54 protein-coding genes, 1 tRNA gene, 1 other RNA gene and 1 pseudogene (1 of these 57 only partly in view) are annotated in these 56,385 nt (G+C 67.8%); 27 read left to right on the top strand and 30 right to left on the bottom strand.

The annotated features are described in order from the left end of the window. On the bottom strand, positions 1-93 hold the 5' portion of the coding sequence (locus KW83_RS19255) for a glycosyltransferase family 2 protein (protein ID WP_051928501.1). 924 nt of this gene lie to the left of the window's left edge; the window shows 93 of its 1,017 coding nt (coding positions 1-93); its start codon is at positions 91-93; the stop codon falls past the left edge of the window. 145 nt (positions 94-238) lie between these two features. Here KW83_RS19255 and KW83_RS13040 point away from each other — a divergent pair, with 145 nt between their 5' ends. Further along, positions 239-2,047 carry an ABC transporter ATP-binding protein gene (locus tag KW83_RS13040; RefSeq protein ID WP_036179565.1) on the top strand — a complete coding sequence of 603 codons (1,809 nt, stop codon included), beginning with the start codon at positions 239-241 and terminating at the stop codon, positions 2,045-2,047. A gap of 223 nt (positions 2,048-2,270) precedes the next feature. On the opposite strand, the gene KW83_RS19250 is transcribed toward KW83_RS13040, so the two are convergent. Then, complete coding sequence (locus KW83_RS19250) at positions 2,271-3,572, bottom strand: glycosyltransferase family 2 protein (protein ID WP_051928500.1); 1,302 nt, start codon at positions 3,570-3,572, stop codon at positions 2,271-2,273. Positions 3,573-4,000: 428 nt separating this feature from the next. Here KW83_RS19250 and KW83_RS13030 point away from each other — a divergent pair, with 428 nt between their 5' ends. The 5 genes from KW83_RS13030 (at position 4,001) to KW83_RS13010 (ending at position 10,397) form a co-directional block, all read left to right on the top strand. Then, positions 4,001-5,188, top strand: a complete 1,188-nt coding sequence (locus tag KW83_RS13030) for a glycosyltransferase (RefSeq protein ID WP_051928499.1) — start codon at positions 4,001-4,003, stop codon at positions 5,186-5,188. 94 nt (positions 5,189-5,282) lie between these two features. Beyond that, positions 5,283-6,470, top strand: a complete 1,188-nt coding sequence (locus KW83_RS13025; RefSeq protein ID WP_036179562.1) for a glycosyltransferase family 61 protein — start codon at positions 5,283-5,285, stop codon at positions 6,468-6,470. Beyond that, on the top strand, positions 6,470-8,437 hold the full coding sequence (locus tag KW83_RS19245) for a glycosyltransferase (RefSeq protein ID WP_051928498.1): 1,968 nt from the start codon (positions 6,470-6,472) through the stop codon (positions 8,435-8,437). The genes KW83_RS13025 and KW83_RS19245 overlap by 1 nt, the downstream gene beginning before the upstream one ends. Then, on the top strand, positions 8,434-9,420 hold the full coding sequence (locus KW83_RS13015) for a hypothetical protein (protein WP_036179558.1): 987 nt from the start codon (positions 8,434-8,436) through the stop codon (positions 9,418-9,420). Before KW83_RS19245 ends, KW83_RS13015 begins: the two co-directional genes overlap by 4 nt. Positions 9,421-9,686: 266 nt before the next feature. Beyond that, positions 9,687-10,397: a Crp/Fnr family transcriptional regulator gene (locus KW83_RS13010; RefSeq protein ID WP_036179555.1), complete on the top strand. Its 711-nt coding sequence runs from the start codon at positions 9,687-9,689 to the stop codon at positions 10,395-10,397. 45 nt (positions 10,398-10,442) lie between these two features. Here the strand turns inward: KW83_RS13010 and KW83_RS13005 are convergent, their stop codons facing one another. Then, positions 10,443-11,099: a sensor histidine kinase gene (locus tag KW83_RS13005; RefSeq protein ID WP_161785500.1), complete on the bottom strand. Its 657-nt coding sequence runs from the start codon at positions 11,097-11,099 to the stop codon at positions 10,443-10,445. A 449-nt stretch (positions 11,100-11,548) separates the two neighbouring features. Between KW83_RS13005 and KW83_RS13000 the strand changes: the two genes are divergently transcribed. Next, positions 11,549-12,445: a CHAD domain-containing protein gene (locus KW83_RS13000; protein ID WP_036179549.1), complete on the top strand. Its 897-nt coding sequence runs from the start codon at positions 11,549-11,551 to the stop codon at positions 12,443-12,445. A 260-nt stretch (positions 12,446-12,705) separates the two neighbouring features. Here the strand turns inward: KW83_RS13000 and KW83_RS12995 are convergent, their stop codons facing one another. Further along, positions 12,706-13,149, bottom strand: coding sequence for a CYTH domain-containing protein (locus KW83_RS12995; protein ID WP_036179546.1), 444 nt, complete (start codon positions 13,147-13,149; stop codon positions 12,706-12,708). Positions 13,150-13,539: 390 nt separating this feature from the next. Between KW83_RS12995 and KW83_RS12985 the strand changes: the two genes are divergently transcribed. Then, positions 13,540-14,208 carry a hypothetical protein gene (locus KW83_RS12985; RefSeq protein ID WP_152563587.1) on the top strand — a complete coding sequence of 223 codons (669 nt, stop codon included), beginning with the start codon at positions 13,540-13,542 and terminating at the stop codon, positions 14,206-14,208. Positions 14,209-14,296: 88 nt separating this feature from the next. Continuing rightward, a complete protein-coding gene (gene pheS, locus KW83_RS12980) occupies positions 14,297-15,373 on the top strand; it encodes a phenylalanine--tRNA ligase subunit alpha (RefSeq protein WP_036179538.1) in 1,077 nt (358 codons plus the stop codon). Between the two features lie 77 nt (positions 15,374-15,450). Here pheS and KW83_RS12975 read toward each other — a convergent pair whose 3' ends face one another. After that, positions 15,451-16,422: an IS481 family transposase gene (locus KW83_RS12975; protein ID WP_036172908.1), complete on the bottom strand. Its 972-nt coding sequence runs from the start codon at positions 16,420-16,422 to the stop codon at positions 15,451-15,453. A 292-nt stretch (positions 16,423-16,714) separates the two neighbouring features. Next, on the bottom strand, positions 16,715-17,647 hold the full coding sequence (locus tag KW83_RS12970) for an IS5 family transposase (protein WP_036172902.1): 933 nt from the start codon (positions 17,645-17,647) through the stop codon (positions 16,715-16,717). A gap of 76 nt (positions 17,648-17,723) precedes the next feature. Here KW83_RS12970 and KW83_RS20640 point away from each other — a divergent pair, with 76 nt between their 5' ends. Then, a complete protein-coding gene (locus KW83_RS20640; protein ID WP_161785499.1) occupies positions 17,724-18,413 on the top strand; it encodes a hypothetical protein in 690 nt (229 codons plus the stop codon). 896 nt (positions 18,414-19,309) lie between these two features. Here KW83_RS20640 and KW83_RS20635 read toward each other — a convergent pair. The 3 genes from KW83_RS20635 to KW83_RS12960 all read right to left on the bottom strand — a co-directional run bounded on the left by KW83_RS20635 (position 19,310) and on the right by KW83_RS12960 (position 21,168). Then, entirely contained in the window at positions 19,310-19,768 is a 459-nt protein-coding gene (locus KW83_RS20635) for a hypothetical protein (RefSeq protein ID WP_152563585.1), read from the bottom strand. 21 nt (positions 19,769-19,789) lie between these two features. Continuing rightward, on the bottom strand, positions 19,790-20,182 hold the full coding sequence (locus KW83_RS12965; RefSeq protein WP_235191425.1) for a hypothetical protein: 393 nt from the start codon (positions 20,180-20,182) through the stop codon (positions 19,790-19,792). A gap of 788 nt (positions 20,183-20,970) precedes the next feature. Continuing rightward, entirely contained in the window at positions 20,971-21,168 is a 198-nt protein-coding gene (locus tag KW83_RS12960; RefSeq protein WP_051928496.1) for a hypothetical protein, read from the bottom strand. A 141-nt stretch (positions 21,169-21,309) separates the two neighbouring features. Here KW83_RS12960 and KW83_RS12955 point away from each other — a divergent pair, with 141 nt between their 5' ends. The 4 genes from KW83_RS12955 to KW83_RS20025 all read left to right on the top strand — a co-directional run bounded on the left by KW83_RS12955 (position 21,310) and on the right by KW83_RS20025 (position 24,007). Continuing rightward, positions 21,310-21,570: a CopG family ribbon-helix-helix protein gene (locus KW83_RS12955; protein ID WP_036179535.1), complete on the top strand. Its 261-nt coding sequence runs from the start codon at positions 21,310-21,312 to the stop codon at positions 21,568-21,570. Further along, the gene (locus tag KW83_RS12950) at positions 21,567-21,875 is read left to right on the top strand and encodes a type II toxin-antitoxin system RelE/ParE family toxin (RefSeq protein WP_036179532.1); all 309 of its coding nucleotides are present in this window, start codon (positions 21,567-21,569) and stop codon (positions 21,873-21,875) included. The genes KW83_RS12955 and KW83_RS12950 overlap by 4 nt, the downstream gene beginning before the upstream one ends. A 267-nt stretch (positions 21,876-22,142) precedes the next feature. Then, positions 22,143-22,487 carry a MobC family plasmid mobilization relaxosome protein gene (locus KW83_RS19240; protein WP_051928495.1) on the top strand — a complete coding sequence of 115 codons (345 nt, stop codon included), beginning with the start codon at positions 22,143-22,145 and terminating at the stop codon, positions 22,485-22,487. Continuing rightward, a complete protein-coding gene (locus tag KW83_RS20025) occupies positions 22,481-24,007 on the top strand; it encodes a relaxase family protein (protein ID WP_081904605.1) in 1,527 nt (508 codons plus the stop codon). The genes KW83_RS19240 and KW83_RS20025 overlap by 7 nt, the downstream gene beginning before the upstream one ends. 56 nt (positions 24,008-24,063) lie before the next feature. Here the strand turns inward: KW83_RS20025 and KW83_RS12930 are convergent, their stop codons facing one another. Further along, positions 24,064-24,996 (bottom strand): IS5 family transposase, encoded by a 933-nt coding sequence (locus KW83_RS12930; RefSeq protein WP_036179525.1) that lies wholly within the window; start codon positions 24,994-24,996, stop codon positions 24,064-24,066. 121 nt (positions 24,997-25,117) lie between these two features. On the opposite strand from KW83_RS12930, the gene KW83_RS20985 reads away from it, so the two are divergent. Together KW83_RS20985 and KW83_RS12920 are read left to right on the top strand one after the other, a co-directional pair. After that, entirely contained in the window at positions 25,118-25,618 is a 501-nt protein-coding gene (locus KW83_RS20985) for a hypothetical protein (protein WP_051928494.1), read from the top strand. Positions 25,619-25,658: 40 nt separating this feature from the next. Continuing rightward, positions 25,659-27,050 (top strand): type II and III secretion system protein family protein, encoded by a 1,392-nt coding sequence (locus KW83_RS12920; RefSeq protein WP_051928493.1) that lies wholly within the window; start codon positions 25,659-25,661, stop codon positions 27,048-27,050. Positions 27,051-27,318: 268 nt separating this feature from the next. Here the strand turns inward: KW83_RS12920 and KW83_RS12915 are convergent, their stop codons facing one another. From KW83_RS12915 to KW83_RS12895, 5 genes are all read right to left on the bottom strand, one after another. After that, positions 27,319-28,632 carry a pilus assembly protein TadG-related protein gene (locus KW83_RS12915; RefSeq protein ID WP_051928492.1) on the bottom strand — a complete coding sequence of 438 codons (1,314 nt, stop codon included), beginning with the start codon at positions 28,630-28,632 and terminating at the stop codon, positions 27,319-27,321. Position 28,633: 1 nt separating this feature from the next. Beyond that, positions 28,634-29,596 carry a type II secretion system F family protein gene (locus KW83_RS12910; protein ID WP_081904614.1) on the bottom strand — a complete coding sequence of 321 codons (963 nt, stop codon included), beginning with the start codon at positions 29,594-29,596 and terminating at the stop codon, positions 28,634-28,636. Positions 29,597-29,606: 10 nt separating this feature from the next. After that, positions 29,607-30,605: a type II secretion system F family protein gene (locus KW83_RS12905; RefSeq protein WP_200879687.1), complete on the bottom strand. Its 999-nt coding sequence runs from the start codon at positions 30,603-30,605 to the stop codon at positions 29,607-29,609. Next, positions 30,598-32,058 (bottom strand): CpaF family protein, encoded by a 1,461-nt coding sequence (locus KW83_RS12900; protein ID WP_036179516.1) that lies wholly within the window; start codon positions 32,056-32,058, stop codon positions 30,598-30,600. Before KW83_RS12900 ends, KW83_RS12905 begins: the two co-directional genes overlap by 8 nt. Positions 32,059-32,166: 108 nt before the next feature. Continuing rightward, on the bottom strand, positions 32,167-32,361 hold the full coding sequence (locus KW83_RS12895) for a Flp family type IVb pilin (protein ID WP_036179513.1): 195 nt from the start codon (positions 32,359-32,361) through the stop codon (positions 32,167-32,169). A 228-nt stretch (positions 32,362-32,589) separates the two neighbouring features. Here KW83_RS12895 and KW83_RS12890 point away from each other — a divergent pair, with 228 nt between their 5' ends. Next, positions 32,590-33,030 carry a pilus assembly protein N-terminal domain-containing protein gene (locus KW83_RS12890; RefSeq protein ID WP_036179510.1) on the top strand — a complete coding sequence of 147 codons (441 nt, stop codon included), beginning with the start codon at positions 32,590-32,592 and terminating at the stop codon, positions 33,028-33,030. Between the two features lie 157 nt (positions 33,031-33,187). On the opposite strand, the gene KW83_RS12885 is transcribed toward KW83_RS12890, so the two are convergent. Then, positions 33,188-33,263 (bottom strand) — tRNA-Ala (locus KW83_RS12885). Positions 33,264-33,391: 128 nt separating this feature from the next. Here KW83_RS12885 and KW83_RS12880 point away from each other — a divergent pair. After that, positions 33,392-34,657 carry a DUF2254 domain-containing protein gene (locus tag KW83_RS12880; RefSeq protein ID WP_036179506.1) on the top strand — a complete coding sequence of 422 codons (1,266 nt, stop codon included), beginning with the start codon at positions 33,392-33,394 and terminating at the stop codon, positions 34,655-34,657. Between the two features lie 66 nt (positions 34,658-34,723). Here KW83_RS12880 and gcvP read toward each other — a convergent pair whose 3' ends face one another. The 3 genes from gcvP to gcvT all read right to left on the bottom strand — a co-directional run bounded on the left by gcvP (position 34,724) and on the right by gcvT (position 39,156). After that, on the bottom strand, positions 34,724-37,555 hold the full coding sequence (gene gcvP / locus KW83_RS12875; protein ID WP_036179503.1) for an aminomethyl-transferring glycine dehydrogenase: 2,832 nt from the start codon (positions 37,553-37,555) through the stop codon (positions 34,724-34,726). A 106-nt stretch (positions 37,556-37,661) separates the two neighbouring features. Further along, entirely contained in the window at positions 37,662-38,027 is a 366-nt protein-coding gene (gcvH, locus tag KW83_RS12870; RefSeq protein WP_036179500.1) for a glycine cleavage system protein GcvH, read from the bottom strand. 16 nt (positions 38,028-38,043) lie between these two features. Beyond that, on the bottom strand, positions 38,044-39,156 hold the full coding sequence (gcvT, locus tag KW83_RS12865; protein ID WP_036179498.1) for a glycine cleavage system aminomethyltransferase GcvT: 1,113 nt from the start codon (positions 39,154-39,156) through the stop codon (positions 38,044-38,046). Positions 39,157-39,381: 225 nt separating this feature from the next. Between gcvT and KW83_RS12860 the strand changes: the two genes are divergently transcribed. Then, complete coding sequence (locus KW83_RS12860) at positions 39,382-39,972, top strand: gamma-glutamylcyclotransferase family protein (RefSeq protein WP_036179495.1); 591 nt, start codon at positions 39,382-39,384, stop codon at positions 39,970-39,972. Between the two features lie 40 nt (positions 39,973-40,012). Here KW83_RS12860 and gltX read toward each other — a convergent pair whose 3' ends face one another. Continuing rightward, the gene (gene gltX, locus KW83_RS12855; protein ID WP_036179492.1) at positions 40,013-41,335 is read right to left on the bottom strand and encodes a glutamate--tRNA ligase; all 1,323 of its coding nucleotides are present in this window, start codon (positions 41,333-41,335) and stop codon (positions 40,013-40,015) included. 502 nt (positions 41,336-41,837) lie between these two features. On the opposite strand from gltX, the gene KW83_RS12850 reads away from it, so the two are divergent. Further along, positions 41,838-42,245, top strand: a complete 408-nt coding sequence (locus KW83_RS12850) for a metallopeptidase family protein (protein ID WP_036179490.1) — start codon at positions 41,838-41,840, stop codon at positions 42,243-42,245. Positions 42,246-42,733: 488 nt separating this feature from the next. On the opposite strand, the gene rpmG is transcribed toward KW83_RS12850, so the two are convergent. The 10 genes from rpmG to KW83_RS12805 form a co-directional block, all read right to left on the bottom strand. Continuing rightward, positions 42,734-42,901 (bottom strand): 50S ribosomal protein L33, encoded by a 168-nt coding sequence (gene rpmG, locus KW83_RS12845; RefSeq protein ID WP_009572866.1) that lies wholly within the window; start codon positions 42,899-42,901, stop codon positions 42,734-42,736. 96 nt (positions 42,902-42,997) lie between these two features. Continuing rightward, positions 42,998-43,426 (bottom strand): PAS domain-containing protein, encoded by a 429-nt coding sequence (locus tag KW83_RS12840; protein ID WP_051928491.1) that lies wholly within the window; start codon positions 43,424-43,426, stop codon positions 42,998-43,000. A gap of 60 nt (positions 43,427-43,486) precedes the next feature. Further along, positions 43,487-43,912: a PAS domain-containing protein gene (locus KW83_RS12835; RefSeq protein ID WP_152563583.1), complete on the bottom strand. Its 426-nt coding sequence runs from the start codon at positions 43,910-43,912 to the stop codon at positions 43,487-43,489. 78 nt (positions 43,913-43,990) lie between these two features. Beyond that, positions 43,991-44,352, bottom strand: an RNA gene (gene rnpB / locus KW83_RS19270) — RNase P RNA component class A. A gap of 35 nt (positions 44,353-44,387) precedes the next feature. Next, positions 44,388-45,074 carry an N-acetylmuramoyl-L-alanine amidase gene (locus tag KW83_RS12830; protein ID WP_081904613.1) on the bottom strand — a complete coding sequence of 229 codons (687 nt, stop codon included), beginning with the start codon at positions 45,072-45,074 and terminating at the stop codon, positions 44,388-44,390. Next, positions 45,038-45,766 (bottom strand): hypothetical protein, encoded by a 729-nt coding sequence (locus KW83_RS19230; protein WP_051928490.1) that lies wholly within the window; start codon positions 45,764-45,766, stop codon positions 45,038-45,040. Before KW83_RS19230 ends, KW83_RS12830 begins: the two co-directional genes overlap by 37 nt. A 30-nt stretch (positions 45,767-45,796) precedes the next feature. Then, complete coding sequence (gene gatA, locus KW83_RS12820; protein WP_036179486.1) at positions 45,797-47,266, bottom strand: Asp-tRNA(Asn)/Glu-tRNA(Gln) amidotransferase subunit GatA; 1,470 nt, start codon at positions 47,264-47,266, stop codon at positions 45,797-45,799. A gap of 66 nt (positions 47,267-47,332) precedes the next feature. Continuing rightward, a complete protein-coding gene (gene gatC / locus KW83_RS12815; RefSeq protein WP_036179484.1) occupies positions 47,333-47,620 on the bottom strand; it encodes an Asp-tRNA(Asn)/Glu-tRNA(Gln) amidotransferase subunit GatC in 288 nt (95 codons plus the stop codon). A gap of 43 nt (positions 47,621-47,663) precedes the next feature. Beyond that, a complete protein-coding gene (locus KW83_RS12810; protein ID WP_036179482.1) occupies positions 47,664-48,314 on the bottom strand; it encodes a membrane protein in 651 nt (216 codons plus the stop codon). Between the two features lie 30 nt (positions 48,315-48,344). Beyond that, positions 48,345-48,845, bottom strand: a complete 501-nt coding sequence (locus KW83_RS12805; RefSeq protein ID WP_051928489.1) for an MOSC domain-containing protein — start codon at positions 48,843-48,845, stop codon at positions 48,345-48,347. A 433-nt stretch (positions 48,846-49,278) separates the two neighbouring features. On the opposite strand from KW83_RS12805, the gene KW83_RS12800 reads away from it, so the two are divergent. The 7 genes and pseudogenes from KW83_RS12800 to KW83_RS12770 form a co-directional block, all read left to right on the top strand. Next, complete coding sequence (locus KW83_RS12800; protein ID WP_036179479.1) at positions 49,279-50,241, top strand: zinc-binding metallopeptidase family protein; 963 nt, start codon at positions 49,279-49,281, stop codon at positions 50,239-50,241. A gap of 323 nt (positions 50,242-50,564) precedes the next feature. Next, positions 50,565-51,506 carry an MBL fold metallo-hydrolase gene (locus KW83_RS12795; protein ID WP_036179477.1) on the top strand — a complete coding sequence of 314 codons (942 nt, stop codon included), beginning with the start codon at positions 50,565-50,567 and terminating at the stop codon, positions 51,504-51,506. Between the two features lie 22 nt (positions 51,507-51,528). After that, positions 51,529-52,356 carry an MBL fold metallo-hydrolase gene (locus tag KW83_RS12790; protein WP_036179474.1) on the top strand — a complete coding sequence of 276 codons (828 nt, stop codon included), beginning with the start codon at positions 51,529-51,531 and terminating at the stop codon, positions 52,354-52,356. 127 nt (positions 52,357-52,483) lie between these two features. Further along, positions 52,484-54,280, top strand: coding sequence for a gamma-glutamyltransferase (gene ggt, locus KW83_RS12785; RefSeq protein WP_036179471.1), 1,797 nt, complete (start codon positions 52,484-52,486; stop codon positions 54,278-54,280). Positions 54,281-54,343: 63 nt separating this feature from the next. Further along, a complete protein-coding gene (rimK, locus tag KW83_RS12780; protein WP_036179468.1) occupies positions 54,344-55,249 on the top strand; it encodes a 30S ribosomal protein S6--L-glutamate ligase in 906 nt (301 codons plus the stop codon). A 430-nt stretch (positions 55,250-55,679) separates the two neighbouring features. Continuing rightward, positions 55,680-56,024 (top strand): acyltransferase family protein, encoded by a 345-nt coding sequence (locus KW83_RS12775; protein ID WP_036179465.1) that lies wholly within the window; start codon positions 55,680-55,682, stop codon positions 56,022-56,024. Positions 56,025-56,068: 44 nt separating this feature from the next. Continuing rightward, positions 56,069-56,385 (top strand): annotated as a pseudogene (locus KW83_RS12770) (transposase); the annotation flags it as partial.

The raw sequence follows: 56,385 nt of genomic DNA, 5'->3' as shown, positions 1-56,385 counted from the left end.
CAGGGATTGCGCGGCGATGCTGTCCAGGGTCTGCGGCAGGTGTCGCGCGCCATTGCGCACCGACATCAACACGCTGACGGCCGGGGCGCTCATGAAGGAGATCCCGATGCGCGCGACAGGGGGCAGATGTGCCGCGCCATCCCCCCGACGCACCGTTGCGAGCCGATCGGCATCGGTCTAATCCGTTCGCTTGTTTCGACTCGGTTTCGCACGCCTTCTCTCGCAGGTTGTATTGCGTATGCTTTCCGCCTATCGCAAGATACTCGACCTTCTGACGCGTCGTGAGCGTCGTGAGTTCTATCGCCTCATCGCGCTCACCCTTGTGATGGGACTTATCGACGTCCTGGGCGTGGCGTCGATCCTGCCGTTCCTGGCCGTCCTCGCCAATCCGGAGCTGCTGGAGACCAATCGCTATCTCGTCGCCTTGGGGGATCTTTTCGGCACCCGTGATCGCGCCGACCTGCAAATGATCATCGGGATCATGGTGTTCATGATCGTCGTGATCGGCCTGGCCGCGCGGGCATTGACCACCTACCTGCTCAGCCGTTTCGTCGCCACGCGCGTGCCCAGTCTGTGCAAGCAACTTCTTGAGCGCTACCTGTCGCAGCCCTACAGCTGGTTTCTTCAGCAACATTCCTCCGACCTGGGCAAGTCCCTGCTCAACGAGGTCGCGCAGGTCGTCAACGGTCCCATCAACGCGGCGATCCGGCTGCTGGCCCAGAGCGTGATCGTCGTGTTCATCCTGGCCCTGCTGCTGGCCATCGACCCGCTGGCGGCGATCCTGATCGGCACTCTGGTCGGGGGGTCCTACGGCCTGATCTCTTTCCTGTCGGGAAAGACGCTCGAACGGATGGGAAACAGCCGGTATGAGGCCAACCGGGAGCGGTTCAAGATCGCGCAGGAGGCGCTGGGCGGCGTCAAGGACGTCAAGATGCTGAACCTCGAACAAAGCTACATCGACCGGTTCATTGCCCCGTCCCTGCGCGTGGCCAGGGCGCAGGCGCGCATGGCCATTGTGTCGGAAATGCCGCGCATCGTGCTGGAGGGCATCGTGTTCGGCGGCATGATGCTGTTCCTGCTCTGGACGCTGGCGCAGAACCAGGGGTCCCTGTCGGCGGTCCTTCCGGGCATCGGGGCGTTCGCCTTCGCCGCCGCGCGGCTCTTTCCGGCCATGCAGGAGGTGTTTCGCTCCGCGTCCAGGCTGCGCTTCGACCGCAAGGTGCTGGACGAGATCCACGCCGAGCTGAAGTACGGCTCGGCACTTGTAGATTTCGCGCCTTCGACCGAACCGCAGATCCGGTTCCGCGAATCGCTGGAACTCAAAGACGTGACCTACGCGTTCGACGGGGCGGACCGGGCGGCGCTGAACCAGCTCAGCATGCGGATCGACGCCCTGACCACGATCGGCATCGTCGGCGCGACCGGCGCGGGCAAGTCCACGGCGGTCGATGTGATCCTCGGCCTGCTTGAGCCGCAATCGGGCACGCTGCTGGCCGACGGCAAGGAGATCGAATTCGCGGAGAAGCGTCGCTGGCGCAACGCCATGGGATACGTTCCGCAGACGATCTTTCTGACCGACGACACGGTTGCCGCCAACATCGCGTTCGGGCGGGAGAAAGAGGATATCGACATGGACGCGGTCCTGCGCGCGGCGAAGATGGCGGACCTGGACACCTTCCTGTCCGGCCTGCCGGAGGGCTACCGGACAGAGATCGGAGAACGCGGCGTCCGCATGTCCGGCGGGCAGCGCCAGCGCATCGGCATCGCCCGCGCGCTCTATCGCGATCCCGACATCCTGGTGTTCGACGAGGCGACCAGCGCCCTGGACAATGTCACCGAGCAGACGGTCATGGACGCGATCCGCGCCCTGGGCGGGCGCAAGACCATCGTCATGGTCGCCCACCGCCTGACAACGGTCCGCAACTGCGACCAGATCTTTCTGCTGGAAAAGGGGCAGGTGGTGGCAAAGGGCCGCTACGATGCGTTGGTGGAGGACAATGCCGCCTTCCGGCAGATGCATCTCGCCGGCGGTACGGCGGCGGAGTGACCCGCCGCCACCGGCCGCCGGGCGGGCGCGCCGGATTGCGGAGACCGGGCGCCGCGGCGGCGGACAGGCCCGCGGCGCGCAGCCGTGGGGGGCGCGCGATCGGCGGATCGCAGGCGTCTGCGGTCGGGGACGTGGCGTGGCGGTCCGTCTGACAGCGCCTCCGCGCGACGCTGACGACCGGCAAAGCGATGGCCCGGCGGATACGCAGGCCGGGGCCGCGCGGTCAGAGCCCGCGCGACTGGCCGATGACGCGGGAACGCAGCTTTGCCGCCGCCCGGGTCAGGACCTCTCCGAAGGCTACGGCGCTCGCGCCCGTCGGCATCAGCCGCCGCCATGTCCGCATCGCATCGCGGACCCGCGCGGGATCGCGCTCCCGCCGCGCGATCTTGACCTCATGGAGCAGGGGACGCGCCAGCGCCGACAGCAGTGCCGACCCGTCCGGACGACGGGTCGCGATGTCGCGCAGGGTTGCCGGGATCTCCGGGTCGCCATGCACCTCCGCGATTCCGTAGCGGCAGCCCAGGGCGCGGGTCAGGATGAACCGTTCCGCGGGGTCTATGGGCCGCTCCGGTGCGATGTCTGCGGCGGCGCGGAACGCGTCGAAAGCCTGCGGCCACAGCTTCTTGCGCGCGGCGATCACCGCCTTCTGGAACAGGGCGCGCCTGCGCTCGGCCATCTGGGAGGGCGCGGACAAGGCGCCGTCCCCGTCGATGTCCAGCGGCGCGCGCGTATAGGCGGCAAGGGGCAGGTCGTCGAGCAGCGGGGCGATCATCGCGCGATCCTGGGCCGCCCACCGGGCATTGCGGTCCGATTCCGCGTAGCTGTGGGCGGCCGCGCCGCGGACGCCGCCATGCTGGCGCTGGCGCAGCACCTGCCGGTCCACGAAGACCGACCGCCCCGCCTGCGCGATCCCCAGATAGAGATAGTAGTCCACCGACGCGATGATGCCCTGCTGGAACGGGCGCAGCGCCTCCAGCGCCGAGCGCCGGACCAGCACGCAGGGGTGCCCGGTGATAAAGCAGTCCTCGAGAATCTTGGCAAAGAACGGGCGCGGATCGTCCACCGGATACGGCACCGGCACGTCTCGTCCCGCATCCTCCTGACCGTCCTGGAACCGCGTCATCCGCCCATAGGACAGCACGCAGTCGGGATCCTCTGCGAACGGGCGCCGCAAGGCCGCGACCGCGCCGGGTTCGGCGATGTCGTCGTCGTCCATGATCCAGACCAGATCCCCGCGGATCAGGTTCAACCCCCTGTCGATGGCGCTGAGCTTGCCGGCATTCTCCTGGTAGACGTAGGTCACCCGGTCGCCGAACCGCGCGACCGCCTCCGCCGTCCCGTCGGTCGAGCCGTCGTCCACGACCACCACATCCCGGAGCGGCACCGACTGTGCCAGGATGGAGCGGATCGCCGCCCCGATATAGCCGGCGCGCCCGTAGGTCGGCAGGATCACCGAAACGCTCGGTTGGGTCGCCTCTTTCTCCGCGGCGGGGTCGACGCGACCGCTGTTCGTGTCACTCTTCATCTCTGCCTTCCGGACCTCGCTCGGGTCCCCGTCATCGCCGCACATCCACTGCACCCGCCCGGCGCGCCGTCGCGCGGACGGACGACAGGTCACTCCATCCCCGGGCCGCCGGCGCAGTCCAACGCCGCTTCCCGGTCGGTCATCTCATGGCGGACCGCCGCGGCCCCTTGTCCGGCGCGGGCGACCTTTTCCCCCGCCGCGCTTGGGAAACAACTAACCCTTGAACGGGTTTCCTGCATGGGAACGATGACGGCGCACAAGGCCATTTTCAGCCGGACTCATCCGGATTGCCCGGCTTCCTATCCTTCTGTAGGGGGGAACGATCACCTCTGAGGGGATTTGATGACTCTTCCGACTTCGTTCAACCGCATTGCACGAGCGCGCCGGGCACCCATCCCGCGCCGCTGGCCGCGCAAAGGGGCCCGCGGATGAGCCGCGATGCCTTGGGCCTGCGCATCTGCGTGGTCACCGACACCTATCCCAAGCTGTCGGAGACCTTCGTGCGCGACCAGGTCGCGGCGCTGTCGGCGCGCGGCGCGCAGGTCAGCGTCGTCACCGACCGCCTTGCCGCCCCTCCGGCAGAGCGCGACGGGCTGTCCCGGCGCTGGGGCGCGGTCAGCCTGGCGGAGCCCTGGCTGCGCCGGCTTCCCCCGCGCCTTGCCGACCGCGCGGTGACCGGGCTCGACCGTGCCTTTGCCGGGCGCCTGCGCGGATACGATGCGATCGTGTCGCATTTCGGCATGAACGGCGTGCGCGTCGCCCGGGCCGGGCGGCGGACGGCCGGGTTCCCGCCGCTGATCACGATCTTCCACGGCTTCGACGTGGGGATGGCCGCCCATGACGGCACGCTGGGCCAGTACCGGCCGCTGTTCTCCGCCCCCGGCCTGCTGCTGACCGTGAACCACCCGTTCCGCGACACGCTGGTGGCCGCCGGTGCGCCGCCCGACCGGACGCGGGTGCATCACCTGGGCATCGACCCGGACCGCATCGCGTTCCGCACCCGCGACTGGACCGGCCCGCTCAGGGTGCTGACGGTGGGGCGCCTGACCCAGAAGAAGGGCATCGCGCAGGCGCTCGCCGCCATGGCCGCGCTCAGGGACCGGCATCCCGGACGCGACTGGCGCTATGACATCATCGGCGACGGTGAGCTGCGCGCGTCGCTGGAACAACAGAGCGCGGAGCTTGGCCTGAACGACCGCGTGACGTTTCACGGCGCGCTGCCCCACGACCGGGTCAAGGCCGCCATGCAGGAGGCCGACGTCTTCCTGTTGCCCAGCCTGACCGCGGCGACCGGCGACATGGAGGGGCTTCCCATCGTGCTGATGGAGGCGATGGCCGCCGGGATGGTGGCGGTCAGCACCCGCCATTCCGGAATTCCCGAACTGATCGAGCACGGCGTCTCCGGCGTCCTGGCCGCAGAGGGCGACGTGCCCGACCTGGTGGACCGGCTGGCCTGGGTGCTCGATCATCCCGACAGGCTGGGCGCGATGGCCGCCGCGGCGCGCAAGGCGGTCGAGACCTCGTTTAACACCGACCGCCAGACGGATGAGTTGATCGCCCATGTGCGCGCCTTGCGCGACGCCCGGCCGCGACCGAAAAGGAACGGCACGGCCTGAACGATTCGGTCCGCTGCGCGTTCGAACCGGACGCCCGCGGCCTGCACGCGCTGGTCCGGACCGGGCGCGCGGCGCGGTATCGAGAGGGGATCACATGACCGTTTCAGCGGGACCGGCACAGGCGGTGCGACGCCGCGCGGCGCGGCTTTGCGAACGGGCGGTCCTTGCGGGGGCGCCGCCCGGCCCCTTCGGCTGGCGCTGGGTGCGCGAAGAATCCGTGCCGGACTATGCCGCCCGCGGCGGCGCCGGAGAGATCACCGCGATCCACCCGCCGGCGCGCGCCGCCAACCCGCTGCCCGTCAACGTGACGGACCCTGCCGCGCTGTCGGACGATCCGGACTGGTTCGGCTTCTCCCAGCGCGACGTGGCTACGCGCCAGAGCGGCGAGACGCTGCTGGCCACCTTGCCCGACTGCACCGTGGCCAGCTTTACCGACGCCCCGAAGGGCCGCTTCTGGCCCACCGTCATCAACCGCGACAGCCGCGCCTTCGACCTGCGGGAGATGCGGTTTCGGCCGGGCCATGGCGCGGTGCTGCGCGGCACCGACGCCCCGCGCAGGCTGACGCGCGCCACCTGGATCACCGAGCGTGTCTATGACAACCACTCCCACTGGTTGACGGCGCATCTGCCCAAGCTGTGCCTTCTGAAATCCCGCGATGCGCTGGACGGACTCCTGCTGCCCGCGCGGCGGAGCGCGGCCATGGACGCGTCCCTCAGGATGCTGGATATCGATCCGGCCGCCTTCGACACGCACGGACCCGAAGGGGTGCTCCGGGTCGATCGGCTGACCCTGCTGGTCACCGACCGCTTCCGCCCGGAGCTTCTGCGTCCGGTGCGCGACCGGCTGGCCCGGCCGCCGGATCGCGCGCCCTGGCGGCGGGTGTTCATCAGCCGGGCCGGGGCGCGGATCCGCAAACTGGCCAATGAGGCAGAGATCGCGCCGCTTTTGGACCGCGCGGGGTTCGAGCGCGTGGCGATGGAGGATCTGGACTTCGGGGCACAGGTCCGCCTGATGGGTGAGACTGCCGTCCTGATGGCCCCCCATGGCGCGGGCCTGACCAACATGATGTTCTGCGCGCCCGGAACCCAGGTGGTCGAGATCGCAGAGCCGAGCTATCCCAATCCGAATTTCTACGCGCTCGCCGCGGCCATGGGGCTGGGCTACTGGAAGGTCGATGCCCGCTTTGCCGGCGATCCCGACACGCACCGGCTGGACCGGGACCTGGCCGTGGACCCCGCCGCGGTGGACAGGGTTCTCGGCCAGCTGGCAGAGGCGCTTTGATGCAGGTTTCCGTCGTCATCCCCGTCCACAACGGCGCGCGCTTTCTGGCCCAGACCCTGCGGACGCTCCTGAACCAGACGGCCCCTCCCGCGCAGATCGTCGTGGTCGACGACGGATCGGACGACGACAGCGCCGCCGTCGCGCGCGGCTTCGGACCGGCGGTCGAGGTGATCCGCGGCAGGTTCGGCGGTGCCGCCGCGGCGCGCGTCGCCGGGGTAGAGCGGACGGCCGGCGACGCGCTGATGTTCCTCGACGCCGACGATCTGCTGGGAATGGACGTGCTGGAGGCGTTGGGGGGGGTGCTGGCACGCCACCCCGATGCGATCGCCTGCTGCGACTGGATGCGCTATGAGCGGATCGGCCGGACATGGCAGGCGCGCCCCGCCTCCTGCCCGCCGCGGCGTCCCGGACAGACCCCGCTCCAGGCCTGGCTGACCGGCTGGTATCACCCGCCCTGCGCCGTGCTGTGGTCGCGCGCCGCCTATGACCGGAGCGGCGGCTGGGACCCGGCGGTGCTGGTGAACAACGACGGCGACGTAACCATGCGCGCGCTGGCCGCCGGGGTCGATCTGGTCCAGAGCGCGCGCGGCACGTCCTATTACCGGCGTCTCCCTGACGGGGCGGTGTCGCTGAGCGGCCGCCGCTTCACCGCCGACGGGCTGGCCTCGCGGCTCGCCGTTCTGGACCGGCTGTCGGCGCGGCTCGACGGCGCCGGACGCGCGGATGCGACGCGACGCGCCCTGGCAGAGGCCTACGGCAACGTCGCCGGCGATGCCGACGCGGCGGGTGAGGCCCGCCTGGCCGCCCGCGCGCGGGAGGGCGACGCCCGCCATGGCGGCACGCGGGCCTGGGACTGGCGGCGCCGCCGCGCCGACCGGCTGCGCCGGAGGGACCGGGTGCGCCTGTTGCAGCCCGTCCCCTCCACGGGCGCGGTCCCGTCCGAACCAGCCGCCGCCGACGCGCCCCCAGACCCACCCCGGGACGGCAACCCGTCCCCGGACGCGCCACGGGTCAGCGTCGTCGTGCCGACCTACAACCGCACCGCCCTGCTGGAACGGGCGCTGGCCAGCGTGCTGTCCCAGGATGTCGCCGATATCGAGATCCTGGTCATCGACGACGCCTCGACAGAGGACATCGCCGCCCTGCTGGACCGGATCGGGGATCCGCGGATCCGCCATATCCGCCAGCCCCGCAACGGCGGCGTGGCCGCGGCGCGCAACCGCGGCATGGCAGAGGCGCGGGCGCCGCTGATCGCCTTTCTCGATTCCGACGACGAATGGCTCGCCGGCAAGCTGTCCGCGCAGCTTCGGGCCATGCAGGACGCCGGGCCGCGCGCCGGGCTCTGCTACACGGGGCTGGTCGAGAAGGGGTCGGACGGGGCGTCCACCGTGTCGATCCCCACGGACCGCGGCGACGTCTGGCGGCAGATGATGTACCGCAACGTCGTCCACTACGGCACCAGCAGCACCATGGTCCGGCGCGGGGCGATCGAGATCGTCGGCGGCTTCGACGAGACGCTCCCGGCCATAGAAGACTACGATTTCTGGACCCGGATCGCGCGGTTCTTCGCCTTTGAACCGGTGCCGGAGGCGCTGATGATCTACCATGACGAGGCGCCGGCCGAAGGCGTTCCCGAAGACAAGCGCTCGCGCGATTTCGACGCCAACATGGCCGCGCGGCGGATGTTCACCGACCGCTACGGCGATGAGGCGGTCCGCGCCGGGGTGCTGCACCTGAGCCATCTGGACAATGCGCGGCGGCATCTGGAATCGCCGGCGGGCCACCAGCGCCGGGCGGTCGTTCTGCTCATCAAGGCGATCCGCCGCGCGCCGGGCGCGCCCCGGCTCTACGCCTGGCTGGCCTTCGCGTTGCTGCCCCGGCCGCTGCGGGCCAGGGTGTTCCCGGCCCTGGCGCGGCTGCGCACCCGGCTGCCGTCCCGGCTCTGGACGGGGACGGACAAGGCATGACCGGCGCATCCCGCCGGGACACCCCGGACCGGCAGCCGACGCTCTTTCTGCATGTCGGTCTGCCCAAGACGGCGACGACGTACCTGCAGACCGCGGTCTTTCCGCATCTCCGGGGGCCGCTCTATTTCGACACGCCGACCGATCCGGCCTTTGACGACCCCGATGACCTTGCCACGGGCAGCCGGATCATGTCCTGCGTTTTCAAGCGCGATCCGCGCTACTGGGATAGCCAGGGCGACGCGTTCCTGACCTCGCTCCTCGGGCCGCGGGAGAACTGGACGCCGCGCGACGTGCTGATCTCGGATGAGGGGATGGGCCGGGCGGGCAGCCGTCCGGGGATTCTCGGCGACCATCTGCGCGCCATGGGCGCCGTGGCGGCCGGCTGGGGCCTGTCGCGCCTGGCGGTCATCTGCACGGTGCGGCGGCAGGACCACTGGTTCGCCTCGCACTACTCGCAGATCTCGGACCGCAATCCGCGTGCGTCCCAGCGGGACTTCGACCGGGCGGCGCGGGATCTGATCCGTCCCACGGGCGGCCGGTTCAAGCTGGGGATGCTGCTCGACTACGCGACGCTCCATGCGGCTCTGGCGGACGCGGCGGGGGACGGCAATGTCCTGCTCCTCCCGTTCGAGCGTCAGCGCAGCGACGCGGACGGGGTGATGGCGGACCTGCTCGGCTTTCTCGGGGCGGAGATGGCGGCGGGGGCCGCGCCGGAACGCGGCGCTGCGGGGGACGGCGTCAACGTCCGCGCGCTGGGGGCGGACCGCTGGTCGATCCGCCCCGAGGAAGGTCGGCACGGGCCGCGATCCCTGCGCCTGACCCGGCTGGCCCACCTGCCGGGCCGGGTCTCCCGGTCCCGGCGGGGCCGGTCCTTCGTCCTGTCGCCGGAGACGGGCGCGGCGATCCTGGACAGCTATCGCTACGCGAACATGGCGCTGTCGGACGATCTGGGACTCGACCTCGGCAGCTACGGGTATTTCTGAAACGCCGCCGCGCCCGAGCGACCCGCGCGCCATCCCCGGCGGATATCCGCCGGCGCGACAGTCTGCCTGCTTTTGCGCGTCTTGCGTGTCGAAGCCGATGCCGTTCCGGCGCCCCGCATCCCGGTTCGTACCCTTCCGCACCGACTCTTGCCCGCCTTCCTGATAAATATGCTACGATATTCACGTCGGCCGCCGAGCCAGCAGGGCGCGGCCGGTTGGGAGACTGCGCGCTTGGTGCTCCTGCCCCCCGTTAGATCGAGCGCCCAGTGCCCAAACGCCTTTCCTTTCCGCGTGGCCGGAACAATCTTGTCGCGACTTTGTCCGATGCGGACCGGGCGGCGATCGAGCGTTACCTGACGCCGGTGGACCTGGACCGCACGACCGTGCTGGAGGACCCCGGCAAACCCATCGGCAGGGTCTATTTCCCCTTCGAGGGCGTCGGGTCGATCGTCGCGAGCGGCCATGACAACCGGCGGATCGAGGTCGGGCTGTTCGGCCGGGAGGGGATGTCGGGCACCGCCGTGGTGCTCGACGGGGACCTGTCCCCGCATGAGACGTTCATGCAGCTTTCCGGCCATGGCCTGGCCATCGAGGCCGGCCGGCTGCGCGACGCGATGGAGGCGCGTCCCTCCCTGCGGCGGCATTTCCTGCGCTACGTCCAGTCGCTGCTGACCCAGACCACCCATACCGCGCTGTCGAACGGCCGCGCCAAGCTGGAGGAGCGCCTGGCGCGGTGGCTCCTGATGTGTCACGACCGGATCGACGGCGACACGCTGGAGCTGACCCATGAGTTCCTGTCGGTCATGCTGGGGGTCCGGCGCGCGGGCGTCACGGTCGGAACCCATATCCTTGAGGGCAACGGCCTGATCCGGGCCAGCCGCGGTCAGATCACCATCCTGGACCGGGAGGGGCTGGAGGCGGAGGCGCAGCAGTCCTACGGCATCCCCGAAGACGAATACGCGCGGCTCTTTCCGTAGGCCCGGTGCCGCCCCCGGACCCGCGCGGCGCCGTCCCGGGTCCGGTCAGCCGGGCGGCAGGTCGATCTCGAACACCGCGCCCGGACCGGGACGCACGCGGACCCGGCCGTTCAGCCTGTCGATGGCGGAGGTGACGATGGACATCCCCAGCCCCGACGACTCGTCCGGTGCGAACCCCTCCGGCAGTCCCGGCCCGTCGTCGCCGATCTCCAGATGCAGCCCGTCCGCGCCGTCGCCCCGCGTCGTGACCGTCATCCCGGCGGCCTTTCCGTCGCGGGTGGCGTGTTTGGTGGCGTTGATGGCCAGTTCCGTCAGGACGATGCCGATCTGCCCGACGACCTGCGCGGACACCTGCGCGTCCGTCGGCCGGATCTCGACCGCCATGCCCAGGCTGTCCTCGATATTCCTGGCGAACGGGGCCAGATAGCCTGACAGGCTCACGGTCCGGTTCGGCGCGTCGTGGCTGATCTGGCGGTGGAGCCGCGCCATCGCCGCCAGCCGCACCCCCACGCTGTCGAGCGCGGCGCGGGCGGATGCCGCGTCGGTGATGCCGCGCCGCTCCCGGCGCAGGATGATCGCGGCCAGTTGCAGGGTATTGGCGACCCGGTGATTCGCCTCGGCCCACCGCCAGTCGGTCGGCGCCGACTGTCTCGCGTGGCCCGGACCCGCGCAGGTCCATCCGTCCGAACCCGTCTCCCGCATGAAACCGATGCCCCCCAACATGAATAGCGAAACAGGAGTCGGCTTCAATATATCGCCTGGCCGCGGGACACGCGCATTCGTGCGAAATCGTATAATACGGGCGCGGTCTTGGCAGGCCGGACGCCCGATTGCCGGACGGTCACCGCGCGCCCCGCTCACCCGGCCTTTACCCCGGGCGCGGCATGACCCGCCCCGAGAGCTCTTGCGCGCCGGGCCTACATCCCGGCGCGGTCGATCCAGGGGGACGGTTCATCGGCCGTTCCATGTCCACGATCACGCGGCCGGTCTGGCACCCGGTTCGCGCGGGCAGTCCATTCGGGATCGCTTCGGGACCGGCGCCGTCCCTCCCCATTCCCCCCCGCGACCCGGCCCGCCGCCAAGGCGGTGCGCCGGGCCGCAGGCATGTCCGCCCTTTGGGAACGACCGCAGGCAGGCGGCGTTCGGGTCCCATGGCCTATTCCTTCAAGCCGTCGGATCGGTCCGTCCGGGACGGCGTGATCCGCATCGCGCGGGACCAGATCGACACCGGCATCGCCGAGACGGCGGACGACGCCCTTTCGCCGGCAGACCGCATCCATCAGGCGCGCAAGCGCTGCAAGAAGCTGCGCGGCCTGATCCGCCTGGTCCGCCCCGCCTTTCCCGATTACGCGGCCGAGAACGCGGCCTTCCGCGACGCGGCGCGGCGGCTGTCGGACATCCGCGATGCCGCCGCCCTGGTCGAGATCTGCGATGCGCTGAAGGATCATTTCGACGACCAGCTTGCCGAAGAGGCCTTTGCCGGCATCCGCGGCCATTTCGCCGCGCGGGCGCGGCAGCTGGAGACCGGCCCGGAGGCCGCGGCCGGGCTGAGCCGTCTTTGCGCGGACCTGGAGGATGCGCGCCGCCGCACCCCCGGATGGGCGCTGACAGAGGATGGCGCGGGGGCGGTGACGGGCGGGCTGGCCAAGACCTACCGCCGCGCCCGGAAGGCCATGGCGGCGGCGCGAAAGGACCCGACCGGGCAGACCCTTCACGCCTGGCGCAAGCGCGTGAAGTACCACTGGTATCACCTGCGCCTGCTGAAATCGGTCTCACCGGTGATCGCCGCCGCGGTGGACGAGGCCGACCGCCTGTCCGACCTTCTGGGCAGGCATCACGATCTTCACGTCATGGAAAGCGCCCTGGACGACGCCGGCGAGATCGCCGACGCGGCGGCGCTGGAGGCGTTCCGCGGTCTTCTGCACGCCCGCCGGGCGCGGCTGGAAACGGCGGCCTTCGACCGGGGCGGGGCGCTCTTCCGCGAGCCGCCCGATGGTCTGGCCGCCCGCTTCGGCGGCTACTGGGAGGCCTGGGCGGCCCATGCCTGACCGCGCACCGTCCCGGCGTGCGCCGGACCCGTCCACGTCCGGGGAACACCGGTCCGGCGCGGCCATCGCCCGGTCGGCGGGGACAGCGGCCGCGCTGGCGTCGGGCGCCGCCTGGCCGGGCGGGACCGCGAAGGATCGGACGCCAGCCGGTCCCTATACGGTCACGCCGGCCGCACCGTCCGGCTCCGTCCCGCCACCGTCATCGTATCGGAACGGCCCGCCGGATGGATGGGGTACCGGTCCGGCGCCGCGGCCGCGTGTCAGTCCAGCGCCATGGCGGCATTGTAGTAGGCCGGGTCGTCGGTAACCTCCGCGCCCAACCAGTCGGGGCGGTGGAACGGGGCGTCCTCGCCGGGCAGTTCGATCTCGGCCAGGATCAGGCCGTTCTCGAACGTGTCCACCTCCCATGTCAGCCCGCCAGACAGCACCTCGTGCCGGCGCTTGCGGATCTGCCGGCCCTGACCCATCTGCGCCATCGCCCGCGCGTCCTCTACGGAGATCTCCCATTCGAACTCCGCCCGCGAAGCCCCGGCGCGGCTGCCCTTGACGGTCAGCGTGGCGCGCCGGTCGTCCTCGATCCGCACCCGCACCGCGGCCGCGGCGGTCCGGGCGAGGTAGACCTGCCTGATGTCGCGCACACGGCTCACGGCCTCGCGCCAGCCCGCGCCCGTGACCAGAAACTTCCGTTCGATCTCAACGGCCAAGGGGTGCGCTCCGGCAGGTCCTTTCGGTCCGCCGCAGGCCGCCCCGGCGCGGCAGGGGCCGACCGGCGTTTGCCCCGCCGGCGCAGCGCATCGCCCCGACGGCGCCGGTCCGCGGCGAGACAAACAGCATGGGCAGGATCCTTTCCGCGAAGGGACCGACGCTCTGGATCTGGCGCCGGGACGGGCGCGGACAAGCCCGATCGCAAGGCCTTGCACTTTCGACTGACGTTGCGTCAGAGATGGCCGCATGACGGCCGGGGCCCAAAGCCCATGGCAACGACATGATGGAACAGGGCAGCTCCGGCGCGATGGGCGGCGCGCCAGTCGGACGGGTCGCTCGCGGCCCTGCTTTTCCCCGCGTCATAGGCGATGCCGCCTGAGGCCTGGCCGATGACCGCCGTCACCGCCCGGATCATCCTGGGCATGATGAAGGCGACGGGCTTCCCGTCCATGTGGATCTCCGGCGCCGCGACGACGGCGATGATGCACGCGGTCGGCGTGTCGGTGTCCGAGCGCACAAATGACGGCCGCGCGTTCCGCGACTTTCGCCCAGGTGGCCACTATCGGCGGCGTCGGCTGTCCAACGCGCTGCGGGCCTCTTGCCGGAAAAAACCACGACATGGAAACCGGCTTTTCCGCGGGATGCTTCTGCGCGGTCCGATCGTCGCGGTCATGCTGCCGCTCAACGGGCCGTTGGGCGCGGGGGATCCTTCCCGCCGGCAGGATCGCCGTGGACGAACCGGCCGGTCCGTGATGCAGGAGACCTCGAACCTCGGCGCCATGGACCGGGCCGGGAAGCGCGTCGGCAGGATCATCTCCGTCACCGCGTTCCCGTGGATCACACGGTCCTGGCCGACATACGCCATGGGGCCGGATTTCACCGACGCCATGATCGGCATGGCGGCGCTCCTTTTGTTCGCCATCGCCCCGGTGGACCACGGCACGGCGACCTTCGCCGGACCGGGGGGGGCGGCGTGCGGCATCTTCTGGCGGGCGCAGTGCCGAACGGGATGGGCGCCGCGCGCATCGTCCTGGTGTTCGTTTTCGCTGCACCGCTGATCGTTGGCCTCGCGCCCCGTGGGGCTGGGCAACTTGCCCTCGGGCGGGCGGCGCGGTAGCAGGCCTGCGTCATCCAAAGGGGGCCGCCATGGACGATCTGCGCGCGAAATACCTGTCCCGGATCGGCGACGCCTCGGACGAGGCAGCGCTGGAAGAGGTGCGCCTGGCCGCCATCGGCAAGAAGGGAGAGGTCAGCCTCGCCATGCGCGAACTGGGCCGGATGACGGCAGAGGAACGGCAGCAGGCCGGCCCGCGCCTGAACGCACTGAAGGCCGAGATCACCTCGGCCCTGGCCGCGCGCAAGGCGGCGCTGGAAGACGCGGGCCTGGAGGCGCGGCTGGCGGAAGAATGGCTGGACGTGACCCTGCCGGGCCGACGGTCCGGGCGCTCGGTGGCGACGGGCTCCGTGCATCCGGTCAGCCAGGTCTGGGAGGAATGCACCGCGATCTTCGCCGACATGGGATTCCGCGTCGCCGAAGGGCCGCAGGTCGAGAGCGACTGGTACAATTTCGACGCCCTGAACATCCCCGACCACCACCCCGCCCGCGGAGAGATGGACACGTTCTACATGGCCCGCGCGGACGGCGACACCCGCCCGCCCCACGTGCTGCGCACCCATACGTCTCCGGTGCAGATCCGCGCGATGCAGGAGACCGGCGCGCCGATCCGCATCATCTGTCCGGGTCGGGTCTACCGCGCCGATTACGACCAGACCCACACGCCGATGTTCCACCAGATCGAGGGGCTGGCGCTGGACCGCGACATCTCCATGGCGAACCTGAAATGGGTGCTGGAAGAGTTCTTCTCGGCCTATTTCGGGAAATCGGTCAAGACCCGGTTCCGCGCCTCGCATTTCCCCTTCACCGAACCCTCGGCCGAGGTCGACATCCAGTGTTCCTGGGAAGGCGGCACCGTGAAGGTGGGCGAGGGCGACGGCTGGCTGGAGGTGCTGGGCAGCGGCATGGTGCATCCGCATGTGCTACGCGCCGGCGGCGTCGACCCAGCAGAGTGGCAGGGCTTCGCCTTCGGCATGGGTATCGACCGGATCGCGATGCTGAAATACGGCATCCCCGACCTGCGCGCCTTCTTCGATTCGGACCTGCGCTGGCTCCGCCACTACGGATTCGGTGCCTTGTCGGTGCCGACGCTGCGGGGTGGGTTCTAGTGAATGACTGGATACCGGTAATCACAGCTCTTATCGCTGTTCCGGGTGCCGGAGTTTTATATTGGAACCAAAAGCGCCTAGATGTCAGATCCCGCTTGATTGTATGGCCGCTTTTTGAAGAGCCTTGGCTTTTGGCGATGCCAGTCCTTGAGGGCGTCGATAGGCGTTCTGCCCTTCAGGACGGATTGCGGGAGCTGGCCGTTGTAGAGGCGGACATAGCGCAGGATCGTCTGCTCAAGGTCCTCGCCTGATCGGAAGCGATGACTCTGCAGGACGTCCTCGATCCGCCCGTTGAAGCGCTCCACCATGCCGTTGGTTTGCGGCCGCATCGGTGGTGCGAGGCGATGCTCGATCCCGAGGTCGGCACAGAGGCGGTCGAACTCGTGGTTGCCCGTGGCCGCGCGCTTGCGCAGGCCGAACAGCCGGTCGGTGAACTCCTTGCCGTTGTCGGTGAGAACACGTGTGATCTTCATCGGCGCGGCGCGCTCCAGGTCACGCAGGAAGCGGCGCGCGTTGGCGGCCGTCTTCGCTGGGTAGATGCGGACGAAGACCCATCGGGTCGCACGGTCAATCGCCACGAAGAGGTAGCGTCGCCGCTGCTCGTCCGGCATCTGCGGCAGGTATTTCACGTCGACATGCAGATAGCCGGGCTCATAGGCCCTGAAAGGCTTGTGCGCAGGCTTCGGCGCCTTTGGTGTGAGGTCGCGGAGCTTGCTCACCCCATGTCGCCGCAAACAGCGATCCAGCCCGGAGCGCGAGACGTTCGGGTTCAGGAACTCGCGAACGACGGACAGCAGGTCGTCGAGCGGCAACAGCAGAGCCTTCCGCAACGCTACGGCAACCGCCTCCTGGGCAGGGGTCAGCGTCGTCTGCAGCCTGTGCGCGGTGTGGCTGTGGTCGTGAACGCCATCCCGCTTGCGCCACTTCCAGACCGTCTGTTCGGAGATGCTGTAGCGCTCCGCAACCATCCACGCCGGCTCATCGCTCGCCTGCATCGCAGCTCTGATCCTGGGTGTCGTCGTCGCCTGCTTGTGAAGAGAGATCAGCATGATCGTCCCCCATCCCGAACCTCACGCAGAAACGACCTTGCCATGAAGAGCGCAGACCGGCGAGAGTCTATGTGATCGTYCGGGACTGAACACCTACTGATTAAAAGTCAGTTTCCGCGACCAAACGATCCCCAACCATCAAAAACTATCTACGCTCCAAATAGTCTTTCACTAGAGCATGATGAGATTAGCTTGAAGCGTATCCAGTATTGGCGAGGTAGTTCGCGCACTCCTGTGGGGCTCTGTTGCACAAAGCTTTTAATACCCGAGATTCCCCTTTCCCCGGACGGATTCATCCCACGGCCTCTGTGACAGGGATGCCAAGGGCGGTGTAGCCGTTCATGACGGCGATGCGGACCTGGACTTCCGCGACTTGTCGGTCGAAGTCCCGCGCCATGAGGCGCTGCCCCAGCAATTTAACGCAGTGCATCTTGGTTTCGACGCGGCTTCGGCGGTGGTATCCGCTCCAGTTTCGCCAGATCGCGCGACCGAGATATTTCGAAGCTCGCAGGGCCTCGTTTCTGGCCACGGCACCCGCAGTGACGGTCTTCCACGGCTTGGCGTTCTTGCGGGGTGGGATGACGGCATTCGCCCCGCGGTCAGCGATGGCGTCGTGGCATTTGCGGGTATCATAGGCACCGTCTGCAGTGACGCTGCCGATCGCCTCGTCCGCCGGAATCTGGTTGAGCAGATCGGGCATCACCGGCGCATCACCGATGTGGCTTCCGGTAATCTCGAGCGCCCGAACCTCCAGCGTTTGGTCGTCGATCCCAAGATGGATCTTGCGCCAAACCCGCCGCTTGGGCCCACCATGCTTGCGTGCGTTCCACTCGCCTTCACCCTCGACCTTGATGCCCGTGCTATCGATCAGGAGATGCACTGGGCCGTTGGAGCCACGATACGGGATGTTCACGGCCAGCGTTTTCTGGCGGCGCGATAGCGTGCTGAAGTCGGGCACCGCCCAGTTCAAACCGATCAGACGCAACAGGCTCTCGACGAACCCGGTCGTCTGGCGCAACGCCATGCCAAACAGAACCTTCATCGTCAGGCATGTCTGGATGGCGGTATCGCTGTAGGTTGGCTGTCGGCCGCGTTTGCCGGTCGGCGCAGCATCCCAGATCATCTCTGGGTCAAACCAGATCGTCAGCGAGCCACGGCGCTTGAGCGCTTCATTATAGGCCGGCCAGTTCTTGGTCTTGTAGGTTGGCGGTGTGGGTCTGCTCATGTCGTCCAGCTACCACGCTGGACTCACGACATGAATCCCTCACCGGATTTGTGCAACAGAGCCGCTGTAGGGTATCATGACCTTTTCAAACTCGGCATGGTGGATGATCCTCATGGGGACATTGACCAAGCGACAACAACTATTTTCACCGTACGGAGATGTCGAAGATCTTGTCAGAGTATGCTACCTTAAGATGACGTCACAAGCGGAGGGCTTGGCCATGAGGCGAATAGTGATTGCAGGGGAGCGAAGGGAGTTGGAAGTTAATAATTCCAAACTACTTGCCTCAGTATCTCCAGAAATATTCCAGTCTATTGATAGTCCTTCGGACGACATATCCATACCTGACTACGAGCTTCCTAGCAAAACTGCTCAGTCATCCAACCCAGTCGTATTCTTTAAAGAACATTGGCACGAATACGCAAGATATGTACAATCGCATACCAGAATATGGCTAAGAAAAGCAGGAGATTGGCAGATAACAACCAAGTTCAGTAACGGGCATCGGACCTTAAAACAGCATATGTCTATTATCCTTTCGGTCCTTACGAAAGATGGGAAATATTTGTTTCGTGCACGGCATGAAGTTGATCTTGCGGCATCAGGATTCGGAAGTGCCAATGAGTACACATCTGACACTCTAGGTGCCATCAGCTCTAAGGCGGCAAGCCTAGCACATGGCACGGCTTTCTCTGCATCTGGAGTTACGAGCAAGATACTCCAAATAGCTGAAGATCAAGAGCCTTGGCTCGAAGTCGGGGATTAACATGGTCGTACGGAACAGATACAGCCATTTTCTCATAACGCTAGATTCGCCAAAAATCTCAGCTTGTTCGCTACTTCGGGAAACCATCTCATGATATCTTTAGCATTACATAGAAGCGCTATTATCTTAGTCGCGTTGATATCTTTCCAAGCCATCCCTGCTCATTCGCAGTATGCCACTGGCTGTGGAAAATTCCTAGGAGATCAGGTATATATTGTATATTTTAGACTCACTAAAGCGGGGAATGATATCATCCTCATCGGACCGAACTCTAGCATATGGGATAAAGATAATCCGACCCAATACACAACCGAAGAGGCATCGTACATCATAACTGGACTTGACTGGGGCAAATTCAACGACAGGAGTCAACTGATTTGTGGTGATGATGTATTCGTCCGAGACGATTACGTTAGTATCCGACATGGGAATAATTTAGATCTGTTTACTCTTCTAGGTAACTCGAGCGGAAGTATTGCGAGAATTGATGTAAGACTTGAGGACGGACAACAACATGGAATTATTCATACCGATCGAGGTCCGCTTATAAAGTTCGGACAAAATAAAGACGTATACATACAGTACTGCTTTGACGGTCAGGATTGGACATCCTCCGATGTCCATAGATCATCTGGGCAAAACCTGAACTATCCTTGTAATGAGGATGCCGTTGTATTTTTTGATGGAAGTTCCATCGCATTTGACCCTCCGCGCCCCATACAAACGGATCCCGACGCCGTAAGAAGAGAAATCGAGTGCTTCAATACTCCTGGCTGTGTTCCGAGATAGGAGTTTTTGCGTCCTCTTGAGGCGGGAAAAGCGGAACGGTTCGAGCGTGCCGCACGGGTCGGTAGCAGCGTTCCTTAACGACGCCGATTCTAGATGCTGACGGAACGTTATGAACGACCCCATGGCCACCAGCTCCGCCGCTTCGGTGCCGGGGCTGCGAGTAGGGCCGTTACTCGTTCTTCCGAGCGATCCAACCGTCCCCGAAGATCCTCGATCGTCTCGGTCATCTGCTGCCTCTGCTCCTCAAGGCTGAAGCCTCGCGATTGAGCGACTGCCAGCTCTCTCTCTAGTTCAGCGATGCGCTCCAAGGCGCTGGTTTCCAACGCAACAGAGCGGTGTTGCGTATTGTTGCTTTGACCCCTTGGCGCATCGCGTTGCGCCGTTGCGGGTGGGAACATGCGGTGCAGCTCGGCCGGGTCGATCTCATACGCGCCTGAGTCATTTTTAGTTGCAGAAATCTTGCCGTTCTTGACGGCACGCTGGATCGTTGTCTTGTTCTTGCCGGTCGCCTTGGCGGCATCTGCGAGCGAGTATTTCATGGTGTTGCGCAACGTCGCATGCAGCATGTTGCGCAACGATCCGGCGCATCACTCATCGTATTTACCCTCGTCGTGCCGGGAGTCGTGCGTCGCAGGCAGATCATGCTCCATCCCGGGGAACGGCGGCTCTGACGGTGGGGCCAGGCCAGGGCCAGTGGGGAGCTGCTGCTCGCCACGTCCGATGGAAGGCACGCGGCGCAGGGGCTCTTGATGGCCGATCTGATCCCGGTCCGGCTGTTCCTCGTCCGAGACCACTACGGACGCGCTGAACAAGCTGTAGCGGATTCCGTCGCGCTTGCCGGTCCAAGCTACGCGGTCGTTGATGACGTAAGCGTTCACGGTGCCGTTCTGACCGACCTGACGGACCTCGATCCATCGGTCTTCCACGAGGACCGTCAAGGCGCGCTGGACTGTCCGACGCGAGGTCTTGGTCAGGGCCATCAGTGTGTTCTGGCTGACTACTACGGCGTTGTGGGGACCGACCCGTGCGACAAGGACGTGCATGAGCTGCGCCGCCTTCGGAGCCTTGGCGATGAGGGCCCCCCATGCCTCATGGGCGGCCCTTTCCGTCTGGACCCAATTGCCCCCGCGAGTGGACGTATTTGGAAGCTGCTGCATGTGGCGCGCCCCTGCGTCGCTTATGACCGATTTTCGGTCACAGAAGCCCACATCCTGACAGAGGAAGCAAGCAAGAATTACGTCACCCGTGACCGAAAACTGGTCACAAAAGGCGCACCCCTGCGTCACCAGCTATGACGCACCCCTGCGTCACCAGCTATGACGCACCCCCCCCCCTTAAGTAGTTGATTCCAAAGGCCGCAGATTTTGCGCCTTCTTATGATCTATAGGAGGGCAAAAAATCCACGCCCGAACGGACGCGAGCGCCCCTAAGGAGCTGGCGAACGGCCGGGCGGGGGTGGAGTTTTTGCTCGACGCGGGCGACGCAGGAGCCCGCCCATCCGTCCTCGCAAGGCTCGATCCGCCGCAGGTCGCGCGGATCGCTTCGCACAAGCGGAACGCTGACCGGATGGGGTGGGTCAGGCAGGGAGGGGAAGGGTTATCCACATTCAGAGCGTTGCGCCGGTGGAGACCAAGCAATGCTGAGAAAGCGTGTGGGCTGCTGAAAGGCGCTACAGAGCTTCAGGAGCGTCCCCTTGGGCAGGGGAGGGAAGGAAAGCCCAGGACGCCTGTGCGGTCGTCGGTGGCGCTCTCAGCGGCTTCTGAAAAGATCAGGCTTTGCGAGGCTGTTCACCGGCGCTTCGCCGCAAGGCCTCGGCCAGCTCAGGGAAAGCGTCGGCAAAGGGTTTGGCCTGGGCGAGCTGCTCATCGGTGGAGTCCTCGTCATCCGGGTCGGCGGCGATCATTGCTTGGATGCGGGCCTCCTCCGCATCGGAGACCGGCGGGACGGGTTTGCGTCGGTTGGTCATAGCAGCGCCTTTCCTTGCGGCTGGCGGGCCGTATCGAGATTACGGAGATGGCCCCAATAACTGTTGCGATCGGATATTTCCAACCCCGCTCACTTCCGCTAACGTGTTCGTACGTACACAACTCAGCACAGCGAGTCGATCATGGCCGCCAGCACCACGATGACGATCCGTCTCGATCCGCAGGTGAAGGAAAAGCTCGGGCGCCTGGCGCAGGACACGAAGCGCAGCCGGTCGTTCCTGGCCGGTGAAGCCGTCGGGGCTTATGTCGATCGCGAGCTGACGATCATCGACGGGATCCAGCGCGGCCTCGCGGACATGGAAGCCGAGCGCGTCGTTCCGCACGAGGATGCGGTTGCCGAGCTTCAGGCCGTGATCGACGCCGCATCCGACAAACCTGCGTGACACGCCGGATCAACTGGTCTCGTGAGGCCCTGGACGACCTCAAGGGCGAGGTGGCCTATATCGCCGCCGATAACCCACGAGCGGCTCAGCAAGTCTCGGACACGCTCACCAGAACCGCCGCCGCTCTGTCCGACATGCCCACGGGACGTCCCGGACGGGTGACTGGCACCTACGAGAAGACTGTCACGGGTCTGCGCTACATCATCGCCTATGCCCTCACGGGAGACCCGGACCACGGCGTTGTCACGATCCTTCACGTGATCCACACATCGCGAGACTGGCAGCCCGAGAGCTGGCCACGCTGACATCGCTTTCCACTGTGTCCAGCAACTGAACAACGTCCTTGCCGCCGCGGTTTTTTTTTTAGCCAGCATACTCATGTGGCCACGCTGCGCGCGGTCACATGAGTGCTGTCGAGGGGAGGCGTTGCCTCCCCTTCGAACCCCACCGGGGCACCGTGGGCGCCCAAGAGAACCGCCCTGACGGGCGGTCGGCCCCCTGGACTGCCCAGCTTTGTGGGGCGGCAGTCCAGGGGGCCGGGCCAAGCGGAGAGGACGGAGCTTGAGACGCCGATGTGGGTGAAGATCCGAGCGACGGAGGAGCAGCGCGCTCGCTGGCACGCGACGGCCGAGGCGCGGGGCGTGTCGCTGTCGGAGCTGGTGCGGCGGAGCCTCGACGGTGTGCGTGCGGTGCGCCGGCGGCACCAGCCGCGCCGGGTGGACCCCGAGTTGCTGCGGGAGCTGGCGCGGATCGGGAACAACCTCAACCAGCTCGCCCGCTGGGCCAACCGCGAGAAACGCGGGGCCGATGCGGTGGCGGTGGTGGCGCGGCTGATCGAACTGGACCGGGAACTGGCGCAGCTGCGCCGCGCACATGAAGTATCCGCTGCGCCGGAGCCGGAGCCGCGGCGATGCTGATCAAGTTCATGGGCGGGCGCGGCGGGGGCGGTCCGATCGCCGCCTACCTGGTCGATGCGTCCCGCGCGGGGCGCGAGGAGGCGGCACCGGAGGTTCTGCGCGGCGACATCGAGCGGACTCGCGAGCTGATCGACAGCATCGACCGCAAGTGGACCTACACGACCGGCGTCATCAGCTTCGCCATCGAGGATGCGCCCGACGAGGACCAGCAGCTTGCGGTGATGGACGATTTCGAGCGGCTGGCCTTCGCCGGGATGGATCCCGAGCAGTATGACATCACCTGGGTGCGCCACAGCCATACGGAGGGCGGGCGCACCGAGTTGCACTTCCTGACGCCGCGCATGGAGCTGACGAGTGGCAAGGCGCTGAACATCGCGCCGCCGGGCTGGGAGCGCAGCTATGCGCCGCTCAGAGACGCCTGGAACCATGAGCAGGGCTGGGCGCGGCCCGACGACCCCGACCGCGCCCGCAGTGTCCAGCTGGACCGCCAGACGCCGGAGCGGGCGCAGACGCGGGAAGCGGTCACGGCGTTCCTGGAGAACCGCATCGTCGCGGGCGAGATCGAGGACTGGGTCGGGATCGTCACGGCGCTGGAGGATGCGGGGTTCGAGATTCCGCGCCAGGGCAAGGATTACATCACCGTGGCCGATCCGGAGACGGAGGCGCGGTTCCGATTGAAGGGGCGCATCTATGAGCAGAACTGGACCCGCGCGGGCGAACTTGACCGCGCAGCTGCAAGAGAAGCTGCGCCAGGACCGGGAGCAGATCGAGGCGTTGACCTCGAGCGAGCTCAAACAGCTCGCCGAGAGCTTGAGCAGATCGTCGCGGGCCGCGCTCGACGCCATGGAGAGCGATACGCGCGAGAGGTTGGCGCGGATGCGGCGCGAAATGGACGAGATCGCGACCCGGCAGAGGCGCTGGCCGCTCTGGACCGCCTTGAGCTCGGCGGTGATCGCGCTCTCGATCTTTGCCTTGCTGTGGATGGCCACGAGCTGGGCGCGGTCCGATCTGAGGACGGCGCTGAGGGAGAGATACGAGGCACGCCAGTTGCTGGACGATCTGCGGGAGCAGACACGGGGCATGACCCTGCAGACCAGCTCGGCGGGGCGGACCTACGTGGTCGGGCCCGAGGGGTCGGAGGGGAACGTCTGCAACGGGATGCCCTGCATCGGACTGCCGGAGGACTAGAGGACGATGAACAACCTGACGACGTTCGAGCGGGCGCTCTTGGCCGAGTTCGAGAGCTTGGCCGAAGCCTGCGCGAGATCGGGGCAAGTCTCGGCCGATACGGCCGAGCGGCTGTCGAAGGCGTCCGATCATTTCTCGGGGCAGATCGGGATGCTCAGAAAGAGGCAGACCGCGCTGGAAGAACGCTTGAGCGCTGTGACCACGGCCTTGAACGAACAATCGCGGCAAACCTTGAGCTTGATCAAGCAGGTGAACGCGTTGCTGCGCGAACGCGGGAACTAGAGCACGAGCACAGCATCGAGCGGGACAGCGGGTATGGGTTGGGGCTGTAGGGGGCTCTGTTGCACAAAGCTTTTAATACCCGAGATTCCCCTTTCCCCGGACGGATTCATCCCACGGCCTCTGTGACAGGGATGCCAAGGGCGGTGTAGCCGTTCATGACGGCGATGCGGACCTGGACTTCCGCGACTTGTCGGTCGAAGTCCCGCGCCATGAGGCGCTGCCCCAGCAATTTAACGCAGTGCATCTTGGTTTCGACGCGGCTTCGGCGGTGGTATCCGCTCCAGTTTCGCCAGATCGCGCGACCGAGATATTTCGAAGCTCGCAGGGCCTCGTTTCTGGCCACGGCACCCGCAGTGACGGTCTTCCACGGCTTGGCGTTCTTGCGGGGTGGGATGACGGCATTCGCCCCGCGGTCAGCGATGGCGTCGTGGCATTTGCGGGTATCATAGGCACCGTCTGCAGTGACGCTGCCGATCGCCTCGTCCGCCGGAATCTGGTTGAGCAGATCGGGCATCACCGGCGCATCACCGATGTGGCTTCCGGTAATCTCGAGCGCCCGAACCTCCAGCGTTTGGTCGTCGATCCCAAGATGGATCTTGCGCCAAACCCGCCGCTTGGGCCCACCATGCTTGCGTGCGTTCCACTCGCCTTCACCCTCGACCTTGATGCCSGTGCTATCGATCAGGAGATGCACTGGGCCGTTGGAGCCACGATACGGGATGTTCACGGCCAGCGTTTTCTGGCGGCGCGATAGCGTGCTGAAGTCGGGCACCGCCCAGTTCAAACCGATCAGACGCAACAGGCTCTCGACGAACCCGGTCGTCTGGCGCAACGCCATGCCAAACAGAACCTTCATCGTCAGGCATGTCTGGATGGCGGTATCGCTGTAGGTTGGCTGTCGGCCGCGTTTGCCGGTCGGCGCAGCATCCCAGATCATCTCTGGGTCAAACCAGATCGTCAGCGAGCCACGGCGCTTGAGCGCTTCATTATAGGCCGGCCAGTTCYTGGTCTTGTAGGTTGGCGGTGTGGGTCTGCTCATGTCGTCCAGCTACCACGCTGGACTCACGACATGAATCCCTCACCGGATTTGTGCAACAGAGCCTAAAAAATCCTGAAAAATCCATCAAAAAAAGATGGAAACGAACAGAGCAGGCCGAACAGTGCAAGATATCCGCAGCCGAAAGTTCCGCCGGTCCGTCCGGGCCTGCCTGATCCTGGCGGTCGCGGCCGTCGTTGCGGGCTGCGGCTCGACCGGTGCGGTCAAACCACGCGCCGCGCTTCCCGACGACGTGCCGGACGTCCCCCCCGGCAGCGAGATCGAGGCGGCGCGCGCCGCCTTCCAGACCGGAAACTTCGGTTTTGCGGCGCGGTTCTTCGAGAAGGCGATGCGTGCGGAACCCAACGATATGGAGGCCTGTCTGGGGCTGGCCGCCTCTTATGACTGGCTCTACCGCTTCGATCTGTCCGATCCGGTCTACGCTGCGTGCGGCAAGATCGAGGGCGACCGCTTTCTCTATTTCAACAACGTCGGTTTTTCGAACCTTCTGCGCGGTGAGCTGGGCAAGGCATCGGTCAACTTCGGGCAGGCGAACGCGCTCCGGCCGGGCCATCCGGTGGTCGCCACCAATCTGCAGATCCTGCGCGATGTGTCGGATGGATAGCCGCCGCGCCGCGCGGGCGGGTCTTTTACGGCGTGGCGTGTTGGTCGCATGTCTCGCGGCGGGGGCCGCGCTGCTTCCGGCAGGCGCGACCCCTGCACAGGGCAAGGGGTCCACGGCGCTGACCCTTGCGAATCTTTACGCCCAGAAAATCCTTCTTCCGGTGGGGCAGTCCCGCGTCTTCACGACCGATGGCGACATCGAGCGGCTGGTCGTCGGCGATCCCGAGATCGCGGATGTGGTGCTGACCTCTCCGCGCTCGTTCTACGTCCTCGGGCGCGGGCTGGGTCAGACCAATCTCCAGGTGTTTTCGGGCGGCGATTTTCCCACCGGATTGGTCGATCTGGAGGTTACCGTCGACACCGTTGACCTGGCCACCGCCCTTCGTCAGGCCGCGCCGGGCGCGGACATCAGGGTGCAGTCGGTGAACGGACGGTTGCGGCTTCACGGCACGGTGCCCGATGCGCCGACCCTGGACCGGGTGCTCCAGATCGCAGAGCAATACGGGTCCGATGCGGTGATCAACGCGCTGCAGGTGACCAGCCCGCAACAGGTCTTTCTCGAAGTGCGCATCATCGAGGCGTCCCGGAACGCGGGCCGCGATCTTGGATTCAACGTCAACGTGCGGGACGGGGACGGCAACCGGTTCAATTCGGGCACCGGTCAGCTTGGCACCGGTATCGCCTTCGGAAGCTTTCTGGCCACTCTGCTGTCCAGTGGAACCGAGGTTGACGTGCTGATACAGGCGCTGGAACGGCGCGGACTCGCGCGCAACCTGGCCGAGCCGACGCTTGCCGCCCTTTCCGGCGAGACGGCGAGTTTCCTGGCCGGCGGCGAGGTTCCGATCCCGGTGGCCGAAGCCGACGGCCAGGTGTCCGTCGAGTACAAGGAATTCGGCGTCCGTCTCAGCTTTACGCCGGTTGTGCTCGGCAATGGGCTCATCAACCTTACGCTCGAACCCGAAGTGAGCCAGATCGATCTGACCACAACCTTCGATACCGGTCTGGTGCAACTGCCCAGCTTCTCGACCCGGCGCGCCAGCACCACGATCGAACTTGGCGATGGGCAGAGCTTTGCGATCGCCGGCCTTTTGCAACGCAACAACACGCGCCGCCAGGACCAGTTGCCATGGATCGGCGATGTGCCGATCCTGGGGGCCCTGTTCCGCTCTGCCTCCTTTCAGAAAGAGGAAACGGATCTGGTCATCATCGTCACCCCCACGCTCACCCGTCCGGTCAGGTCCGCACGCGCGCTTTCGACACCCCTGGACACCAGTGTTCTGACCGACGAGAGAACCTTTTTCCTTTACGGCAAGGCGGAAATGACCCGCGGAGAGCTTGAGCGCAAGATTCGCCGGCGCGGAATAGACGGGCCTTTCGGCCACGTGATCGCACCTGATGCCTATGTCCCGGAGCCCGGCCGTGTCGACAAGTAGGCTCCTTGCCGCGGGCCTGGCTCTCCTTGTGCCGGTCGGCTGCGCCCGTCCCATGGGTTCGACGGACGGAATTTTCCCGGATGCAGGTGTCGCGCCCCGCCACAACGTCGCGATTCAGACCGCTGATCCCTTCGCCGGCCAGCGACCCGTCCCGAATCCGGGCGGCGACGGACAGCGCGTAGCTGCGATCATCGAACGATACCGAAGCGGGGCGCCGGCCCTACCGGTCCAGGACAACGCGCCGCCGGACGGCGCACCGCGCTAGCCGTCATTCGACGATCGTCACCTTGCGGTTGACCAGCACATCGCGCGTACCGGCGGCCTGACAATCGACCGACAGTTCTGAATTGCCAGTGAAGGTGATGCGGTCCACCACGATCTGCGTGCAGCCGCCCGCGCCCCCGAAGTTGCCGGAGTACTCCACGCTGGCGGCCGGGGCATAGACAGCACCGTCCAGGATCGATGCGGCATTTCCGTTGATCCGATGGGTTACGCCGACGTCGCCGCGGCTGCCGAAGATGATGACGCCTGCGAACGGCCCGCTCTTCGGAGCTTCGAGGTCAAGCGTGGCGCCGCCGTTGATGACCGCGCGCGCACCATTGGCCAAATAGAACGTGATGCCGCTGCCGCGTGCCACGGTTTTGGAGCGCAGTTCGAAGTCCCCGCCGTCGACGATGTAGAGGCCGGGATCGAGATCGACGGTGCCCAAGAGCTTCAGCCCGCCGCAGAACCGCATGGATTTCACGCCGCTAGGATGGTTCTCGACCGGTGTGAGCCGGGTCGATCTGTTGTTCTTGCCCACGTTGGAGTCGGGCTGGCAGGTCCCCGTGACGGCCGGCTCGGGCATACTGGCATAGGGATCGGCCGTGACGGGGGCTTGTTCGTTGGGTGCCGCGCAATCGGTCAGCGTGAGATTGCCGGTCGCGCTCACGCCACCGACCGCGTGCACGCACCCTGTACTAACCACCGCCGCACCACCCGACATCAGGAAGCTGTTGGAGGCGTTCGAGTTCGAGGCGATATCGCAACCCGTGAAGCGGACCTCGCTCGACCCGGAGACAGTCACCGCGCCTGCCGAGGTGGGCGACAGGGCCAGCAGGCAGGCAGGTGATCCGCCGGTTACCGCGGCGACCGCGCGGGCGCCGATATCGACGGGCGTGGCGATGAAGAGCTTTGAAAAAGAGCGCGGCTGTTCCCGGGTCAGCCAGACCTCGACGGCGGAGGGATCGGCGGCGTAGGCGCCGGTGGAGGGGGGAGCGGTCAGCGTGAGCGTTCCCATCCCGCCATCGAACCCGGACGCCAGGGCGATGTCGCGGGCGCTGGCCTCCAAGGACGCGGTCAGCCCGCCGCCGCGCAACGCGATTCCGCCGGCATGGGCCGACACGTCCGCGGCGTTCTGCAACTTGCGTTGCTCGAGATACCAGTAACCGGCCTCACCGCCGAGTGCGAAGCCGCCCACGACCAGCGGCAGGGCCAGCGCCGCGGTGATCGCGATATTGCCGGCCTCTGCGCCACGAAACGCGCGCAGGAACCGGTCGCACCGGGGCATCAATCTCCGCACGAAATCGCGCAACCGTTCCAATTTACATCATCTCCATGATCGCGGGTGAGATGATCACCGCAAACAGCACGGGCAGAAAGAACAGGATCATCGGCACCGTCAGCTTGGGCGGAAGCGACGCTGCCTTCTTCTCGGCCATCGACATACGCTGGTCGCGGCTCTCCTGCGCCAGGACCTTGAGAGCGCGGCCAAGGGGCGTGCCGTGCTTTTCCGCCTGGATCAGGCTCGTGACAACGCCACGCACTGCTTCCAGGTCAGTGCGCCGCGCCAGCCCTTCGTAGGCCGTGCGCCGATCCTGCAGGTAAGCCAGTTCGGCGGTCGTCAGGCTGAGTTCTTCGGCCAGCGTCGGACTCGAACCGCCGATCTCTTCGGCCACCTTGCGAAAGGCCCCCTCGATCGGCATTCCCGATTCCACGCAGATCAGCATCAGGTCGAGCGCGTCAGGCCAGTTGCGCCGTATCTCGCCCCGTCGCTTGGTCACGATGTTCTTGAGATAGAGAGCAGGTCCGCCGTAGCCCGCCGCGGCCGCGACAAGCCCGATCAACAGATGCACCGGCGCCGGGTATGGTAGGTTCAGCACGACCATGCTGTAGAACAGGGCCACCACACCGAAGAGCGTCATCATGATGATCCGCAGCGCAAGGAACTGGATCACCGCCCGCCGTCCGCGGAAGCCGGCCTGGTGCAGCCGCTGCGCGATCCCGGCGTCCTCAAGCTTGGCGGACAGGTTGAATGTCTCGACGATCACCTGATAACCGCGGCGCGGAGCGTTGCGGCGCAGCTTTTGCGTCTCGGTCTCGACCTGATGCTCGGCGCGTGCCCGCGCGGCAAGCCGACTGCGGGCATGGGCCACCGACGCAAGGCGCCGCCCCAGCGTGTCGCGTCGCAGGAACGGCAGCGCCGCGGCAACCACGCCCGCCGCGCCGGAAACAGCCGCGACGACAGGGACCATCCGCTCCGGGTTCTCGACGATGTTCGCGATCATGTCCAACATCTCAGAAATCGAAGTTGATCATCTTGCGCATCACCAAAATGCCCATGCCCATCCAGAGGCCGGACGCGACCAGGACCATGTTGCCCGTCGTCTCCGTGAAGAGGACCGAGATGTAGTCGGGGCTGGTCAGCGACATGATCCCCGCCACCAGGACCGGCAGCGCGCCGATGATCGCCCCGGACGCCTTGGCCTCGGAGCTCATCGCCTTGATCTTGTCGCGCATCTTGTTGCGCTCCCTCAGGACGTTCGAGAGGTTGCTGAGCGAGTTCGACAGGCTGCCGCCGGTACGGGCCTGGATGGTGACCACGATGGCGAAGAAATTCGCCTCGCTCAGGGGGACGCGCTCGGCGAAGCGCTGGATAGCGTCGCTCATCGGCAAACCGACATTGAGATCGTTGAGGATCTTCTGGAACTCGGCCTTCAGCGGGGCGCGCGTCTCCTGCGCGATGACATGGAGACAATCGCGGAACGGCAGGCCGGATTTCACACCGCGCACCACGATGTCGATAGCCGTCGGGAATTCGGTCATCATCGACTTCATCCGCCGCGTCTTGCGGACCGAAAGCATCAGATTGGGCAATCCGACACCGCAAGCCAGCGCAAAGCCGATCGGAACCACCGTGCCGCCGCCGACGATCAGACCGAACGCAAGTCCGCAGACACCGAGTCCCGCAGAGACCACGAAATATCGCGTCTTGGACCATCCCAGACCCGCTTCGCGCAACCGGCGGATCAAGATCCGTCGGTTGCGCGTCCGGCGTACCTCTTCGATCTCGCGCAGTGCGTCCTTGACCGACCGCTGGGCAGGTGCCTTGCCGTCGTCGGAGCCGTCGGACGCAGCCTCGAACTCACGCGCGATCGCCTCGACCCGCCGCGACGTCGCGGTGCTCCGCGAGAGGCTCGGCCAGGCGAACGCCATCAGCAGTCCGCCCACGGTCAGGACCGTCAGGCCGGCGATGAGGATCGGAGCCAGGACGGCAAGGCTGGTCATCTCAGGCATCGAGCTCGCGCCGCATCACGCGCGGGTCCGAATCGTCGAGCGCCTTGGTGAGCCGCGCCTGCTCGTTGTAGTAGACCGCCCGGTCCCAGAAACCCGGCCGCCCGGATCCGTTGGCGCGGTGACGCCCGGTGATCTTGCCGTCCTCGCCCTCTCCGGTGATCTCGTACTTGAACAGATCCTGCGTGGTGATCACGTCCCCCTCCATTCCCAGAACTTCGGTGATATGGGTAATGACGCGGCGACCGTCGCGCAGCCGCGAGGCCTGTACGATGACGTCGATGGACGACACCATCATCTCGCGTATCGTGCGCGGCGGCAGGCTGACGCCCCCGACCGAGATCATCGATTCCAGCCGGCTGAGCGCCTCGCGCGGAGAGTTCGCGTGCAGCGTGCCCATCGATCCGTCATGGCCGGTGTTCATGGCCTGAAGCAGATCGAACGCCTCGGCGCCGCGAACCTCCCCCACGATGATGCGTTCCGGGCGCATCCGCAGGCAGTTCTTCACCAGGTCGCGCATGGTGATCTCACCCTTGCCCTCGATATTGGCGGGCCGCGTCTCCAGCCGCACCACATGCGGTTGCTGAAGCTGCAGCTCCGCGGCGTCCTCGCAGGTCACGATCCGTTCGTCGGCGTCGATGGAACGGGTCATGCAGTTCAGCAGCGTCGTCTTCCCCGATCCGGTCCCGCCGGAGATCACGGTGTTGCAGCGCACACGCCCGATGATCCGCAGGATCTCCGCCCCTTCCTCGGTGATCGAGCCGAAGCCGACCAGGTGCTCCAGCGTCAGCTTGTCTTTCTTGAACTTGCGGATCGTCAGGGTCGGCCCGTCGACCGCGAGCGGCGAAGCGATCACGTTCACGCGGCTTCCGTCGGCCAGACGGGCATCGCAGATCGGCGAGCTCTCATCGACACGGCGGCCGACCTGACTCACGATCCTCTGGCAGATGTTGAGCAGATGCTCGTTGCTTTGAAAGCTGACGTCGGTCTTGAGGGTCTTGCCCTCGACTTCGATGAAAATGTCGTCCGCGCCATTGACCATGATGTCGGATATGTCGTCGCGGCGCAGCAGCGGCTCCAGCGGACCGTATCCGAGCACATCGTCCACGATACTTTCGATCAAGGCCTCCTGATCGGCGACCGACAGGGGGAGTTTCTTTTCCTCGATGATTTCCGTGGCGATGGCGCGGATCTCGACCGCGGCCTCCTGCCGGTCGGTCTGCGCGATGCGCGACAGCTCCACCGCGTCCACGAGGGCGCCGAAGACCTGCGCCTTGACCTTGAAGAATTCGGAGCGCCCGTCGCCGGCTTTCGCGGCTCCCTTCGGCTGCGGCGTCTGGCGCGGCTCGACGGCGCGCGGGGCGGGATCCGCCTGCGGTACGGCGACCGTGGCCGCGACCGGTGCCGGCCTGTCGCCTGGCTGCGCGCGTCCGAATGGCACGGTCTGCTCCTTCATGATTCGTATCGTGGTTCCGGGGGGCGGTCATCCGGCCCGGCGCAATACGCCGGACCGGCATTGTAATGCCGGCCCGGACGGCATCCGGGACGGCGCCTTGCTGCGGCCTCAGGCCTTCGGCGTCAGCGCGGTCGTCAGCTTCCCGAAGGTCGCGGTCAGCTGCGGCCCGAGAGCCGTCATCGCGGCGACGACGACCAGCGCCACGCCGGCCGCGATGAGGCCGTATTCGATCGCCGTGGCACCCTTGCGGTCCGAAACCATGAGACGGGCGTCGATCAGAAGTCTGGAGATGATGAGAAGCATGTTGCACCTTTCCGTTTGTTTGAACTGCTGAGAGCTAAACCTGCTCCGCCCCAATAAATCGTTGATATAAGCGGTTGAATTTGATGAGGTTCGTGCGGCAGGGCCTCCGGCAGAGGCGTGCGGTGGGCGGCAACGGCCCGAAAAAACTGAAAAAACGCGTGGGTTAACGGCTTGTGAACCAGATGCGAATCTAGTGTCCCGAACCGCTGGTCTCATCGGAGTTTTTCCATGGCCGACCCCCGTCCGGCGCGCCGGAGCACCTGTCCTAAGGTCGCTGCCGCGCTGATTCTATGCGCGCTCGGCGGCACCGCCGCGGCGCAGGACGCCGCCATCCGCGGCCCGTCCTATGCAAGCCCGCGATCGCTCGCCAAGGGCGAGGCCCGTGTGGTATCGGTCTTCAATCCGTTCGAGACGGTCATCGTGGGGGATCCCGCGGTCATCGCGACATCGGTGGTCAGCGATACGCGGCTGGTCCTGACCGCCCGCGCCGCGGGCCGGACCAACATCATCCTGCTCGGCGCGGACGGAGAGGTTCAGGCCCGCTGGGATGTCATCGTCTCCGCGGAACGCGGTCACCGCGCCACCGTGCATCGCGGCACGGCACAAACCAGCGTTCTGTGCGATCCGGTCTGCCGGCCGGTCCGCGATCTCGAAAACACCGGCCCCTGATCCGTGGCGGAGCCGGACCCCGGGATCGGCGGCGACAGCGCAGGGCAGCGATCGCGCGGGACCCCGGCCCCGTGTCCCATATGTCGAGATTACCCGGAGAAACGGCCGGAACCGGATCGACCATCGATCCCGAAACCCATGGCATGTGCGTTGGAGATGGTGGAGCCGATCGGGATCGAACCGACGACCTCGTCATTGCGAACGACGCGCTCTCCCAACTGAGCTACGGCCCCACTGGCGCGCTGCGTGGACGAAACCCGGAGGCTTGTCAAGATCGCGAAAGGACCGCGATCCCTCCTTGTCATCGGCTCCGGGATCGGTCTGGAGTGGCGCCGGAAAGCGGCGAGGAGACCGGGCGGGAATGGCACTGACAAGAGCGACGCTGTCGAAATCCTTCTACCGGCTGCGGCGGCTTTCGCGCAAGCTCTGGATCCGGTCGGCGCTGATCGCGCTGCTGGCCGTCGTCGCGGCGCTGACCGCCCGGCCGTTGGCATTCCTGATCCCCGACCCGATGGCGGCGGGACTCACCGAAGGCGCCGTCGCCGAGATCGTCCGGATCATCGCCTCCAGCATGCTGGCGGTGACGATCTTCTCGCTGTCGATCATGGTCGCTGCCCGGCAGGCGGCATCGTCCCAGGTGACGCCCCGCACCCACCAGCTGCTGATCGAGGACACGACCACCCAGACCGTCCTTGCCACGTTCCTGGGCGCGTTCATCTTTTCCCTGGTCAGCCTGATCGTGCTGGATACGGGCTATTTTTCCGGCAAGGCGGCTGTGGTGATCCTGTTCTTCACGCTGCTGGTGATCGGACTCGTCGTCATCGCGATCCTGAGATGGATCGACCACCTGAGCGAACTCGGCAGCGTGATCGAGACCACCCGCAAGGTCGAGCATGTCGCCCGGGATGCCTTGCGGCAACGGGTGGAGTGGCCCTGCCTGGGCGCCCGCGCGCTGACCGAAGGCATGCTCGAAATCCCGGTGCGCGCGATGCGCCTTCACGCCTGGTCCACCGGGTATATCCAGCATATCGACATGGCCAGCCTGTCGGAAGCGGTCCGCGCCAGCCACGGGCAGGTCTTTCTGCTGGCGGCGCCGGGCAAGTTCGTCACCGAAGGCCAGCCGCTGCTCTACCATACCGGCGATCTGCCCGAAAAGGCCGTCCGCAGCGCCTTCACGATCAGCGACAGCCGTGTGTTCGACCAGGATCCGCGCTTCGGGGTCATCGTGCTGACCGAGATCGCCCAGCGGGCGCTGTCCCCCGGCATCAACGATCCGGGCACGGCCATCGATGTCATTTCCCGGCTGCAACGCGTTCTTCTGGGGTTCCGGGACGAGGCCGAAGCGAAGAACCAGATCGACCCGCATTACCCCAGTATCTGGATGCCGCCGGTCACCGCCCGCACCCTGCTGCGCGACAGCTTCGAGCCCATCGCGCGGGACGCGGCCGATACGGTCGAAGTTCAGATCCGGCTTCAGAAGGCTCTCGCCGCCCTTGCGGAAGGAAGCGACGCGACCATGGCGGAGGCGGCGCGGGACAGCTCGGCGCGGGCGCTGGAAATGGCGCTCCCGCACTTGCCGCTCGACGCGCACCGGGCGCGGCTGGAGGCGCTGGCCGTCGGCCGCTAGGGGCGGGCCGCCGCCGGTCTGCGTCGTCAAAACGCGCGGCGTCCTTGCACCATCCGTGTCCGTCCGCTACTCCGCCGCCTCCTGGTAGTCCTCCAGCGGCGGGCAGGTACACACCAGGTTGCGGTCGCCATAGACGTTGTCCACACGGTTCACCGGCGGCCAGTACTTGTCCACGCGGAACGCGCCTGCGGGAAAGCATCCCGTCTCGCGGCTGTACGGGCGGTCCCAATCGCCGACAAGATCCTCGACCGTATGGGGGGCGTGCTTGAGCGGATTGGCCTTCGGGTCGCCGCCATTCTCTATCTCGCGGATCTCTTCACGGATCGACAGCATCGCGTCGCAGAAGCGGTCCAGCTCTGCGCAGGTCTCGCTTTCGGTCGGTTCGACCATCAGCGTTCCGGCCACGGGCCAGCTCATGGTGGGCGCGTGGAACCCGTTGTCGATCAGACGCTTGGCGATGTCGTCCACGGTCACGCCGGCGCTGTCGTCGAACGGGCGGACGTCCAGGATGCATTCATGCGCCACCCGGCCGCCCTTGCCGCGGTAGAGCACATCGTAAGCGCCATCCAGCCGCGCGGCGATGTAGTTGGCGTTCAGGATCGCGATCTTGGTAGCCTGGGTCAGACCCTCTCCGCCCATGAGCCGGCAATAGGCCCATGAGATCGGCAGGATCGACGCCGAGCCCCACCGCGCCCCCGACACCGCCCCCTCTCCCCTGCCGCCGAACCCCGGCAGATGCGGTGCCAGATGCGCGCGCACCCCGATCGGACCCATGCCGGGGCCGCCGCCGCCGTGCGGGATGCAGAACGTCTTGTGCAGGTTCAGGTGGCTCACATCGGCACCGATCTCGCCCGGCTTCACCAGCCCGACCATGGCGTTGAGGTTCGCCCCGTCCAGATAGACCTGCCCGCCGTGGGCATGGGTGATGTCGCAGACCTCTCTGACGGTCTCCTCGAACACGCCATGGGTCGAGGGGTAGGTTATCATGCAGGCCGCCAGAGCGTCCCCGGCGGCCGCGGCCTTGGCGCGGAAATCCTCCACGTCGATGTCGCCGCGGGCGGTGCAGTTCACCACGACCACCTTCATGCCGGCCATCTGCGCGCTGGCCGGGTTGGTCCCGTGGGCGTTCACCGGAATCAGACATATGTGCCTGTCGCGCGCGCCATTGGCCTCGTGGAAGGCGCGGATGGTCAGCAGCCCGGCGTATTCCCCCTGAGCGCCCGAGTTCGGCTGCATCGACATGGCGTCATAGCCGGTGATCGCGCAGAGCCGCTCCGACAGGTCGCCGATCAGCTCCGCGTAGCCCGCCGCCTGGTCGGCCGGGGCGAACGGATGGATATTGGCGAACTCGGGCCAGGTTACGGCGGCCATTTCGGCGGCCGCGTTCAGCTTCATGGTGCAGGAGCCCAGCGGGATCATCGCCCGGTCCAGCGCCAGGTCCCGGTCCGCCAGACGGCGCATGTAGCGCATCATCTCGGTCTCGGCGCGGTTCATGTGGAACACCGGATGGGTCAGGTAGTCGCTTTCGCGCACCAGCTCCTTGGGGATCCGATAGCCCGCCTCACCGCCGTCGGCGCAGCCGAACACCTCCAGCAGGCGGCTCACGGTCAGATCCCGCGTGGTCTCGTCCAGGGTGATGCCCAACCGGGTCGCGCCGACGCGCCGCAGGTTGATGCGCCTGTCGGCGGCGGCCTGGAATATGACCTCCCGCAGGGCGCCGCAGTCCACGGTGACGGTGTCGAAAAACGCCTCCGGTCCCACATCATAGCCCGCGGCCTCCAGCGACGCGGCCACGCGCGCGGTCTTGAGATGGATGCGCTGGGCGATCGCCTTGAGCCCGTCCGGACCGTGGAACACGGCGTAGAATCCCGCCATGACCGCCAGCAATGCCTGGGCGGTACAGACGTTGCTGGTCGCCTTCTCGCGCCGGATATGCTGCTCGCGGGTCTGCAGGCTCAGCCGGTAGGCCTTGTTGCCCCGCGCGTCGATGGACACGCCCACGATCCGCCCCGGCATCGCCCGCTTCATGGCGTCCCGGCACGCCATGTAGGCGGCATGGGGCCCGCCATAGCCCATCGGTACGCCGAAGCGCTGCGTCGAGCCCACGGCGATATCCGCCCCCATGGCGCCCGGTTCCTTGAGCAGCGTCAACGCCAGCGGATCGGCGATCACGATACCCATGGCGTCCGCGTCATGCAGGTCGGCGATCAGGTCCGACACGTCGCGCAGCCCGCCGTTCGTGCCCGGATACTGGAACACGCCGGCAAAGACCTCCCCCGCCGCCATGTCGTCGGGCGCGCCGACCACGACCTCCAGGCCCAGGGGCGCGCATCGTGTGCGGATCACCGCGATGTTCTGGGGATGGCAGCCCTCGTCCACGAACACCGCCCGCGCCTTCGATTTCGACACCCGCTGGGCCATCGTGACGGCCTCGGCGGCCGCCGTCGCCTCGTCCAGCAGAGAGGCGTTGGCGATCTCCAGCCCGGTCAGGTCCGACACCATGGTCTGGAAGTTCAGCAGCGCCTCCAGCCGGCCCTGGCTGATCTCCGGCTGATAGGGCGTATAGGCCGTGTACCAGGCCGGGTTCTCCAGAATGTTGCGCTGGATCGCCGGCGGCGTGACGGTGCCGTGAAACCCCTGACCGATCATCGACGAGAACACCGAATTCTTCCGCGCGATCTGTCGAAGCTCCCATAGCAGCTCGCGCTCGGTCAGCGGCGGCCCCAGGTCCAGCGCGGCCTCCTGTCGGATCGCTCCCGGTACGGTCTCGTCGATCAGTGCGTCGAGACCCTGCACCCCAAGCGTCTCGAACATCCTTTCCATCTCTGCGGGAGACGGCCCGATATGACGGCGGTTGGCGAAATCGTAGGGATCGTACCCGGTCGGCTCGAACGGCATGGCTCACTCCTCCGGCACTTTGGGGCCAAGCCCTCGCACCGCTTCATCTTTCCTCAAACATCCCCGCCGGAGGCCCGATTTTTCGTAGAAAAATCGCCCCGCGCGATCAGATGAACTTCTTGTACGCGGCCTCGTCCATGAACTCGTCGAGCGCGGACATGTCCTCGACCCGCAACCTGAAGAACCAGCCGGCGCCCAGCGGATCCTCGTTCACCAGGGCCGGATTGTCCTCCAGCGCCGGGTTCACCTCCACGATCTCGCCGTCCACGGGCGCCAGGATCTCGCTCGCGGCCTTGACGCTCTCGATCACGACGATCTCGTCCTCCTTGGCCACGGTCCGGCCCTCGTCGGGCAGTTCCACGAACACGATGTCGCCCAGCTGTTCGGCGGCGTGTTCGGTGATCCCCACGGTCACGACGTTCTCCTCGTCGTCCTCGGGGCGCAGCCACTCGTGTTGTTCGGTGAATTTCATCGGGGTCCTCGTCTCGTCAGCGTTTGTAGGTGGCGGGGCGGAACGGCATCTGCACGACGTCGACCGGCAGCCGGCGACCCCGCAGCGACCCTTCGAGTTTGGTGCCGATTCCGGCGCGGTCAATATCGACGTAGCCCATGGCGATCGGCCGCTCGACCGACGGGCCGAACCCGCCCGACGTGATCCGCCCCACCGCCCGGTCCCCGTCGAAAAGCTCCACGCCCTCGCGCATGGGCGCACGGCCCTCCGGAACCAGCCCGACGCGCAGGCGCGACGGCTGGCCGTCGATCTCGCGCAGCACCCGCTCGGCGCCCGGAAACCCGCCAGCCCGGTCGCCGCCGGACCGGCGCACCTTCTGGACCGCCCAGAGCACGTTCCCCTCCACCGGTGAGGTGCTCTCGTCCAGGTCATGGCCATAGAGGCACAGCCCCGCCTCCAGCCGCAGCGAGTCGCGCGCCCCAAGGCCCACGGGTTCGACGCCCTCTGCCTTCAGAAGCGCGCGGGCCAGTCTCTCGGCCGCCTCCGCCGCGACGGAGATCTCATAGCCGTCCTCTCCGGTGTAGCCGGAACGCGACACCCAGAGCGTCCCGAAGTCGCTTTCCAGCCGCGCCACATCCATGAACCGCATCGCCGCGGCTCCGGGGGCCACCGCCTCCAGCACGTCCTCGGCCAAGGGTCCCTGAAGCGCCAGCAGCGCGCGGTCCAGCATCCGCACATCGCAGTCGGGCAGCCCGTGCCGCAGATGCGCCAGATCCGCCGTCTTGCACGCCGCGTTCACCACCAGAAACAGATCGTCCGTCCGCCGCGCGATCATCAGATCGTCCAGGATCCCGCCGTTCGGCGCGGTGAACAGCCCGTAGCGCTGCCGTCCGTCTTTTAGCCCGATCACGTCCTGGGGAACCAGCGTCTCCAGCCCGGCTGCCGCCGCCGCGGCGCCGCCGCGATGCGTGACCACGATCTGCCCCATGTGGCTCACGTCGAACAGCCCCGCGCCCGACCGGCAGGCCAGATGCTCCCTCATCACTCCAAGGGGATACTGAACCGGCATCTCATAGCCCGCGAACGGCACCATCCTGGCGCCCAGTTCCACGTGCAGGCCGTAAAGCGGGGTCCGCCTCAACTCCGACATCGGGTCCTCCGGTTGCCAGGGCCGCCATCGCGCCCTTCCGACGTCCCTTAAACCCATCCGCCCGGCATCGCTATCCCTTGGACGCCCCTGGCCCGATTTCGGATCGCACCGGCCCCGCCCTCCGGCGGGTCCGCGCGCCCCGAGATCCGCCCCCCCCTTCGCGCAAGCCGGGCGCCGCCGACAGCCCCCTTGCCATTGCCGCGCCGCCCCCCTTACCTGAGCGCCATGAGCGATCCCCATTTCTTCGGCTACGGCAGCCTCGTGAACCGCCGCACCCATGCCTATGCGCCGGCGCATCGGGCCACCCTGCCCGGCTGGCGGCGCGAATGGCGCGCGACCGCCCTGAGGCCCGCCGCCTTCCTGACCGCCCGGCCCTGCGAAGGCTCCGAGATCGACGGGCTGGTGGCACCCGTGCCCCGCGGCGACTGGCGCCCGCTCGACACCCGTGAGGAAGGCTATGCCAGGATCGACGCGGGCCTCGTGACCCACGCGCTGAGGCCGGCGCCGCAGATCGCGGTCTATTCCATCCCGCCCCGCGACGACGATCGTGCCGGTTGCCCGATCCTGCTGAGCTATCTCGACGTGGTGGTGCAGGGGTTCCTGAACGAGTTCGAAGACGATGGCGTGACGCGGTTCTTCCAGACCACCGACAATTGGTCCCTGCCCGTCGCCGACGACCGCCACGCGCCGCTCTACCCCCGCGCGCAGACCCTCGCGCGCGCGGAGCGGGCGCTGATCGACCGATGGCTGGCACAACTCGGCGTCACCGTGGTCCCCGTGGAAGAGACCGGCCTCGGCCTCGACGCCGCTCCCTGACCCGCAGACCGGAATTTCGGTCCGAAATTCCGCCCCCCCGTTACCCGGAGATCGGCTTTTGCAGCAGCGGCAGGACCCGCGCCATTTCCGGGCCGCGCGCCTGCCCGGTGACGGCCTTGCGCAGCGGCATGAACAGCGCCTTGCCCTTGCGCCCGGTGGCGTCCTTCACGGCATCGGTCCAGAGGTCCCAGCTTTCGGGACCGTAGGGATGGGCGGGCAGAAGCCCCAGCGCCGTCTTGACGAACGCGGGATCCTCGGCACCCGCCAGGGCGTCGCGCCCGTCGCGGAACAGCGCCCACCAGCCGGCCAGATCGGCCCGGGTCCGGACGTTGTCGTGGATCGCGGCCCAGAACGCGGGCGCCATGTCGTCCGGCACGCCGGCGGCGCGGATGTCGTCGGCCATCGCCTCGTAGGGGCGGGCCGCCAGAACACGCGCGGTCAGCGGCCGAAGGTCCTCTTCGTCGAACTTCGTCGGCGCCGCGCCGAAGCGGGTCACGTCGAACCCCTCGACCAGCTCGTCCAGAGAGCCGCGCAACTCCACCGGATCGGAGGACCCCAGCCGCGCCATCAGGCTGAGCAGCGCCATGGGCTCGATCCCCGCCGCACGAAGATCGCGCAGGGAAAGGGTGCCCAGCCGCTTGGACAGCGCCTCTCCCTGGGGGCCCGTCAGCAGCGAATGGTGCGCGAAGTCCGGGTGCCCGTGGCCCAGCGCCGCCATGATCTGGATCTGCGTCGCGGTATTGGTCACATGGTCGGACCCGCGCACCACATGGGTCACCCCCATGTCGGTGTCGTCCACCACGCTCGCCAGCGTATAGAGCACCTGCCCGTCGCCCCGGATCAGCACAGGGTCCGACACGCTGGCCGCGTCGATGGAGATATGGCCCAGGATCCCGTCGGCCCATTCGATGCGCGCCTGATCCAGCTTGAACCGCCACGCGCCGCCGCCGCGCTCGGCGCGCAGGCGGGCCTTCTCGGCCTCGTCCAGCCCCAGCGCCGCGCGGTCATAGACCGGCGGCCGGCCCATGTTCAGCTGTTTCTTGCGCTTGAGGTCCAGTTCGGTCGGCGTCTCGAACGCCTCGTAGAGGCGTCCTGCCGCGCGCAGGGCGTCCGCGGCCTCGGCATAGCGGTCTAGCCGCTCGGACTGGCGCTCGACCCGGTCCCAGGTCAGGCCCAGCCAGTCCAGATCCTCCTTGATCCCGTCGACATATTCCTCTTTCGAGCGCAGCGGATCGGTGTCGTCCAGCCGCAGGATGAACGTGCCGCCCGCCTTGCGCGCGATCAGCCAGTTGAACAGCGCCGTACGCAGGTTGCCGATATGGATGTATCCGGTGGGCGACGGGGCGAAGCGGGTGACGGTCACGGACGGGCCTCCTGAAACTCACGGCTCCTGTCCCACAGCGCGGAGGCCTTGTCCAGAATGGCTCGGCAGGACCGGCCAGCGGGTCGCCAGGTCCGTCCAGCCCGCCGCGGATCCGCTCGCGCAGCGCGGTTTCGTCCACCGTTCCCGGGCGGGTGAGGCAGAGGCAGGACCGACCCTTCCGGTGCGGACCCGGCCGGTCCGGGATCGGGCCGAAATCGGCGTGGCCCGGCATGATGCAGACCGCCAGATTGGCCTTGCGCGGGGCGAGGCCGGTCGCCCGATAGCTGCGGCTCCGCCCGCTGTCGTAGCGACCTCGGCCCGGTATGCCGGGCGACCACAGACCCCGCTGCCGGCCCGTCACCTCGCGGAAGATCGCGTCCCGCCGGTGCGCGTCGTCGCGCCGGCCCTCCGGCGCCACGCCGCCAGGAACGGCCCGGGATCGCGCGCATATCATCCATGGCCCGACCCTAGCACGGGGTGGGCCGCGCACCATATTCCGGCCATGACCGACATTGCCCCCCTGACCGCGCCCACCCTGGACGACATCGCCGCCCTCGCCCATGCCGCGCGCGATGCCCTTCCCGGACCGTTCCGCGCCCCGGCCGCCGGGGTCGCCATCCGGGTCGAGGATTTCGCCCCGGACGCCCTGCTGGACGAGATGCGGATCGACGACGCCTTCGGGCTGACGGGTCTCTACGACGGGATCCCGCTGACCGAAAAATCCCACATGGACCAACCCCTCGGACCGGATACGATCTGGCTCTTTCGCCGTCCGATCCTGGACGAATGGGCCGAGCGCGGCACGATCCCCCTCGGCGCACTGGTCACCCACATCTATGTCCATGAACTGGCCCATCACCTGGGCTGGTCCGACGCCGACATCGCCCGCATCGACCGGTGGTGGGAGTAGGCTCCGGCCCCAGGGGCGCGATCGTCCGATGGACGATCACAAGGCGCGAACGGTCGCGGCGCAAGCCAAGGGCCCCGGCCCCGCTGGGGCGCGACCGGCCGATGGACAATCACAAGGCGCGAACGCTCGCGGCGCAAGCAAAAGGCCCCGGCACCGCAGGGCGCCGGCGTCCGCCGATGGCGCCTGTTCGGTGCGGCTCGACGTCGTCGGGTCGTTGCAGGGGTCGGAGATGGCGCGATTGCGTGTTCCGACACGCGGACAAGGGCCATGCGGCCATCGCGGTCAGACAGGCTCCGGAGCGCACCGCGGCCGGCCGGTCACCGAAATCCGGCCCCCGGCATCGGCCGCGTCCCGCCACAGGGGCCGGCGCGGCGCATGCCATGGCAGGCGGATCGAACGGCGCGCGGCCGGACTCGTCATCGCGGCCGCCAGGACGAAAAACGCCGCCCCCGGGGGCGGCGCCTGCCGGTCGCGGGAAGGCCGGAGCCCTACTTGATCTTGCCTTCCTTGTATTCGACATGCTTGCGGGCGACGGGGTCGTATTTCTTGACGACCATCTTCTCCGTCATCGTCCGCGCGTTTTTCTTGGTCACGTAGAAGTGGCCGGTATCCGCCGTCGAGTTCAGGCGGATCTTGATGGTGGTGGGTTTCGCCATGTCTCTCTCCTCGGGTCGGGCGGCGGATCGCAACCGCCCCGGACCGCAGTCCGTCGATAAAGCCGAAGCCGCTATCTACGCCCCGTACCGCCCCTGTCAACCGGGAATCGCGGCGCTCCCGTCCCGGGGAACCTCCCGGGAGGAGGACAGGATCTTGTCCACGCGGCCGGACCCGTCGTGGACCGGCCTGACCTTCACCGACCAGCGCTTCATCGTGCCCGTCCCGGTCGGGCAGTCGGCCTCGAACCGGTCCGTCTCGCCGTCGAGGGCCCGGCGCACGGCGTCGCGAACCCGTTGCTGACCGCAGATCGGCCAGAGCGTCCACCAGGCCTTGCCGGCGACGCTGGAATGGGCCGCAATCTCCATGGCGCACATGCCGTTGCGGCTCATGTATTCGATCCGTCCATCGGGATCGAGGATCTTGACGCAGTCGGGGGACGCGCGCAGTTGCGCCAACGTGATGCCTTCCGCGCGGCCGTCCAGCGTATGCGCGATCTCCACATCGGGGTCGAACCCATCGGTCATGCCTCTTCTCCCTGGCAAGTCGCAGGACACGACCCTGATCCAGCACAGCTTTACACGGGATTAAGACGCGGCGACAGGACCGGCGGACATGCGCCGCGCGACGGACAGGATCCGCACCACCCGGTTCGCGGGATCGCGCAACGGGGTCATGGTGACGGACCAGTCGCCCGGGAGGCCGCCGGCCTCCGGTCCCTTGCCCCGAACCCGCGCGACCTCTCCCAGCCGGGCCCGGGTGACCGCCTGCCGCATCGCCGGGCGCGCGTCGAGCGGCCACAGATCCCAGCACGCCCGACCGACGACACCCGCACGGGCGAGATCCAGCATCTCAAGCCCCGCATCGCCCATGAAGACGATCATCCCCTCACGGTCCAGGATCGCAAGGCAGTGGGGCGAATGGCGCAGAAAACCGGCCGTCACGAGCGGCACGCAGCCTTCCAGCTCAGAGGTCACGTCCGACAGGTCCGTGGCGCCCTGACCGTAAGTCACACCGTGCACACGTATGAGGCGAAACACACCATACCCATACGCTCACCGATTCGGAGCGGATCTCAAAGAACTTTCTAGCGACGCGGATGGCCTGTAAGCCGGATTCTGTTCCCGAAGACATGCTTCGGGCGGTGACCATTCCTCTGCGCCGGCCGTTGCCGACCGGCTCTAGCTGCCTACCCGGGCCCCGCGGCGGAAGCGGCCAATGGGACCCCTATTCGGCATTGCTCCCGGTGGGGCTTGCCATGCGAAGACCGTTGCCGGCCTCCCGGTGGGCTCTTACCCCGCCGTTTCACCCTTACCATGCACGCATGGCGGTCTGTTCTCTGTGGCGCTATCCGTCGGGTTGCCCCGCCCGGGCGTTACCCGGCACCGTCGCTTCCTGGAGTCCGGACTTTCCTCGCGCACCTTGCAGCGCACGCGGCCACCCGGCCATCCGCGTCCCGCCACCGCCTAATGCCCGCGCGGGCGGCGGTCAATCCGCCTGTCCCGCCAGACCGGCGGCGATGCCGAGGTCGCGCGCGTCGAGCGGTCCGCGCGCCCAGGGCCGGTGGCGGAGCCGCAGCGCCGACAGCAGCGTCGCCGGATCGGCATCGGCGGTGTAGCCCGCACGGACCATGAGCGCGGCGAAATCGCCGGCGCCCTCTCCGCGGGGTGTCGCGGCGGCCAGCCCGGACCGGGCCAGCCGCGCCCAGTCGAACCGCGCGCCGGGGTCCACCTTGCGCCCCGGCGCGCAGTCCGAATGGCCGATCACCCGGCGCGGCGCGATCGCCCAGCGCGCCATGATCCCCGCGACCAGCGCCTCGACCGCGTCCATCTGCGCGGCGGCAAAGGGCATCCGTCCGGTGTTGCAGATCTCTATCCCGATGGACCGGGAATTCACGTCCCGCACGCCGCCCCAGGCCCCCGCCCCGGCGTGCCAGGCGCGCGCGGCCTCGGGCACCAGACGCACCGCGCCGCCGCTCCGGTCCACCAGATAGTGCGCCGACACCTGCGACTCCGGCGCGCAGAGCCAGTCCAGCGCGCGCCCGGGATCCTCCATCGCGGTGTAGTGGAGCACGATCAGGTCGGGCCGCGCCCCGTCGCGCCGCGGCCCGCGATTGGGGGATGCCCTGTGAAGCAGTCTCAGCCCTGCGCCGCGCGGTACGGGGCGGGATCCCAGTCGCAGGCGAAACCGTCGCCGTCGGGATCCAGGCCCAGCGTGTCCGTTTCCGGTCCGCCCGCCGCCAGGAACACCTCCTGCGCCAGATCCGGCGCCGTGTACGCGCGGCACGCCCCCTGGGATCCGTCCCGTTGCAACGCCCCGCTGCGGGAATAGACCGGCTGGCCCAGCGCGTTGGTCGTGGACAACGCGTATTGGACGATGTTGGGCCGGCGGGCGCCGCTCGGGGGTACCGCCCCGGGGTCGGGCTGCAGGTCGCCGGGGCGCTGGCCGGCCAGAGGCGCGGCATCGGCACCCCCGGCCCCGCTGCCCGCGGCGTCGAACGTGCCGGAAGTTCCGCCCAATGGCCCCGCCGGAGCGGCGGCGACGGGCGCCCCGAGCGGCGCGCTGTCTACCGGCTCCGCCGCCGGAAGGACCGGCGCGCCCGCCGCCGAGGGCAGCCCGGCCGCGCGCAGCTCGTCGGCCGAGATCACCGGCTCCGGTGCGGTGCCAGAAGGCGCGGCGGGGCGGGCGATCCCGCGCAGCTCCCGTTCGCGGTCCAGACGCGCGGCCTCATAGGCCTGGTAGTCGCCGTAGACCGCGCCCCGGTCGGTCGCCGCCGGTCGCGCGTCATAGTCCGGATTGCTGTCGGGCACGGCTTCGCAGGCCGACAGCATACCGAACAGGGCCAAGGATCTCACGAGGGTGCGCATCGGGTTCCTTTTACGCTCGCCAAGGCGCTTTTACCACCAGCGCGCCGGTTTGGCCACAAATCCGGCGGCCCGCTCCAGCGCATAGGCCGTGTTCAGCAGATCGCCCTCCTCGAACGGGCGTCCGATCAGCTGCAACCCCAGCGGAAGGCCCGCGGCGTCCTGCCCCGCGGGCACCGAGATGCCCGGCAGGCCGGCCAGGTTCACCGTCACCGTGAACACGTCGTTGAGGTACATCTCGACCGGATCGGCATGCGCCACGGAGCCCAGCGGGAACGCGGCAGAGGGGGTGGTCGGCGTCAGGATCGCGTCGACGCCTTGCGCGAACACCTCCTCGAAGTCGCGCTTGATGAGGGTGCGGACCCGGCGCGCGCGGTTGTAGTACGCGTCGTAGAAGCCCGCCGACAGAACGTAGGTGCCGATCATGATGCGGCGCCGGACCTCGGGGCCGAAGCCCTCGGCGCGGGTCTTTTCGTACATCTCGGTGATCCCGTCGCCCTGGTCGAGCGCGGCCCGCCGCCCGTAGCGCACGCCGTCGTACCGCGCCAGGTTTGACGACGCCTCGGCCGGGGCGATCACGTAATAGGCAGGCAGGGCGTGGGCGGTATGCGGCAGCGACACGTCCACGACCCGGGCCCCCGCATCGGCCAGCATCTCGCGGCCGCGCGACCAGAGCGCGTCGATCGCCTCGGGCATGCCGTCCACGCGGTATTCGCGCGGGATGCCGATGGTCTTGCCGCGGATGTCGCCGGTCAGCGCCGCCTCGAAATCCGGCACCGCCATGTCCACAGAGGTCGAATCGAGCGGATCGTGCCCGGCCATGGCGCCCAGCAGGATCGCGCAGTCGCGCACGTCGCGGGCCATCGGCCCGGCCTGGTCCAATGAGGAGGCGAAGGCCACGATCCCCCAGCGCGAACACCGCCCGTAGGTCGGCTTCATCCCGGTGATGCCGGTCAGCGCGGCGGGCTGGCGGATCGACCCGCCGGTGTCCGTTCCCATCGCCCCCAGGCACAGGTCCGCCGCCACCGCCGCGGCCGACCCGCCGGACGATCCGCCCGCCGTCAGCGCCGTGTCGCCGGCCCTCCACGGGTTCACGGTGGCGCCATAGACGCCGGTTTCGGTGCTGGAGCCCATGGCGAACTCATCCATGTTCAGCTTGCCCAGCATCACCGCGCCGGCCTCCCACAGCTTCCGCGTCACCGTGCTTTCGTACGCGGGCCGGAATCCCTCCAGGATCCGGCTCGCCGCCTGGCTCGCCACGCCGCTGGTGCAGAACAGGTCCTTGATCCCCAGCGGGATGCCCCGCAGCGCGCCGGCGCCGCCCGCGTCCGCCGCGCGGGCCTGCTCCAGCGCCCTGTCGGGCGTCTTGTGAACGAACGCCCCCAGCGCGTCGGCGCCCTCGACCGCGGCCAGGCATGCCTCGGTCAGTTCGACGCTGGTGATCTCGCCCCTGCCCAGCGCGTCGCGCGCCGCCGCGATGGTCATCTCGTTCAAGGCCGTCATTGGGACCGTCCCGCCTGTCTTTGCTGTCCTGGACTACACGCTTTGCCCGCGCGGGGCCGCCTGTCGCTACTCGACCACCTTCGGCACGGCGAAGAACCCTTCGCGCGCGTCGGGGGCGTTGGCCAGCACCGCAGCCTGCCGGTCGCCGTCCGTCACCGTATCCGCGCGCCGCTTGAGGCGCTGCGGCGTCACGCTGGTCATCGGCTCCACGCCCTCCACGTCCACCGTCTGCAACTGCTCGATGAAGCCCAGGATGGTGTTGAACTCTCCGGCCAGCGCGGAAAGCTCGTCCTCCTCGACCCGGATGCGGGCCAGTTTCGCCACCTTGCGGGCGGTCTCTGCGTCGATCGACATGGGGTGCCTCGTCTGCCTGGGGCGGGATGCGTCGTGGGCGGCTTTACCCCCGCGGGCGCTGCGCATCAAGGCGGTGGCGGCGCAGCACGGTGATCATCCAGCCCAGCATCGCCGCGTTGAGCAGATGCCAGGCGAAATGCGTGCCCATGGGAAAAACCGCGCAGAGCGCCATGTCCGCGGAGCGCGCCACCAGCGACACCGCCAGCGTCCCCGCCCCCACGGCCAGCCCGGCGGAGACGTCCGGCAGCCGCCGCCGCAGCCCTAGGGCGTAGAGCGCGATCAGCAGCGGCACGGGCCAGTAGGGCGCAGACACCGCAAAACCGGGCAGCGCCGCAAAGATCCACCCCGTGACCGCGGCGTAGGGCACGAAGGCCGCCGTTCCCGCCGCGGCCGCCCAGACCGGCCAGCCCAGATACTGCCGGTTCGCCGCGTAGATGTACGTCAGGATGAACAGCAGGATCGGCGCTGTGTCCGCCAGACCCGCCCAGCGGGTCGCCAGGGTGTGGAACAGACCCGATCCCACGCCGATGGCGAACAGGATCGCCGCCAGGACGCGCTCGACCCCGCGGGCGTTGGGCCAGAGCCACGCCGCCACCGCCAGAAACGCCAGGTTCGTGACCGCGTTGGTCGGCTCGGCCCAGATCCCCGGTCCCAGCCTCTCGCAATATCCGTCGACCACGGCGGTCCAGTCCATGCGCGTCTCCCGGTCCTGCCCCGCGGGGGATCAGACGGGGAAATGGTCCCCGCCCCGGCCGGGGTCCAGGGGTGCGACCCGATCGCCCACCGCGACGCACCCCGGCGACAGGACGCTCGCGTACCAGCCGCCGTGGCCGCGCACCGCGCTGTAGCCGCCGGGGCCGAAGGTTTCCTCCATCCGCGAACACGGCGGGCACGGACCCTCGACCCGCAGCACCGCCCCGCCCAGCGACAGCGCCGCGCCGCGAAGTGCTGCCAGGTTCAGGCCGGACACGGCGATGTTGCGGCGCAGATCCTGTGGCGCCACGGTCTCGCGGCCCAGAAGCGCGGCGATCACCGGCAGATGCTCGGCCTGGATCAGCGTCACCGCGCGCTTGCCCGCCCGGCCGTGGTCGCCCTCCAGCCCCGCCGCGGCGACCGTGGCGCGCTCCACCGGCGCGACCGCCGCCCGCCGCGCCGCCCTGAGCCCCATCCAGGCCACGCGTCCGGCCTGCGCATGGCGCGCCATCATCGCGCGCATCCCGCTCATGGCCGGACGCCTACCGTCCGCGCGGGGCCGCCCCGGATCGGAACGGGCCTGTCGGAGCGCGGTCCCCGGTCCGCGGCGGCCGCCGGGGCCCCCTTGCAGCCCGGAACGCGATGTCGGCGTGCTCGTCCCGCCATGGTCTTGCAGTCCCCCGGATCTTTTCGGCAGGGTCCGGTTTTCTGGAAACGCTGTCCAGCCGCCGGACGCGGCAAACCGCGACCCCGGAGAGAGCCGGCAGCGAAGGCCGCGCGCGGCGGCGCGGACATGGCGACCGGTCCCCTGACGGCAGTCGACGTCCAGGGGTGCCGCGGACACCCGGCATTCGCGGGCTTGCGTCCGGGTCGCTCTGCACCGCCTCACGCCTCGGGGTCGCGGGAACCGAACCGCGGCCCGTCTGTTGCGCGGGGCAACATGTCGTTGGCAGGTTCGTCGTCCCATGCAAGTCTTCAGTTGTCCGGTCTGCGGTTCGCCGGTCTATTTCCACAACCTGGCCTGCCGGTGCGGGCAGGCCGTGGCGTTCGACCCGGAACGCCAGGAGATGCGGATCGACCTGCCGTTCTGCTCCCACCGCGACGACATCTCCTGCAACTGGGTGGCCGAGACCGGCGGCTTCTGCCGGTCCTGCGCCATGACCGTGATCGTCCCCGACCTGCGCGAGGCCGACAACCTGCCGCTGTGGGACCGGACCGAGCAGGCCAAGCGCTGGATGCTGGCGAACCTGTCGCGCTGGGGCTGGTTCGGGCAGTCCGACACCGGCCCGCGCCCGGTCTTCCGGCTCTTGTCGGAGGTCACGGCGGCGGGCGACGCCAGGGTCGTCATGGGCCACGCCAACGGCACCATCACCATCAACGTGACGGAAGCGAGCGAACCGGTCCGCGCCGACCGCCAGGAGAAGATGGGAGAGCTCTATCGCACCATGATCGGCCACATGCGGCACGAAATGGCGCATTTCCTGTTTCTTCGGCTCAGCGGCAAGGACGGTTTTCTGCCCGGGTTCCGCGCCCTGTTCGGCGACGAGCGGGCGGATTACGGACAGGCGCTCAGGGCCCATTACGGCAAGCCCGCTCCGCCGGACGAGGACCACATCACCAGCTACGCAAGGTCGCACCCCCATGAGGACTGGGCCGAGACCATCGCCCATCTGCTGCACCTGGTGGATTTCCTCGACAGCGCGGCCCTCACCCGGCTGACCCTTCCCGACGGTCCGGCGCCCGGCTACGACGCCTATGCCGAGACGGAGACCGAGCGGCTTCTGACCTCGGCCATCGCGCTGTCGATCGCCGTCAACCATGTCAACCGCGCGCTGGACCTGCCGGATCTCTACCCGTTCGTGCTGGGACAGGGCGTGCGCAAGAAGCTGGCCTTCGCGCACCGGCACCTCAAGACCGGCGCGGGCTAGGACTTCCGGCGACGGCCCGGCGGCGCGGGAACGCCACCGGCGCAGGCCTGCGCGGACACGCCCGGTTCCACGTCCCGGCGGCCCGCCAGCGCCAGCACCGCGACCGCATCCCGCGCGGCGATGGCGGGGCGAGGGCGGGGTGCCACCCGTGGCCGCCGGCGTCCCCGGTCCGCAGGGCCCGATCCCGTGGATCGCCGGCGGTCTGACGTCGCGGCCGGGGATCGTCCCGGCCCGGCGCCGATAACCCCTGCCCCGGCCGCACCTGACAGCCGGCCGGTCCGGGCTATGTTGCCGGCGATCCGCATCCGAAGGGAAAATCACCGATGATGAACCGCCGTCACCTGCTTGCCGCCGGCGCCGCCCTGCCGCTGGCCCCGGCCACCGCCCGCGCCGAAAGCCATCGGGCCGCCGCCGCCCCCCAGGGCCTGGCCGACGCCCAGCGGTTCGAGGTCGGGGAGATCGCCGTCACCGTCCTGTCCGACGGCGCCATCCGCCTGGGGCCGGAGGTGCTGCAGGGCATCGACGCCCAGGGCTACGCCACGCTGATGGAGCGGCAGTTCCGCGATCCCGAAACCTTCCGCGCCGCCGTCAACGGGTTCCTGGTGGAGACCGGCGACCGCAGGGTGCTGGTCGATGCGGGCAGCGGCGGCGCAATGGGGCCGGACCTGGGGCGGCTCATGGCCAACCTCTCGGCCGCCGGCACCGCGCCAGAGGATATCTCGATGCTGCTGGCCACGCATCTCCACCCCGACCATGTGGGCGGCGCGGTCAACGACGGCGGGGCGGTGTTTCCCAACGCAGAGCTGGTGGTCCACCAGGCCGACCGGGACTTCTGGTCCGGCACGGCGCCCGACGGATCCGAGAGCTTCTTCGCCCTCGCCCAGTCGGTGCTGGCGGCCTACGGCGACCGGCTGCGCATCCTGACCGGAGAGGAGGAGGTGATCGCGGGCATCGATGCCCTGCCGTTGCCCGGACACACGCCCGGCCACACGGGATACCTGCTGACCTCGGGCGACGCGTCGCTGCTGATCTGGGCCGACATCGTCCATGTCGCCCCGGTCCAGCTGGCCCGGCCCCAGGTCACCATCGGCTTCGACGTGGCACCCGACACCGCCGCACAGACCCGCGCGCGGATCCTCGACCGGGCCGTGGCGGACCGCTTGATGATCGCGGGCTCGCATATCGACTTTCCCGGCATGGGCCACATCGCCCGGGCCGAGGAGGGGTTCCGCCTCATCCCCGCGCCCTACCCCTACAAGGCCTGAACGGCGGGACGGAGGACAGCCGATGCCACACGCCACGACCCGCCTGCCGGATGCCCAGCGCCTCAGCGTGGGCGGCATCCGCATCACCGCCCTGTCGGACGGCCCGCTGCCGCTGGGGCGCGACGTCCTGACCGGCATCGACGCGCCCGAATACGCCCGCCTGCTGCGGCGCGATCACCACGACCCCGACACCTGGCGCTCCGGGCTGAACGCCTTCGTCATCGAGACGGCGGGCCGCACCGTGCTGGTGGATGCGGGCGTCGCCGGCAGGATGGGCGACCGCACCGGACGCGTCCCCGACAACCTGGCGGCGGCGGGCTTCGCGCCGGGCGACATCGACACGGTGTTCGTCACCCATCTGCACCCGGACCACATCGCCGGACTGCTGGACGGGGGCGGCGCGCGGTTTTCCAACGCGACGCTGCGCGTCCACGGGGCCGACCGCGACCATTTCGCCGGCGACGACCTGCCCGACGCGGTGCTCGCGGCCTATGAGGTCGAGACCTTCGCGGCCGGGATCGACATCGCCCCCGGCCTGCGGGCGCTGCCGCTGCCCGGTCACACGCCGGGACATTCGGGACTGGAGATCGCGGATGGCGATGCGACGCTGCTGCTCTGGACCGACATCGTCCACATCGCGCCGGTGCAGCTGGCCAACCCGGACGTGGGCACGACCTTCGACGTCGATCCCGACCGGGCCCGCGCCACGCGCAAGGCGCTGCTCGACCGGGTCAGCGCGGACGCGACGCCGGTTCTGGGCAGCCATGTCACCTTTCCCGGCGCCGGGGTGATAGAGCGCCTGGCCGAGGGCTTCGCCCTGCGCCCCCTGCCCTACACCCATGACGGCTGAAAGCGGGCCGCCGGTGCGGACGGTCCGCGCCCTGCGGCGGCACGGGGGACAAGGGGCGGGCGCTTGCCTCGCACGGCGATTGCCGTAGGGTCGGGGGCAGACCCTGCCATACGAAGGAGCCTTCCCCATGCGCCGCCTGTTGCCAGCCCTTCTTCTTGTCGCCGCCCCGGCGATCGCCCAGCAATCCGCCGATGCGGTGGACCCCGAAGCCGGCGCCGGCGCCGAAACCGGCACCGCCGCATTCGAGGGCCTGCCCCAGCGCGTCCAGGACGCGCTCGCCGCCAAGGCGGAGGGGCGCCCGACCCAGGCGCAGGACTGGATGGTGGCCGCCGCCAACCCGCTGGCGGCGGAGGCCGGCGCCAAGATCCTGGAACAGGGCGGATCGGCGGCCGACGCCATGGTGGCCGTCCAGACCGTGCTGGGCCTGGTCGAGCCTCAGTCCTCAGGGCTTGGCGGCGGCGCGTTCCTGGTCTGGTACGATGCCGCAACCAAAGAGCTGACCACCCTCGACGGCCGTGAGACCGCGCCCCTGGCCGCCACGCCGGAGTTGTTTCTCGACGACGCGGGCGAACCGCTGAAATTCTTCGACGCGGTCGTGGGCGGCCTGTCGGTGGGCACGCCCGGCACGCCCGCCCTGATGCAGATGGCGCATGACAAATGGGGCAAGCTCGACTGGGCGCCGCTCCTGTCGGAGGCCACGGCGCTGGCCCGGGACGGCTTCGCCGTCTCGCCGCGCCTGGCCTCCCTCGTGGCAGAGGACACCGACTACCTGTCGCGCTTTCCGGCCACCGCCGACTACTTCCTGCCGGGCGGCACCCCGGTCGCCGCAGGCGACATGCTCACCAACCCCGCCTATGCCGACACGCTCGACGCCATCGCGCAGGGCGGGGCAGAGGTGTTCTACACCGGTGAGATCGCGCAGGGCATCGTCGATACGGTGACGGGGGCCGAAGGCAATCCCGGCGTCCTGTCGATGACCGACCTGGCGATCTACGCGCCCAAGGAGCGCCCGGCCGTCTGCGCCGCCTACCGCGGCCGCGACGTCTGCGGCATGGGCCCGCCCTCTTCCGGCGCGCTGACCGTCGGCCAGATCCTGGGCATGCTGGAGTCAACCGGCATCGCCGATCTCGCCCCCGACGATCCGCAGGCGCTGCGCCTCTTGGGCGATGCCTCGCGCCTCGCCTTCGCGGACCGGGGCATCTACATGGCCGACAGCGACTACGTCCCCATGCCCACCGACGGGCTGGTGGCGCCCGGCTACCTGCAATCCCGCGCGACGCTACTCGAAGGCGACACCGCGCTGGAACAGGTCGAGGCCGGCAGCCCGGAATGGTCCCACGCCATGGACCTCGCGCCCGACATGTCGCTCGAACTGCCGTCCACCTCCCATATCTCCATCGTGGACGCGGAGGGCAACGTGCTCTCCATGACCACCACGATCGAGAACGGCTTCGGCTCGCGCCTCATGGCGCCGGGCGGGTTCCTGCTCAACAACGAGCTCACGGACTTCTCCTTCGCCACCCAGCAGGACGGCACGCCCATCGCCAACCGGGTGGAGCCGGGCAAGCGTCCCCGCTCCTCCATGTCGCCGACCATCGTGATGCAGGACGGCGCCCCGGTGCTGGCCATCGGCTCTCCCGGCGGCTCCCGCATCATCGGCTACGTGGCCCAGGCGATCCTCAATTACGTGGACTTCGGCATGGACGTGCAGCAGGCCGTCGCCGCCCCCCACGCGGTCAACCGCTTCGGCACCTACGATCTGGAACAGGGGACGCCGATGGCCGATCTGGCCGGTCCCCTGGGCGAGATCGGCTATGAGACGGAGGTGCGCGAACTGACGTCGGGCCTTCACGCGATCGCCATCGGTGACACGCTGCAGGGCGGTGCCGACCCCCGGCGCGAAGGCATTGCGCTGGGCCAGTGATCGCTGCACTCTGACGGGCGCGCGGCCCCCGTGCGCCCTGACCCAGTGACCGGAAGGACTGCCATGAAGATCGCGATGATGGCGCAGAACGCCAATCTCTACTCGCACAAGCGCATGAAGGAAGTGGCCGAGGCCCGCGGCCATCAGTTCGACATCATCAAGACCCTCGGCTGCTACATGAACATCGCCTCCCGGCGACCGGACATCTACTACAACGGTGAGAAGCTGCCCCGCTACGATGCCGTCATCCCGCGCATCGGCGCCAGCGTCACGTTCTACGGCCTCGCCGTGCTGCGCCAGTTCGAGATGCAGGGAGTCTTTCCGCTGAACGAGAGCGTCGCCATCGGCCGCTCGCGCGACAAGCTGCGCTCGATGCAGCTCATGGCGCGCGACGGGATCGGCCTGCCGGTGACCACATTCGCCCACGACCCCAAGCAGACCGAAGAAGTGCTCAAGCTGGCCGGGGGCGCGCCCACCGTGGTCAAGCTTCTCGAAGGCACGCAGGGTATCGGCGTGGTGCTGGCCGACACCGACCGCAGCGCCAAATCGGTGATCGAGGCGTTCCGCGGCGCCAACGTCAACATCATGGTGCAGGAGTTCATCAAGGAGGCCGGCGGCGCCGACATCCGCGCGCTGGTGGTCGGCGGCAAGGTCATCGCCGCGATGAAGCGCACCGGCGCAGAGGGTGAGTTCCGCTCGAACCTGCACCGCGGCGGCTCCGCCCAGCAGATCAAGATCTCGCCGGAGGAACGCTCCACCGCCATCCGCGCCGCCAAGGCGATGGGCCTCAACGTCTGCGGCGTCGACATGCTGCGCGCCAACCACGGCCCCGTGGTGATGGAGGTCAACTCCTCCCCCGGCCTCGAAGGCGTCGAAAAGGCCACCGGCATCGACGTCGCCGGCAAGATCGTCGACTTCATCGAGAAACACGCCAGGGAAGGCGACACCAAGACCAGGGGCAAGGGCTGAGCGCGGGGGGCAGCCCCCCCGGCCCGACGCCACCCGCCCGGCCCGCCGCCCCGCAGACCGCACCCCGCGATCCGGGGGCTGCCTGGCGGGCTGAACCGCCGTCAAGCGCAAGCCGTCACGGATGCGCCCGTTGCCCGACCGCCTTGCCGGCGCCCTGCTCAAAACGGCGAAGCGCCGCGACGAGCGGTCCCCGGTCCCGGCCCGCGTGGCCGGGCGCCTTCGCAAGCGGAAAAATGAACCGCATTTTTAGTAGTTTCTCGCCAGCCGCGCGTGACGAATGCCGATCCGGTCAGCTAGAATACCTTTCGACAGTCGATTTGCCGGATCGCCGGGCGGCGCAAGGCTGCCCTGATAAAAAGAGAGATTTGAAAGATACAGTCATACGGGAGTCCAGGGCCGGCCGGACCGCTCCCTGATCAGCTTCGATACGATGAACAGACACGTTGTAAATATCGGCGGCGACAACCCGTCCGACAGGAAAATCGAGTCGCTGCAGGCGCTCCGGGCGGCGGCGGTCCTGCTGGTCGTGCTGTTCCACCTGAACGTATATACCGTTACCGACATTCTCGGCAGACAGCCGCTCTGGAACGGATTCGACATGGGCTACGCCGGGGTCGAGATTTTCTTTGTCCTGTCCGGCTTCATAATGTTTCACGTTCATTCCGGTGATTTCGGTCGGCGCGACCGTTTCGGCCCGTATATATCGAAAAGAATGACGCGAATATATCCGTTCTTCTGGATCGCCCTGTCGGCGATTGGACCTGTCGCGGTTTGATGCCGCTCCTTTGATAGCATTTACTGCAACAAAGGAGGCGAACTATGGGATTGAAACGGACGGACGAATTCCGCCAGGATGCGGTGCGTATTGCGCTGACCAGCGGGCTGACGCGCAAGCAGGTGGCTGATGATCTGGGCGTTGGAATGTCGACGCTGAACAAATGGATCACAGCGCATCGAGACACGAACGTGGTTTCACAAGAGGATTTGGACCTCGCCAAAGAGAATGAGCGGCTTCGACGTGAGATCCGGCTTCTCAGGGAGGAGAGGGAAATCCTAAAAAAGGCCACCCAGTTCTTCGCGGGCCTAAAGCAATGAGATTTAGGTTTGTCGAGGAACACAGGAACACTTTCCCAGCC

Origin of the sequence: Palleronia rufa, from assembly GCF_000743715.1 — a bacterium.
Classification (GTDB): Bacteria; Pseudomonadota; Alphaproteobacteria; order Rhodobacterales; family Rhodobacteraceae; genus Palleronia; species Palleronia rufa.
Note: the sequence above shows the minus strand (reverse complement) of the source record. Positions and strands in the feature narration are given on the sequence as shown.

Excerpts from the sequence above, each read along its gene's own strand:
- KW83_RS13040 (WP_036179565.1), top strand. The coding sequence starts at position 239 with ATGCTTTCCGCCTATCGCAAGATACTCGACCTTCTGACGCGTCGTGAG.
- KW83_RS19250 (WP_051928500.1), bottom strand. The coding sequence starts at position 3,572 with ATGAAGAGTGACACGAACAGCGGTCGCGTCGACCCCGCCGCGGAGAAA.
- KW83_RS13030 (WP_051928499.1), top strand. The coding sequence starts at position 4,001 with ATGAGCCGCGATGCCTTGGGCCTGCGCATCTGCGTGGTCACCGACACC.
- KW83_RS13025 (WP_036179562.1), top strand. The coding sequence starts at position 5,283 with ATGACCGTTTCAGCGGGACCGGCACAGGCGGTGCGACGCCGCGCGGCG.
- KW83_RS19245 (WP_051928498.1), top strand. The coding sequence starts at position 6,470 with ATGCAGGTTTCCGTCGTCATCCCCGTCCACAACGGCGCGCGCTTTCTG.
- KW83_RS13015 (WP_036179558.1), top strand. The coding sequence starts at position 8,434 with ATGACCGGCGCATCCCGCCGGGACACCCCGGACCGGCAGCCGACGCTC.
- KW83_RS13005 (WP_161785500.1), bottom strand. The coding sequence starts at position 11,099 with ATGCGGGAGACGGGTTCGGACGGATGGACCTGCGCGGGTCCGGGCCAC.
- KW83_RS13000 (WP_036179549.1), top strand. The coding sequence starts at position 11,549 with ATGGCCTATTCCTTCAAGCCGTCGGATCGGTCCGTCCGGGACGGCGTG.
- KW83_RS12985 (WP_152563587.1), top strand. The coding sequence starts at position 13,540 with ATGACCGCCGTCACCGCCCGGATCATCCTGGGCATGATGAAGGCGACG.
- pheS (WP_036179538.1), top strand. The coding sequence starts at position 14,297 with ATGGACGATCTGCGCGCGAAATACCTGTCCCGGATCGGCGACGCCTCG.
- KW83_RS12975 (WP_036172908.1), bottom strand. The coding sequence starts at position 16,422 with ATGCTGATCTCTCTTCACAAGCAGGCGACGACGACACCCAGGATCAGA.
- KW83_RS12970 (WP_036172902.1), bottom strand. The coding sequence starts at position 17,647 with ATGAGCAGACCCACACCGCCAACCTACAAGACCAAGAACTGGCCGGCC.
- KW83_RS20640 (WP_161785499.1), top strand. The coding sequence starts at position 17,724 with ATGACCTTTTCAAACTCGGCATGGTGGATGATCCTCATGGGGACATTG.
- KW83_RS20635 (WP_152563585.1), bottom strand. The coding sequence starts at position 19,768 with ATGCTGCATGCGACGTTGCGCAACACCATGAAATACTCGCTCGCAGAT.
- KW83_RS12965 (WP_235191425.1), bottom strand. The coding sequence starts at position 20,182 with ATGGCCCTGACCAAGACCTCGCGTCGGACAGTCCAGCGCGCCTTGACG.
- KW83_RS12960 (WP_051928496.1), bottom strand. The coding sequence starts at position 21,168 with ATGACCAACCGACGCAAACCCGTCCCGCCGGTCTCCGATGCGGAGGAG.
- KW83_RS12955 (WP_036179535.1), top strand. The coding sequence starts at position 21,310 with ATGGCCGCCAGCACCACGATGACGATCCGTCTCGATCCGCAGGTGAAG.
- KW83_RS19240 (WP_051928495.1), top strand. The coding sequence starts at position 22,143 with ATGTGGGTGAAGATCCGAGCGACGGAGGAGCAGCGCGCTCGCTGGCAC.
- KW83_RS20025 (WP_081904605.1), top strand. The coding sequence starts at position 22,481 with ATGCTGATCAAGTTCATGGGCGGGCGCGGCGGGGGCGGTCCGATCGCC.
- KW83_RS12910 (WP_081904614.1), bottom strand. The coding sequence starts at position 29,596 with ATGATCGCGAACATCGTCGAGAACCCGGAGCGGATGGTCCCTGTCGTC.
- KW83_RS12905 (WP_200879687.1), bottom strand. The coding sequence starts at position 30,605 with ATGCCTGAGATGACCAGCCTTGCCGTCCTGGCTCCGATCCTCATCGCC.
- KW83_RS12900 (WP_036179516.1), bottom strand. The coding sequence starts at position 32,058 with ATGAAGGAGCAGACCGTGCCATTCGGACGCGCGCAGCCAGGCGACAGG.
- KW83_RS12895 (WP_036179513.1), bottom strand. The coding sequence starts at position 32,361 with ATGCTTCTCATCATCTCCAGACTTCTGATCGACGCCCGTCTCATGGTT.
- KW83_RS12890 (WP_036179510.1), top strand. The coding sequence starts at position 32,590 with ATGGCCGACCCCCGTCCGGCGCGCCGGAGCACCTGTCCTAAGGTCGCT.
- KW83_RS12880 (WP_036179506.1), top strand. The coding sequence starts at position 33,392 with ATGGCACTGACAAGAGCGACGCTGTCGAAATCCTTCTACCGGCTGCGG.
- gcvP (WP_036179503.1), bottom strand. The coding sequence starts at position 37,555 with ATGCCGTTCGAGCCGACCGGGTACGATCCCTACGATTTCGCCAACCGC.
- gcvH (WP_036179500.1), bottom strand. The coding sequence starts at position 38,027 with ATGAAATTCACCGAACAACACGAGTGGCTGCGCCCCGAGGACGACGAG.
- gcvT (WP_036179498.1), bottom strand. The coding sequence starts at position 39,156 with ATGTCGGAGTTGAGGCGGACCCCGCTTTACGGCCTGCACGTGGAACTG.
- KW83_RS12860 (WP_036179495.1), top strand. The coding sequence starts at position 39,382 with ATGAGCGATCCCCATTTCTTCGGCTACGGCAGCCTCGTGAACCGCCGC.
- KW83_RS12850 (WP_036179490.1), top strand. The coding sequence starts at position 41,838 with ATGACCGACATTGCCCCCCTGACCGCGCCCACCCTGGACGACATCGCC.
- rpmG (WP_009572866.1), bottom strand. The coding sequence starts at position 42,901 with ATGGCGAAACCCACCACCATCAAGATCCGCCTGAACTCGACGGCGGAT.
- KW83_RS12840 (WP_051928491.1), bottom strand. The coding sequence starts at position 43,426 with ATGACCGATGGGTTCGACCCCGATGTGGAGATCGCGCATACGCTGGAC.
- KW83_RS19230 (WP_051928490.1), bottom strand. The coding sequence starts at position 45,766 with ATGCGCACCCTCGTGAGATCCTTGGCCCTGTTCGGTATGCTGTCGGCC.
- gatA (WP_036179486.1), bottom strand. The coding sequence starts at position 47,266 with ATGACGGCCTTGAACGAGATGACCATCGCGGCGGCGCGCGACGCGCTG.
- gatC (WP_036179484.1), bottom strand. The coding sequence starts at position 47,620 with ATGTCGATCGACGCAGAGACCGCCCGCAAGGTGGCGAAACTGGCCCGC.
- KW83_RS12810 (WP_036179482.1), bottom strand. The coding sequence starts at position 48,314 with ATGGACTGGACCGCCGTGGTCGACGGATATTGCGAGAGGCTGGGACCG.
- KW83_RS12805 (WP_051928489.1), bottom strand. The coding sequence starts at position 48,845 with ATGAGCGGGATGCGCGCGATGATGGCGCGCCATGCGCAGGCCGGACGC.
- KW83_RS12800 (WP_036179479.1), top strand. The coding sequence starts at position 49,279 with ATGCAAGTCTTCAGTTGTCCGGTCTGCGGTTCGCCGGTCTATTTCCAC.
- KW83_RS12795 (WP_036179477.1), top strand. The coding sequence starts at position 50,565 with ATGATGAACCGCCGTCACCTGCTTGCCGCCGGCGCCGCCCTGCCGCTG.
- KW83_RS12790 (WP_036179474.1), top strand. The coding sequence starts at position 51,529 with ATGCCACACGCCACGACCCGCCTGCCGGATGCCCAGCGCCTCAGCGTG.
- ggt (WP_036179471.1), top strand. The coding sequence starts at position 52,484 with ATGCGCCGCCTGTTGCCAGCCCTTCTTCTTGTCGCCGCCCCGGCGATC.
- rimK (WP_036179468.1), top strand. The coding sequence starts at position 54,344 with ATGAAGATCGCGATGATGGCGCAGAACGCCAATCTCTACTCGCACAAG.
- KW83_RS12775 (WP_036179465.1), top strand. The coding sequence starts at position 55,680 with ATGAACAGACACGTTGTAAATATCGGCGGCGACAACCCGTCCGACAGG.